At 31.0% G+C, this 57,671-nt stretch carries 44 protein-coding genes (2 of these 44 running past the window's edge); 37 read left to right on the top strand and 7 right to left on the bottom strand.

The window, feature by feature from the left end; translation table 11 throughout:
• The 18 genes from EDC18_RS05765 to EDC18_RS05680 all read left to right on the top strand — a co-directional run.
• Positions 1-366 carry the end of an ABC transporter permease gene (locus EDC18_RS05765; protein ID WP_132251223.1) on the top strand. The gene continues 402 nt to the left of window position 1, outside the view, so 366 of the gene's 768 nt are visible here — the last part of the coding sequence; its start codon lies off the left edge, out of view; its stop codon occupies positions 364-366.
• Positions 367-391: 25 nt separating this feature from the next.
• Positions 392-1,417, top strand: a complete 1,026-nt coding sequence (locus tag EDC18_RS05760) for an ABC transporter substrate-binding protein (protein ID WP_132251221.1) — start codon at positions 392-394, stop codon at positions 1,415-1,417.
• Positions 1,418-1,737: 320 nt separating this feature from the next.
• The gene (locus tag EDC18_RS05755) at positions 1,738-2,424 is read left to right on the top strand and encodes a TVP38/TMEM64 family protein (RefSeq protein WP_132251219.1); all 687 of its coding nucleotides are present in this window, start codon (positions 1,738-1,740) and stop codon (positions 2,422-2,424) included.
• Between the two features lie 124 nt (positions 2,425-2,548).
• Positions 2,549-4,324 carry a tetratricopeptide repeat-containing glycosyltransferase family 2 protein gene (locus EDC18_RS05750; protein WP_132251217.1) on the top strand — a complete coding sequence of 592 codons (1,776 nt, stop codon included), beginning with the start codon at positions 2,549-2,551 and terminating at the stop codon, positions 4,322-4,324.
• Between the two features lie 133 nt (positions 4,325-4,457).
• The gene (gene recQ / locus EDC18_RS05745) at positions 4,458-6,278 is read left to right on the top strand and encodes a DNA helicase RecQ (RefSeq protein WP_341472712.1); all 1,821 of its coding nucleotides are present in this window, start codon (positions 4,458-4,460) and stop codon (positions 6,276-6,278) included.
• A 20-nt stretch (positions 6,279-6,298) separates the two neighbouring features.
• Positions 6,299-7,051 (top strand): exodeoxyribonuclease III, encoded by a 753-nt coding sequence (locus tag EDC18_RS05740; protein WP_132251213.1) that lies wholly within the window; start codon positions 6,299-6,301, stop codon positions 7,049-7,051.
• Positions 7,052-7,494: 443 nt separating this feature from the next.
• Positions 7,495-7,872 carry a GntR family transcriptional regulator gene (locus EDC18_RS05735; RefSeq protein WP_132251211.1) on the top strand — a complete coding sequence of 126 codons (378 nt, stop codon included), beginning with the start codon at positions 7,495-7,497 and terminating at the stop codon, positions 7,870-7,872.
• The gene (locus EDC18_RS05730) at positions 7,859-8,722 is read left to right on the top strand and encodes an ABC transporter ATP-binding protein (protein WP_132251209.1); all 864 of its coding nucleotides are present in this window, start codon (positions 7,859-7,861) and stop codon (positions 8,720-8,722) included. The genes EDC18_RS05735 and EDC18_RS05730 overlap by 14 nt, the downstream gene beginning before the upstream one ends.
• A 13-nt stretch (positions 8,723-8,735) precedes the next feature.
• Entirely contained in the window at positions 8,736-9,440 is a 705-nt protein-coding gene (locus EDC18_RS05725) for a hypothetical protein (RefSeq protein WP_132251208.1), read from the top strand.
• A 97-nt stretch (positions 9,441-9,537) separates the two neighbouring features.
• Positions 9,538-10,242 (top strand): response regulator transcription factor, encoded by a 705-nt coding sequence (locus tag EDC18_RS05720; RefSeq protein WP_132251207.1) that lies wholly within the window; start codon positions 9,538-9,540, stop codon positions 10,240-10,242.
• Positions 10,242-11,663 (top strand): HAMP domain-containing sensor histidine kinase, encoded by a 1,422-nt coding sequence (locus EDC18_RS05715; protein ID WP_132251206.1) that lies wholly within the window; start codon positions 10,242-10,244, stop codon positions 11,661-11,663. Before EDC18_RS05720 ends, EDC18_RS05715 begins: the two co-directional genes overlap by 1 nt.
• A gap of 323 nt (positions 11,664-11,986) precedes the next feature.
• Positions 11,987-12,745 (top strand): ABC transporter ATP-binding protein, encoded by a 759-nt coding sequence (locus EDC18_RS05710; protein WP_132251205.1) that lies wholly within the window; start codon positions 11,987-11,989, stop codon positions 12,743-12,745.
• 2 nt (positions 12,746-12,747) lie between these two features.
• Positions 12,748-15,111, top strand: a complete 2,364-nt coding sequence (locus EDC18_RS05705; RefSeq protein WP_132251203.1) for an ABC transporter permease — start codon at positions 12,748-12,750, stop codon at positions 15,109-15,111.
• Positions 15,112-15,283: 172 nt separating this feature from the next.
• A complete protein-coding gene (locus EDC18_RS05700; protein ID WP_132251201.1) occupies positions 15,284-17,368 on the top strand; it encodes a methyl-accepting chemotaxis protein in 2,085 nt (694 codons plus the stop codon).
• A 381-nt stretch (positions 17,369-17,749) separates the two neighbouring features.
• Positions 17,750-23,425 carry a right-handed parallel beta-helix repeat-containing protein gene (locus EDC18_RS05695; protein ID WP_132251199.1) on the top strand — a complete coding sequence of 1,892 codons (5,676 nt, stop codon included), beginning with the start codon at positions 17,750-17,752 and terminating at the stop codon, positions 23,423-23,425.
• Positions 23,426-23,981: 556 nt separating this feature from the next.
• Positions 23,982-30,671 carry a right-handed parallel beta-helix repeat-containing protein gene (locus EDC18_RS05690; protein WP_132251197.1) on the top strand — a complete coding sequence of 2,230 codons (6,690 nt, stop codon included), beginning with the start codon at positions 23,982-23,984 and terminating at the stop codon, positions 30,669-30,671.
• 83 nt (positions 30,672-30,754) lie between these two features.
• Entirely contained in the window at positions 30,755-32,335 is a 1,581-nt protein-coding gene (locus tag EDC18_RS05685) for an S-layer homology domain-containing protein (protein WP_132251195.1), read from the top strand.
• 213 nt (positions 32,336-32,548) lie between these two features.
• Positions 32,549-32,857, top strand: coding sequence for a 2Fe-2S ferredoxin (locus tag EDC18_RS05680; RefSeq protein ID WP_132251193.1), 309 nt, complete (start codon positions 32,549-32,551; stop codon positions 32,855-32,857).
• A 54-nt stretch (positions 32,858-32,911) separates the two neighbouring features.
• Here EDC18_RS05680 and rbr read toward each other — a convergent pair whose 3' ends face one another.
• Positions 32,912-33,502 (bottom strand): rubrerythrin, encoded by a 591-nt coding sequence (gene rbr, locus EDC18_RS05675; protein WP_132251192.1) that lies wholly within the window; start codon positions 33,500-33,502, stop codon positions 32,912-32,914.
• A 275-nt stretch (positions 33,503-33,777) separates the two neighbouring features.
• Here rbr and EDC18_RS05670 point away from each other — a divergent pair, with 275 nt between their 5' ends.
• The 15 genes from EDC18_RS05670 to EDC18_RS05600 all read left to right on the top strand — a co-directional run bounded on the left by EDC18_RS05670 (position 33,778) and on the right by EDC18_RS05600 (position 44,486).
• The gene (locus EDC18_RS05670) at positions 33,778-34,923 is read left to right on the top strand and encodes a hypothetical protein (RefSeq protein WP_132251190.1); all 1,146 of its coding nucleotides are present in this window, start codon (positions 33,778-33,780) and stop codon (positions 34,921-34,923) included.
• 4 nt (positions 34,924-34,927) lie between these two features.
• The gene (locus EDC18_RS05665) at positions 34,928-35,989 is read left to right on the top strand and encodes a Gfo/Idh/MocA family protein (RefSeq protein ID WP_132251188.1); all 1,062 of its coding nucleotides are present in this window, start codon (positions 34,928-34,930) and stop codon (positions 35,987-35,989) included.
• Between the two features lie 141 nt (positions 35,990-36,130).
• Positions 36,131-37,060: a cysteine synthase A gene (cysK, locus tag EDC18_RS05660; RefSeq protein WP_132251187.1), complete on the top strand. Its 930-nt coding sequence runs from the start codon at positions 36,131-36,133 to the stop codon at positions 37,058-37,060.
• Between the two features lie 312 nt (positions 37,061-37,372).
• Positions 37,373-37,810 (top strand): RrF2 family transcriptional regulator, encoded by a 438-nt coding sequence (locus EDC18_RS05655; RefSeq protein ID WP_132251185.1) that lies wholly within the window; start codon positions 37,373-37,375, stop codon positions 37,808-37,810.
• A 75-nt stretch (positions 37,811-37,885) separates the two neighbouring features.
• A complete protein-coding gene (iolB, locus tag EDC18_RS05650; protein WP_132251183.1) occupies positions 37,886-38,704 on the top strand; it encodes a 5-deoxy-glucuronate isomerase in 819 nt (272 codons plus the stop codon).
• Positions 38,705-38,733: 29 nt separating this feature from the next.
• Positions 38,734-39,264 (top strand): hypothetical protein, encoded by a 531-nt coding sequence (locus EDC18_RS05645; protein ID WP_132251182.1) that lies wholly within the window; start codon positions 38,734-38,736, stop codon positions 39,262-39,264.
• A gap of 21 nt (positions 39,265-39,285) precedes the next feature.
• Positions 39,286-40,125: a sugar phosphate isomerase/epimerase family protein gene (locus EDC18_RS05640; protein WP_341472711.1), complete on the top strand. Its 840-nt coding sequence runs from the start codon at positions 39,286-39,288 to the stop codon at positions 40,123-40,125.
• A 244-nt stretch (positions 40,126-40,369) separates the two neighbouring features.
• A complete protein-coding gene (locus EDC18_RS05635; protein ID WP_132251180.1) occupies positions 40,370-40,837 on the top strand; it encodes a Na+/H+ antiporter subunit E in 468 nt (155 codons plus the stop codon).
• 3 nt (positions 40,838-40,840) lie between these two features.
• Complete coding sequence (locus EDC18_RS05630) at positions 40,841-41,098, top strand: MrpF/PhaF family protein (RefSeq protein WP_132251178.1); 258 nt, start codon at positions 40,841-40,843, stop codon at positions 41,096-41,098.
• The gene (gene mnhG, locus EDC18_RS05625) at positions 41,095-41,418 is read left to right on the top strand and encodes a monovalent cation/H(+) antiporter subunit G (RefSeq protein WP_132251176.1); all 324 of its coding nucleotides are present in this window, start codon (positions 41,095-41,097) and stop codon (positions 41,416-41,418) included. The genes EDC18_RS05630 and mnhG overlap by 4 nt, the downstream gene beginning before the upstream one ends.
• Complete coding sequence (locus EDC18_RS05620) at positions 41,415-41,939, top strand: Na(+)/H(+) antiporter subunit B (protein WP_132251174.1); 525 nt, start codon at positions 41,415-41,417, stop codon at positions 41,937-41,939. Before mnhG ends, EDC18_RS05620 begins: the two co-directional genes overlap by 4 nt.
• Positions 41,920-42,192, top strand: a complete 273-nt coding sequence (locus EDC18_RS05615) for a Na(+)/H(+) antiporter subunit B (protein ID WP_132251172.1) — start codon at positions 41,920-41,922, stop codon at positions 42,190-42,192. Before EDC18_RS05620 ends, EDC18_RS05615 begins: the two co-directional genes overlap by 20 nt.
• On the top strand, positions 42,182-42,598 hold the full coding sequence (locus EDC18_RS05610) for an MnhB domain-containing protein (protein ID WP_165878491.1): 417 nt from the start codon (positions 42,182-42,184) through the stop codon (positions 42,596-42,598). The genes EDC18_RS05615 and EDC18_RS05610 overlap by 11 nt, the downstream gene beginning before the upstream one ends.
• Positions 42,586-42,900, top strand: a complete 315-nt coding sequence (locus EDC18_RS05605) for a sodium:proton antiporter (RefSeq protein ID WP_132251168.1) — start codon at positions 42,586-42,588, stop codon at positions 42,898-42,900. The genes EDC18_RS05610 and EDC18_RS05605 overlap by 13 nt, the downstream gene beginning before the upstream one ends.
• Entirely contained in the window at positions 42,897-44,486 is a 1,590-nt protein-coding gene (locus tag EDC18_RS05600; protein WP_132251166.1) for a complex I subunit 5 family protein, read from the top strand. Before EDC18_RS05605 ends, EDC18_RS05600 begins: the two co-directional genes overlap by 4 nt.
• 69 nt (positions 44,487-44,555) lie before the next feature.
• Here EDC18_RS05600 and EDC18_RS05595 read toward each other — a convergent pair whose 3' ends face one another.
• Complete coding sequence (locus EDC18_RS05595; RefSeq protein ID WP_132251164.1) at positions 44,556-48,869, bottom strand: acyl-CoA dehydratase activase; 4,314 nt, start codon at positions 48,867-48,869, stop codon at positions 44,556-44,558.
• Positions 48,870-49,188: 319 nt separating this feature from the next.
• Here EDC18_RS05595 and EDC18_RS05590 point away from each other — a divergent pair, with 319 nt between their 5' ends.
• Positions 49,189-49,713 carry a DUF2179 domain-containing protein gene (locus EDC18_RS05590; RefSeq protein ID WP_243115069.1) on the top strand — a complete coding sequence of 175 codons (525 nt, stop codon included), beginning with the start codon at positions 49,189-49,191 and terminating at the stop codon, positions 49,711-49,713.
• Positions 49,714-49,762: 49 nt separating this feature from the next.
• Here EDC18_RS05590 and EDC18_RS05585 read toward each other — a convergent pair whose 3' ends face one another.
• Both EDC18_RS05585 and EDC18_RS05580 read right to left on the bottom strand, forming a co-directional pair.
• The gene (locus EDC18_RS05585) at positions 49,763-50,425 is read right to left on the bottom strand and encodes an undecaprenyl diphosphate synthase family protein (RefSeq protein WP_132251162.1); all 663 of its coding nucleotides are present in this window, start codon (positions 50,423-50,425) and stop codon (positions 49,763-49,765) included.
• Between the two features lie 153 nt (positions 50,426-50,578).
• The gene (locus EDC18_RS05580) at positions 50,579-52,072 is read right to left on the bottom strand and encodes a DHH family phosphoesterase (protein ID WP_132251160.1); all 1,494 of its coding nucleotides are present in this window, start codon (positions 52,070-52,072) and stop codon (positions 50,579-50,581) included.
• A 302-nt stretch (positions 52,073-52,374) separates the two neighbouring features.
• Between EDC18_RS05580 and EDC18_RS05575 the strand changes: the two genes are divergently transcribed.
• From EDC18_RS05575 to EDC18_RS05565, 3 genes are all read left to right on the top strand, one after another.
• Positions 52,375-53,202: a CvfB family protein gene (locus EDC18_RS05575; protein WP_132251158.1), complete on the top strand. Its 828-nt coding sequence runs from the start codon at positions 52,375-52,377 to the stop codon at positions 53,200-53,202.
• Between the two features lie 93 nt (positions 53,203-53,295).
• Entirely contained in the window at positions 53,296-54,039 is a 744-nt protein-coding gene (locus tag EDC18_RS05570) for a LytR/AlgR family response regulator transcription factor (protein ID WP_132251156.1), read from the top strand.
• A 44-nt stretch (positions 54,040-54,083) separates the two neighbouring features.
• Positions 54,084-55,349, top strand: a complete 1,266-nt coding sequence (locus EDC18_RS05565) for a sensor histidine kinase (protein WP_132251154.1) — start codon at positions 54,084-54,086, stop codon at positions 55,347-55,349.
• Here the strand turns inward: EDC18_RS05565 and EDC18_RS05560 are convergent.
• From EDC18_RS05560 to EDC18_RS05550, 3 genes are all read right to left on the bottom strand, one after another.
• Entirely contained in the window at positions 55,341-55,487 is a 147-nt protein-coding gene (locus EDC18_RS05560; protein ID WP_132251152.1) for an AgrD family cyclic lactone autoinducer peptide, read from the bottom strand. The two genes, EDC18_RS05565 and EDC18_RS05560, sit on opposite strands and share 9 nt — an antisense overlap.
• Complete coding sequence (locus EDC18_RS14940) at positions 55,474-56,049, bottom strand: accessory gene regulator ArgB-like protein (protein ID WP_132251150.1); 576 nt, start codon at positions 56,047-56,049, stop codon at positions 55,474-55,476. The genes EDC18_RS05560 and EDC18_RS14940 overlap by 14 nt, the downstream gene beginning before the upstream one ends.
• A gap of 440 nt (positions 56,050-56,489) precedes the next feature.
• Positions 56,490-57,671, bottom strand: the 3' portion of a protein-coding gene (locus EDC18_RS05550) for an MFS transporter (RefSeq protein WP_132251148.1). 9 nt of this gene lie beyond the right edge of the window; the window shows 1,182 of its 1,191 coding nt (coding positions 10-1,191); its start codon lies beyond the right edge, outside the window; its stop codon occupies positions 56,490-56,492.

Below are 57,671 nucleotides of genomic sequence, written 5' to 3'. Positions count from 1 at the left end.
GCTATGGCCATTAATGCTTATAGCGGGTTAAATAATTTGAAAGCCTTTTCCTTAGATTTAATGGAAACAGTTGCGGCAGATAAATGGGTTGTTTTTAGAAAGCTACGTTTGCCTAATGCTTTGCCAAATGTTTTCACAGCTTTAAAGATAAATATTGCAGCATCTATTATAGCGGCTATTATCAGTGAATATTTTGCAGCATCTACTTCTGGTCTGGGTTTTGGGATAAAAGACCATTTGCGAAAAGCTGAAATGGCTATGGGTTGGTCGTATATTGTTGTTGCTTCCTTAGTTGGAGTGGTTTTATATGCAATTATTATATTGGTAGAGCGCGATGCTATTAAATGGCACGCTTCACAAAGATAAATTAATTATATTAGGAGGAATTATTATGAAAAGAAAAAGTTTAATGAGTATATTATTGGTTTTAATGTTAGTGGCAATAATGGCTACAGGGTGTAGCTCGTCTCCTGCAACAAGTGGAGATGGAAAAAAATTAGATAAGGTCGTTTTACAGTTAAAATGGTTGCCTCAATCACAATTTATGGGCTATTATGTTGCAATGGAAAAAGGCTATTATGAAGATGAAGGGATTCAAATAGAAATTCTTCCAGGTGGTAGTGATATTATTCCAGAGCAACAAGTGTACAATGGTGTAGCAGACGTTGGTGTTACTTGGGTTTCAAGTTTAATGAAATACCAATCTGAAGGTTGGGAATTGCTTCATGTAGGTCAAATATTCCAAAAAAGTGCAATGCTACTTGTTTCAAAAGCATCTTCAGGAATTGAAAGTCCATCAGATTTAGTGGGTAAAAAGGTAGGTTCATGGTTTGGTGGCAATGAGTATGAAATATTTGCACTTTTAGAAGCCAATGGTATCAATAGAAATACAGATTTAGAGTTGGTACAACAAGATTTTACAATGAACCAAATATTAAATGGCACAATTGATGCAGCATCTGCAATGACTTATAATGAATATGGTCTTTTGTTAGCAGCAGGGTTAGATGCAAGTGAAATCAATGTATTAGATATGAATGATGAAGGCGTGGCAATGCTTCAAGATTGTTTGTTTGTAAATAGCGATTGGATTAAAAACAATGAAGACTTATTTGTAAGATTTTTAAGAGCATCTATTAAAGGTTGGGCAGATGCAGTTGCTGATCCAGAAGCAGCAGGTCAAATCGTTTATAATGTGGACCAAAGTGTTTCCTTAGAGCATCAAGTATATATGGCAAAAGAAGTAGCAAAGCTAGTTGTACCAGAAGGATTTGATCCAGCTCAAATAGGTTATATAGATATGGACGCTGTGGTTCAAACAGCAGAGCATTCTTATACATATGGATTGCTTACAAGTCCGGCAGTTATTTCAGAAGAAACCATTACAAGCAAATATTGGGAAGAAGCAGTAAAATAAAAAGATAAAAAAACTTCTAAACGATGACATGTTTAGAAGTTTTTTTTGTCGATAACATTGAAAAAAGAAAACTTTGTCAGATCACCTAGAGTTTGAAAAATGAAATAAGGTGGACTTTTTATTAAAAATACATTAAAATATGTAGTGGAAAACATAAATATAATTAGTTAATAGTACATAATAATATAATAAGAATATAAATGTATTAGTGACTTGTCATAACATTTTTTTCATTTATAAAATATTAAAAGTTTATTAATAATACATAATAATAGGTTATAAATCTGTTAGTTAATTTAGCTTGAAAGAAGGGCGTGTAAATGGAAGATAGATTGGATAAACTTATTAGAATTATAGCAGTCATCATGTTTGTTTGGATAATAGTTATGTTGTATCAGAGGTATTCACATATTATTAATAAAAATAGTTTTTTACAGCAGGTAGAGCAATATAAAGATATGAATATATTCTTTGTTCTCTATATCATTATTGGAACCCTATTATCTTGTTTATTTGTTCCAATGTCATGGGTAAAGGCAGGAGCAGCTTTAACCATGGGAATTGGTAGAGGGTTTGTTGCTGCACTGTTAATCGGGAATTTGTTTTCTGTACTATCTTTTGTAATAGGAAGATTGCTTAGTAAAAAGTTTTTATACAAATGGTTTGATAGGCAAAAAGAGAAGAAAAATATTAACTACGAAGATTATATGAAAAACATTGAAGAAAATGGTTTTTATTATGTTTTATATATGAGGAATATACCTATTGTAACAGCAGCAATGGTGAATTATTTATGTGCCATGACCACAATTAGTTTTAAAAAGTATTTTTGGGGGAGCTTCATTGGAATGATTCCCGGGACTTTATTAAATGTGTATTTGGTTTCTAATGTTTTTTATTGGAAAGACAATGTCTTTAATACCATAATATTAGCGGCCTTAATAATGATTTATTATTATGCACTGCATAGATATACCAAAAAACATATTTCATTTCAAGTGAAATAATTATAGAGTGATAAATAAAAATCAGCTTAGGCTGGTTTTTTTCTATTCTAGGAGGTTCTACTTCATAATGTAATCATAATATAGAATAAGGATAGAATTTAGATGGTCTTTAGTGGAGGGTTATGTGAATAAGTCTGTTAGTCTTTGCATGATAGTAAAAAATGAAGAAAAGAATTTGCCTAGATGTTTAGAGAGTGTAAAGGATATTGTGGACGAAATGATAATCGTAGATACGGGGTCAGAAGATCAAACCATTGAGATTGCAAAGGCATTTGGAGCCAAAGTCTATAATTTCAAATGGGAGAATGATTTTGGTACCGCAAGAAATGAATCTATTAAATATGCAAATAGTGATTGGATACTCCTTATGGATGCAGATGATGAATTCCCTAAAGAGGATAAAGAAAAGTTTAGGTACTTAGTGAATAAAGGCGATGAAGAAATATATTTTTTTGAAACCCATAGTTATGTAGGTAGAAGACCAGGTCCCAATATTACAGTAAACCTAAATGTAAGATTAATAAAAAATAACGCCGGATATTTTTTTGAAAGTCCAATTCACGAACAATTAAAAAACAATAAATACCCTAAGAATAATATACCTGGAACAATAGAAAATATCAAAATATACCATCACGGTTACTTAAAACACAATATAGAAAAGAAGAAGAAAAGAGAAAGAAATAAAATGATATTAAAGGAACTGATTAAAAAGGAACCTGATAATATGTTCCATCTTTTTAATTTAGGGAATGAATTTTTTGCAGAGAATAATTATATTGAGGCGCTAGAATATTATAATAAAGCCTACTCAAAGTTTGATGCTACAAAAGTATATTCTCCAAAGTTGATTATTCGTATGGTATTATGTTGTTACTTTTTGGATCTTAATGATGAAGGCTTTGAATTAGCTAAAAAAATACTTAGAAATCATTATCCAGAACTAACAGATTTAGAATATTTAAAAGGAATCATCTTTCATAAACAAAAAAGATATACATTGGCAATTGACTGTTTTAATAAGTGTATCGAAATGAGAGAAGCACCACCTCATCTAAAGTTTATATTAGGTGTTGAAAATTATCGTACGTATAATACTCTATCAGAGATTTACATAGAGTTAAAAGATTATGACAGAGCCTATAAAAATTGCATAAAAACACTGATATTTAGACCGGACTTTATGGCACCTATCTATAACTTGGTGAAGATATTGAAATCTAAAGGAATGGCTATTGAAGATATTGTTAAGACAGTTGAACCATACTTTAGTAATTTAAATGAACAGTATATAATGATTGGAAAAGTTTTTTATAAAGAGAGATTTTATAAGGTAGCCTTAGAGTATATAAATAAGTATGATCGTAACAAGATAGAAGGATGGTTATTAAAGGCCAATTGTTTATTAAGACTAGGTCAATACGAAAAATGTTTAGAGTTTATAGATGGAAGGTTTGTTAATAGTATTGATTTATTTAGAATAAAAATTTTAGCATTGATTTTACTAAGAAAGAAAAAAGAAGTGTATGACTATATTAATGATCTAAATAATAGTTCTCATATAGAAGATTTTTTTGATGCGTTAAAGGTTTATAGACAATTTGCCAATATCATTTTTGAAGAGCCAATAGAAGTGATTTCAGAAGAAATCAATAATAGAAAGTATACTAGAATAGTATTTGAGATTTTAGAGGTGTTATTAGAGAATGAGGCGTTTGATTTATTTGAATCTGCTTTACAAATTCTAAATTTAATTGGTGATATTGGAGTATTGTTAGAGTTAGGAAAACTATATCATAAGTACGGTTATTATGAACTTGCAAATAAAGAAATTATTAGGTCTATAAAAGAATTTGAAGTATTTGATTCAGAAGGGCTAGAGATATTAAGATCTAGGTAAAAATATAAGGCGATAGAAAAAGCAACTGTTTTCTCTCGCCTTATAATGAGCATTACTTTAAACATAGGCTATGGTTTGAATTTTTAATATAAAATGGTATTATATAAATAGGTCAAATTTAAGGGGGATGGATTTGGAAGATAAAAAATATCAATTATTAAAAAAGTACTTTGGTTATGATGATTTTAGATATGGACAAAAAGAGTTAATTGATGAAATTCTTTCTGGCAGAGATGTGCTAGGTATTATGCCAACAGGAGCAGGTAAATCCATTTGCTATCAAATACCTGCTTTAGTTATGGATGGGATAACAGTTGTTATATCACCTCTTATTTCGTTGATGAAGGACCAAGTAGATACATTGTTAGAAATGGGTATAGAGGCTGCTTTTATAAATAGTTCCTTAAGTGATTTAGAATATAGACAAGTGATTGAAGGACTAAGAAACAATCAATATAAATTGATATACGTAGCGCCTGAGAGATTTGAGATGGAAGGGTTTATAAATATCTTATCCAGACTACATATTTCTTTAATTGCAGTGGATGAAGCCCATTGTGTGTCACAGTGGGGTCATGATTTTAGACCAAGTTATACCAATATAGCAAATATAATACAAAAATTGCCTAGTAGACCATTAATTGCTGCTTTTACCGCTACGGCTACGCCCATCGTAAGAAAAGATATTATAAAATTATTACAACTAAAGAAACCCTTTACCATAACGACTGGATTTGATAGGGAAAATATATATTTTGAAGTTGTAAAAAATGAAAATAAATTTGACTTCATTCATCACTATCTTCAAGAAAATAAGACACAATCAGGGTTAATCTATTGTTCAACCCGTAAAACAGTGGATTCAGTGTATAAGAAATTAAAAGACAAAGGGTATAAAGTCCGTAAATACCACGCTGGGTTATCTGAAGATGAACGGTCTAAAAGTCAAGAAGACTTTTTATATGATAAAGCTACTATTATGGTGGCTACTAATGCATTTGGTATGGGTATAGACAAATCGAATATTCGTTTTGTGCTCCATTATAATATGCCGAAAAACATTGAAAGTTATTATCAAGAAGCAGGACGTGCTGGTAGAGATGGCTTGCCTTCAAACTGTGTTCTTTTATACAGTCCAGCGGATACGGTAATGAATAAATTTCTTATAGAACAAAGCAGTGATGATGTTGACAAACAAGGTGAATATAAGAAGTTATATGAAATGGTGGATTACTGTAATACAGAGGGGTGTTTAAGGACTTATATATTAAATTATTTTGGTGATAAAGTGCTTAATACTATTTGCAATAATTGTAGCAGTTGCAATAATGAAGTAGAAGAACAAGATATAACCATAGAAGCTCAAAAGATAATGTCTTGTATTAAAAGAATGAATGAAAGGTTTGGAACGGCTATGGTTGCCAATGTATTAAAAGGCTCTAAAAATTCTAAGGTAACAAGCCTAGGGTTTCATACTTTACCCACTTATGGCATTATGAAAGAGTATAAAATAGAATCTATCAAAGAAATTATAGGTTATTTAATTGCTGAAAATATAGTTTTTCAATCAGGAGACAAGTACCCAACCCTTGCATTGGGACAAAGCGCCTATGATGTATTAAAAGGACATAAAACAATAACAATTAAAAGGGTTTTAGTAAAAGAAAAAGCTAAAAAAGGCCTTAAAGATAAAGGCAATAAGGCGGATAATAAAGTGGTGGATATGACTTTGTTTGAAAGTCTAAGAGAATTAAGAATGAGAATAGCAAAGGAACAAAGAGTACCGCCTTTTGTTGTTTTCTCCGATGCCACCCTTAATGAAATGTGTATAGACTATCCAACGACTGAAGAAGCATTTTTAGAGGTGTCAGGGGTAGGTCAATTTAAATTAGAAAAATACGGTGAAGAGTTTATTACTGCTATTAAGAATTTTGTAGATAGCAAAGATCAATAGATTGGAAGGAGTTTGGTAAGATGAAATTAATATCATGGAATGTAAATGGCATAAGAGCTTGTATGAAAAAAGGGTTTATGGATTTTTTTAATGAAATGGATGCAGATGTATTCTGTTTACAAGAAACGAAATTACAAGAAGGTCAAATTGACTTAGAGTTAGATGGGTATTATCAATATTGGAATTATGCCCAGAAGAAAGGGTATTCAGGGACTGCAATATTTACAAAGGTAGAGCCTATTGATGTAAAATACGGTATTGGGATTGATGAACATGATAATGAGGGTAGAGTGATCACCTTAGAGTTTGACAAGTATTTTGTGGTGACATTGTATACCCCTAATGCTCAAAGAGGTCTTGCAAGATTAGAGTATAGGATGAAATGGGAAGATGATTTTTTAGCTTATCTTAAGGGGCTAGAAGAAAGTAAACCTGTTATTTTTTGTGGGGACTTAAATGTTGCTCATAAAGAGATTGATCTTAAGAATCCTAAGACCAATAGAAAAAGTGCTGGTTTTTCTGATGAAGAGAGAGCTAAGTTTGATAATGTAGTAGATAATGGATTTATTGATACGTATCGTTATTTTTATCCTGATAAGACAGAGGTTTATACTTGGTGGTCTTATATGTTTAATGCTAGGGAGAATAATGCTGGTTGGAGAATTGATTATTTTTGTGTGTCTAAGAGTTTAGAGGCTGAGTTGAAAGAGGCGCATATTTATTGTGAGGTTTTAGGTTCGGATCATTGTCCTGTTGGATTAGATATTTTTTAGATCTCTCTTGGGTTAAAAGAGGGGATTATATATTAGATTAATGGACCCATTCCATCCTTGGAGATTAGGGTCCAGCTGCGCCATCCGTGGCTCTGCTGTAAAATCTAATATATAGTCCCCTCTTTTTTGTATGAGAGCTTTTTTGGGTATATATTAAAAATAATTATCTCTGGGGTAGTAGAGGGGGTTTGTATATTAGATTTATCGACCCATAGCCATCCGTGGCTATAAGGGTCGAGCTGCGCCATCCGTGGCTCCGCTGTAGAATCTAATATACAAACCCTTCTTGAGAGCGTTTTTTGGGTAATAAAGATTAAAAGTCTACTTACATAGAATGACTTTAATTTTTTGAAAATATTTCAAAAAGGTATTGACAAAGAAGTGAATTAGTTTTATAGTTAATTACATAAGTAACTAACCAATTAAGAAGCGAGGTGAGGTTGTTGATTTTAGATTTTAATAGTGAAAAAGCAATTTATTTACAGCTAGCAGAGGCTATAGAGGATAATGTTTTAAAGGATATTTTTGAAGAAGAGAGTCAGATTCCTTCTACTACAGAGATGTCAGTGAGTTTTAAGATTAATCCTGCTACAGCAGGTAAGGGTGTTAATTTATTAGTGGATGAAGGTATAATTTATAAAAAAAGAGGTGTTGGGATGTTTGTTAGTGTTGGGGCTAAGGAAAAGATTCTAAGTAAAAGAAAAGAGAGTTTTTATGAAGGGTTTATTTGTGCTTTAATTAACGAAGCAGAGAAACTGAACATTACTAAAAGTGAGATTATAAAAATGATAGAAAGGGGTTTTGATGATGAGTGTAATTAATATAAGTGGTGTTACTAAAAAGTTTGGCAATACAGTGGCTTTAGACCATGTGGATTTGACCATAGAGCCTAATAAGATTTATGGCTTATTAGGTAGGAATGGGGCAGGAAAAACAACATTATTAAATCTTATCACCAATAGAATTTTTCCAAATGAAGGAGATATAAGAATTGGTGGGGAAGAAGTTTTTGAGAATGAAAAAGCGTTAAGTAAAGTTTTCTATATGATGGAAGAGGATCTTTATCCTAAAAATGATAAAGTTATAGAAATGTACAAATGGACAAAAGAGTTTTTTCCAGAGTTTGATATGGAATATGCCATTTCTTTGTCTGAGAAGTTTGGTCTTAATGTTAAAAAAAGAATTAAACAGTTGTCTACAGGCTATAATTCCATTTTCAAAGGGATTATTGCATTATCTGTAAATACTGAAATCGTTATTCTAGATGAGCCTATTTTAGGCTTAGATGCCAATCATAGAGAGATGTTTTATAGAGAAATTATTAATAATTATAGTCATAATCCTAGAACCATTATTATTTCTACACATTTAATTGAAGAGGTTTCTGATGTTTTAGAAGAAGCCATTGTTATAAAAGATGGTAAGGTTATCTTGAAAAAATCAGTGGAAGAATTATTATCAACAGCTTATACAGTAGCAGGAGAATTAAGTAAAGTTGATCAGTATGTAATGGGTAAAGAAGTTATTGGTGAGCAAGTCATGGGTAAATTTAAAACGGTGACTGTTCTTGAAAATACAAATAAAAAGAATCATAATTTAGCCAAAGAACTTGATTTAGAGTTTGGAAAAGTAGAATTACAAAAATTGTTTATTAACTTAACAAATTCGTAGGGAGGGATAATGAATGAATTTTAAAAGTAATATAAAAAGCGCAAAATATTTAGGATTTAGTTTTAAAAATAGTATTGGTATATTTTATCTTATAGTAGTGGGTTTGGCTTTATTGGCTTCATTTAGTACAGCAAGAGTAGTAAGTGCAGGGGGGCAAGCCAATTCAGGTGGCTTTGAATCTGCAACAGTTATATTTCTCTTTATTGCTGGATTAACTTTTAAAGAGGATTTTAAATTTTTAATTGCAAATAATGTGACAAGAAAGAAATTTTTTGTTTCTAATAATTTAGCTTATATTGGTGTAGCGGTATTTATGACATCTGTTGATCTTATATTGGGTTTTTCTTATAATTTAATAGGGCCCTACCACAGTATGTTTGGTCAAATATATACTACTAATGCATTAGGTATTAATTTTTTATGGGCTTTTTCGTTGAATTTATTGGCTTTGCATGCGGGTTGGTTTATAACCTTGTTGTATTATAGAGCGAATCATATAATGAAATTAATTGTTTGTGTGGCACCAGTAGCATTATTTTTCTTTATGATGTATCTTTTAAGAACATTTCCAGTTCTGAGTGACTTTGTACAATTCATTTTGGGTATTGAGATGCCAACATTTAATCCATACACGCCTGTTGGAACATTTTTAATTGGTGCATTCATATTATCTTGTCTTAGTTTTGTAGTCATTAGAAAAATGCCTTTAAATGATTAATTGGATGGTTTTATACCATCCTTTTTTTCATTATTTCATTGAATTAATAGTGTGGAAAAGGTAGAATAAAATTATCAAATAATTAGGGGCGGATGAAATGGTAGGGACGAAGGTATTGATTGTTGATGATGAAGTAGAATTAGCAGATATACTTAGTGATTATTTAGAAAAAGAAGGGTTTGTAACAAAAACAGCTCATAATGGAGAAGAGGCATTAGATTATTTTAAAGCCTTTAATCCTCAGTTGGTTATATTGGATATTATGATGCCAAAGATTGATGGGATGGAAGTGTGTAGAATCATTCGATCCATGTCTAGTATACCTGTTCTTATGTTAAGTTCTAAAAGCAGTGAGATCGATAAAATACTAGGTTTAGGTTTAGGGGCAGATGATTATATTACTAAACCTTTTAGTCCTGGAGAGGTTGTGGCAAGGGTTAAAGCTCAACTAAGAAGGTATCTACAGTTATCTTCACCATCTCTTGAAGAAAAAGGGTTGCTACAATTTGGTGATCTGGTTATAGACAGTAAATCTTACTCTGTTAGAATAGGTGAAAAGATTGCTGGCCTTGCTGCCAAAGAGTTCGAAATACTTCTTTATATGGCAAAACATCCAAATCAAGTCTTTAGTAGAGAACAATTGTTTGATCAAATATGGGGCTTTGATGAGTATGGGGATGTGAATACAGTTACAGTACATATTAGAAAAATTAGAGAAAAGATAGAAAAAGAGCCTTCAGAACCAAAGTATATTAAAACGGTTTGGGGTGTTGGGTACAAATTTGATGGGGGAGATTTTTAATGGGTATTATTAAATCTCCTCTTAAAGTCGTTGTTTTTTACTTGGCATTTTCTTTATTAACCCTTTTGATTAGCTATTTGATTTTTTCTCGTATTTTTCATAATGAAAATCAAGTATATACTTTTAATGAAGTAAGGTTATTAACGAATAACACAATGCTATTAATTGAAGAGCATTATGATGGTTTACAAGATGAATTAGTGGTGGATAAACTCATAGAAGACATTAACCAATATAACAGTAGTTTAGAAGTGATTAATACAGAGGGTCAAATCGTATTTGATTCAAATAATAAGAATATTTATGATGAGAACAAGTATGTTGATATTAGACATAATATTCATTATGATGCTTCTTTTCAAAGGAATATAGATGCCTTTGTAAGATTTTCATTTCCTGTAGTTGTAGAAAGTAGACAAGTTGCAAATGCCATATTCTATTTGCCTAGTCGATTAGTGGTTAAAGACAATTTAATGCAAAATATTGTCCTGTCTATTATGCCTATTGTAGTTGTTCTTGTCATTTTATTTATTTCCCTGGCAATATTCTATCTAAACTTTCGACAAAAAGTTATAAAACCTATTAATGAACTTGAAAAGTCGGCAGTTGAAATAGGTAGAGGTAATTTAGATGGAAAAATCATATACAGTGAGGATAATGAATTAGGAAGATTCTGCCGTTCTTTCGATTTTATGAGAATGGAGTTAAAAGATTCTTTGGAGAGACAATCTACTTATGAGAAAGAAAGAAAAGAGTTTATTACAAAGATTTCTCATGATTTAAGAACGCCAGTTGCCTCCATTAAAGCCTATGTTGAAGGGTTGAAAGATGGTGTTGCCAATAATCCTGAAAAGGTAGATAAGTATTTAAATGTTATAGATAATAAAACAAATAGCTTGGTGAGATTAATTGAAGATTTGTTCCAACATTCTTTAAGAGATTTAGGAAAGTTTAGTATTAACAAGTCGGAACAGTATAGTAAAGATCTTCTTACGAGAATGATTTCGCCTTTTATTGTTCAATTAGAGAACGGTCCTCTTCAATTGATAGTAAAAGGAGATTTTCCTAATGTTTTAATTAATGTTGATGAGGTAAGGTTGGAACAAGTTATTGTAAATCTTATACATAATGCAATAAAATATACCCCTGATAAAGGGCGTATTATATTTTCTGTTAGGAATGAGGAAGAAGAGTTAATTGTTTCTGTTAGAGATACGGGTTATGGGGTTGCTACTGAGGAGATGAATCGTATTTTTGATAGTTTTTATCGAGGTGAGAGATTTAAAGGTAGGGATTTTGATGGTTCTGGGCTAGGGCTTTCTATTTGTAAGTATATTGTTGAGGAGCATGGAGGGCGTATCTGGGTGGAGAGTCGGATGAATGAAGGGAGTTTGTTTTGTTTTTCTATTCCTAAGGTTTGATATTAGGGTAGAGCCTAGGGGTATTGTATATAAGATTCATCGACCCTTGCCCATCCTTAGGCAAAAGGGTCGAGCTACGCCATCCTTGGCTACGCTGTTTAATCTTATATACAATACCCCTAGGCTTGCTTTTGGGTGTTTTTTGTGTAAGGATTTTCAAACTTGCTTTGCAAGGTTTTGAAAATATAATAAAAACAAAGTGTTATTTTGTAGAATTTCTAAGAGTTAATAATTTCTTAAGATTTATATAAGGACTATATAAGGTTTGGGTTTTAGAATGAGTATATAATATAAATTTGGTTTGTTTTGGAGGGTGTTTTATTATGAGTAATGTTATTATTCGTACGAATGATTTATGTAAGACGTATGTGAGTGATGGTGTTCAGTTTCATGCTTTAAGGAATATCAATATAGAGATTAATTCTGGTGAGTTTACTGTTATTATGGGTAGTTCTGGGTCTGGAAAGTCTACACTTTTGTATTTGCTTAGTGGGCTTGACGAGATTACTGCTGGAGAGGTGTATTTTGAAAATACACGTATAGATTGCTTAAGTGATCAGCAAACGGCTAAGTTTAGAAGAAAGAGTATTGGTTTTATTTTTCAGGCAATTAATTTAGTCCCTAATCTTTCTTTGTTAGAGAATATTGTTATTTCTGGGTATTTATTATCTAAGGATCGTAAGGCAGTTAATGAGAGAGCTTTGGAATTGTTAAAGATCATGGAATTGGAGGAGGAAGGCAATAGGTTACCTTCTCAAGTTTCCGGTGGACAGCAGCAACGTGCTGCTATCGCTAGAGGACTTATTAACTCACCAACTGTTTTATTTGCAGATGAACCAACTGGTAGCTTGAACTCATCTCAAGGACAGAATGTATTAGATGTTTTAACAGATATTAATTCAATGGGTCAAACAATTGTTATGGTAACCCATGATATTAAAGCGGCTTGTAGAGCAGATAGGATATTATTTATTAAAGATGGAAAGATTGGTGGGGATTTAAGATTAAGTAATTACTCAAAGGATAATAGGGAAGAAAGAGAAATAAAGATATTTGAATATTTAACTGAAAAGGGGTGGTAGGTATGAGAAGTGTCTTTATGATGTCTTTGGCTAATATAAGAAAAAGAAAGGCTCAATCTATCCTTATCGGTCTAACAATTTTAGTTTCAGCTCTTATGCTTTCTACTGCAATAGGTGTTTTAGAGAACATCAATGATCCATTTGATGAAATGTTTGAAAAACAGAAGGCTTCCCATATCACGATGCAAATAGAAGATAAAAGTATAGATGTTGACAAGATGGTTTCTTGGTGGCGTGAGAAAGAAGCCATTGAAAGTGTTAATTTTCATCTTTTTTTTGGGAGAAGTGAAAAATTACATTACAATGGAATAGAAAAATCAATGGGAGACTTAATGTTAACTGAGCATCCAGGTCAGTACACAAATCAGGATATTTTATATATTGTAGAGGGTGCAGATAAAAATTCCCCAGGCACAAATGAAATGTGGTTGCCAACAGGATATGCCTATGCATGGGGTATTAGTGTTGGAGATTCTATTGGGGTATCCATTGATGGAGAGTTTATAGATTTTGAGGTGTCTGCAATTGTTGTTGATCCACAATATAGTGCAAGTATGATTAATCCAGTTCGTGTATGGGTTGAAAAAGGTACGTTAACAGACAGGTTAGAAGAGGAATCACTCGCTAAAATGGTTGGATTAAGATTTGATGATATTTCACAATATGATGCCTTGTGGATAGAATTTGAAGAATACCTAGGAATGCCTTTTCCTGGTTTCAAATTTGATTATGAGTTTATGGCTTTTGCTTATGGACTTATTCAGAATATCCTTGGTATTATAATGCTTATTTTTTCAGTGATTATTATCCTAGTAGCTATTTTTGTGATAGGTTTTACAATATCCAATTCTATTATTTCAGATTATAAAATAATTGGCATTCTAAAAGCTCAAGGTTTTTCTTCTAATAATATAAAAGGGGTATATGCGTTACAGTATTTCTTAATTTCTGCTATTGCAGTACCAATTGGAATTTTTACCAGTAGATATTTGGTTTTTTTAATTATGAAACAAATGATTAAAAGTTTAGGCATTACAAATCTTAACAATAGCATACTAATACCAGCTTTGATTACATTTGTTTCCATATTTGTTGTAATATTCTTTGTCTCTTTGTGGAATACAGGAAAGGCTGGTAGAATCAATCCAGCAGAAGCCATTAGAAATAATATGTCTAAGAAACAAAAGATATCAAAAAGAAGGTTTGATATTTCTAAAATAAAAAATTTACCTGTGACTTTTATATTAAGCCTGAAATTAGTAGTCTCGGAAAGAAAGAATACTTACTTTATAATAGTCTCTTCAGTAATAATGTCCTTTGTATTGGTTTTTTCTATTAATACCTATAATTCAGTAAGTAGGATGGATCAAAACTATGCTTTCTGGGGCTTTGATAGTGCTGAAATTTATATAACGAGAGAAAGTGATATCGTTGATAAAACCAATAATGATATTATTAATATTATAAAAAAAGATAGCAGAGTAAAGGCAGTAGTGCCTTATAGTGCTATACTAGATTGTGCAATACCTGCTCAAAATGGAAAAACATCAGAGAATTTAGTTGGATTTACTTATGATGGAGATATGGATGGCATTGGAATATTAAATTTAGAAGGCAAGAACCCTGTCCGTAATAATGAAGTATCTATTTCAATTTTAGTAGCGAATAAATATGAAAAAAATATTGGTGACTATATTGATATATTTATATATGGAGAAGAAAAGACTTATCTAATTACGGGTATATATCAATCTTTGAATGCTATGGGATGGGGGTTTAGAATTCAAGAAGATACTGTTAGATCAATTAATCCTGAATATAATGCCCATAATTTCTCTGTAAAGCTTATAAATGATAATGAAAAAAATCAGTTGGTTATGGATATGAAAGACCTTTTGGGCCCAGGTTATAATATAAGAAATGTTGAAGAGAGTGGAGAAATTAATTTATCTTCTATAACAGCAAGTATGGCATTGGTAACAGTCATTTTAAGTATGATTTTTATAATTGTTGCTTTTATTATTACGTTTAATACAACTATTATGAGCATATATCATTCAAGAAAAACTTTTGGAATATATAAGTCCATAGGGATGACCCAACAACAGATTAGGTACTCATTACTGTGGAAAAGTGGCATACTAAGTTTAATAGGATCAGCAATAGGTATTCCTATTTCGCTAATTGTTTCACCTAAAGTTTTAAGTATGCTTATTACTAATTTAGGGATGGTTGAATTTCCATTTATAATGACATGGACCACATTATTGGCAATACCTATTTGTATAGGGATAGCAATTATAAGTACTTGGTTACCATCTAAAAAAATACTCAGTATAAACCCAAGAAATTTGATTGTTGAATAAGGTAGTATAATCTATTAAAACAAGTAAATGATATTAATTTACTTGTTTTTTTGTAGAAAAACATTCTATTAGAAAGATTGTTGACAAAGAACTATTATTACTCTAAACTTAAAACAATGAAAAGGTATTTAATAATTCAAATTTTATAATAACTGAAGGGGATGAATTTGACATGAAGAAAACCAAAGCACCTCTATTTATTAAGCTAATGATATTATTTCTGTGTATAAGCTTAATTCCCATGTATGGTCTTTTTTATATCACATTAAATAATGTATCAACTAGCTTAACAGATTCAGCATATCAACAACTGATCATTGCAAGAGATGGAAGACAAGAAACCATTGAGAATTACTTTGATGAAAGAAAAACAGATATATCTGTATTATCCTATTCACCAGCTGTACTAGAAAGTCTTGCTTTGTTTGAAGAAGTATACAACCCGAATAATCTGTATAATGACGGATTTAACGAGGTTTCAGATAAATTCCATACATATTTTACAGAGTTTATTGATCAGTATGGTTATTACGATCTTTTTTTAATGGATTTACAAGGTAATTTGGTATATACCGTTATTAAAGAAGATGATTTTGGAACGAATTTGATGAACGGACCCTATAAGGATTCAGGATTGGGTGATGTTTTTAGAGCTGGTAAGAATGGGTATAGTGTTGGGGATTATGAACCCTATGAGCCATCTGCGGGTATACCAGCTGCATTTATTTCTCATCCTGTAAAAAATCCTAGAGGCCAAGTTGTAGGTGTAGTAGCATTACAATTGTCTGATGATGATATTAATAGTGTAATGACCAATGCCACTGGTCTTGGAGAAACAGGAGAGACTTACTTAGTTGGGGCGGATTATTTAATGCGTTCTGATTCTAGGTTTTCTGAAGAAAAGGCAATTGGTGTAAAAGAAGTAAGGTCAGAAGCAATTGATGATGTACTACAAGGGAATTCTAATGTGATAGATACATTAGATTATAGAGGAGAAGAAGTTTTTAGTGCTTATAGCCCTCTGAATATAGAAGGATTGAATTGGGGGATTATTGCTGAGATTGATAAAACAGAAGCAATGAGCATGGAAGTGGTCCTTAAAAGAAATGCCTATCAAATAAGTTTGATTATATTAGTAATTGTTATCGTCATTTCCCTTTTATTTGCTCTAAGTATTGTACGACCGGTTAAAGTGTTACTTACTTCTGCAAAAGAAATTGCCACAGGAGATTTTAGAAATTCTATAAAAGTTAAGTCTAAAGATGAAATAGGAGAATTGGGTTATTACTTTGAACAAATGAGAATAAACCTTAATAATATGATGAAACACATAAAAGAAGAAGCAGGGTCTATGAGTGGTAGAATATTAGAATCTACAAATACCCTAGCTGCTGCAACTGAACAAAATACTCAATCTGCAGAACAAGTTACCTTATCTATTGGTGAAATATCCAATGGTATTGAAAAACAAAAAGTATTTATAGAAGAAATATCTGAGGCAATGAATGAGGTAGCAAGGGGAACCCAACATTTTGCAGAAACAGCTTATAATGTATCAGAAGCTACTGCAAAAATGAATAAGGAAACCAAAATAGGTAATGAAGCTGTTGAGAAAGCAGAAAGTCAAATGAATTCTATAAATGATGCAGTGAATTATTTAGAGCGGGTTAACAACACTCTTAATACAAGTTCTAATCAGATTGGTCAAATAATAGAGGTCATAGGGAATATTTCTTCTCAAACAAATTTACTGGCTTTGAATGCCGCCATAGAGGCAGCAAGAGCAGGCGAATATGGCAAAGGATTTGCAGTTGTTGCAGATGAAATTCGTGTTTTAGCAGATCAATCTAAAAAATCAACAGATGAAATTGGTCAAATTATAAAAGAAATATTAAAAGAAACAAAAGAATCTGTTGAGGCAGTTCAAGGGGTTATTGTTAGTGTAGAAGAAGGTAAAATAGTTGTTAATCAAGCAGGGGATTCTTTTAGAACCATACTAAAGGAATCAGAAGGCATCAATAATCAAATTCAAGAAGTATCTGCATTGGCTGAAGAAATTTCAGCTAGTGCTCAAGAAGTAACTGCATCGACAACTAACTTAACAGAAATTGCAGCTACTTCAAGTGAAAGTGTCCATACTGTAAATGGATTATCAGAAGAACAACTACAATCAATGGAAGAAGTCATTGCATCTAGTAGAGAATTAGAGTCTATGGTTGAAGCATTGAATGGTTTAATGATGGATTTTAAGCTTTAACTAAATAGATAGTAATAATATAAAGTGCCATAGATAAGAATGCAGTTTAATGCTGTGAAATCATTCTTAGATTATGGCACTTTTTTTGATGGACTATATCAAGAATGTCTATAGTAACTATTGCTAGAGTTATATATGTGGAAATAGCTATAATGCATAAAAAAAGCCGTTGATGGTCTGAAAAGGTCTATTTGCACAATTTATAATCTGTATCAATAGCATTTTTCTACAAATAAAAATTAGAATTTTAGAAGAAACATACTTTTTTTCCTTAAAATCTCAATATTGGTAAGGGTTTTAAGTATATTTGCGTATTCAAATATATTATAATTACCTTTGTCGGAAACATTATGTTAACTAACTTTTTGGAGGAGGTTCCAGATGAATAACTACAAGAGAGTATTAGGTTTATTAATGTCATTGGTAATGGTATTATCTTCAGTGTCATTTACAGTTTTTGCTGAAGAAATAGTAGAACCTGATAATGGTAATATTGAAGAAGAGGCTAATATTGGGGAATGGATTGACAGCTTTTTTGGAGACAATGGAGGGGCTGCTGTTGTAACTGATCCGGCAAATTTTGAGTTTAAAGAAAATGAAAACGGGACAGTTACTATTCGAGTTTCTAATAACAGAGGTAAAATTGCTGGAAGTGTTGAGGGGATTGCTTATTATTATCAGCAACTACCAGCAGAATTTAATTATGAAATCAAAGCAACTGCAAAAGTTGATGCATGGACAGCCAATAATCAAGTTGCTTTTGGATTAATGTTAAGAAGCAATGTATTGGATTATGTGAACGATTCAACATTTACTGGAGATTATATAGCAGTAGGTGCTGTGGATCAAGCAATGAAAGGATTCTATAAATATGCAAGTGGAAGCGTTCAAAAAGATAATTTTCCATTTGTGCAAGCAGCACCACCATTAGTAGGTAACGAATATGAATTAAGTATAAAAAAATCTGGAGATATTTATGTGTTAACCATTGGAAATGAAACACATATTCTTGAGAATTACACAGGGGATATTAACTATGCAGGTTTATTTGTTGCTAGAAATGCAACGGTGACTTTTAGCGACTTTGAAATTATTGTAGATACAAGAGTATTAAATGAATTACAAGTAAATACAAGTTTAATGAAAACAGAATATTTAGTAGGAGAAAGTATTGATTTAACAGATTTAGAAGTAACAGCTGTGTATGATGATGAATCAGTTGAAGTTTTAAGCGGTAATGATGTAATTGTTACTGGTTTTAACAGCAGCCAAGTTGGAACGACTACTATTACAATTAATTATAACGGGGTTACTGCTACTGCAGATCTTCAAATAGTACCATTAACAGTAGATGACTTACAAATTAAATACTACCCAGCTAAAATGAATTATTATAAATTAGATGCATTTAATCCATTAGGTCTTACAGTAGTTGCAGATTATAATGATGGATATAAAATTGCAGATTTAACAGAAGATCTTTACACAATTTATGTAAATGGCGTATCTACAGAAGAAGAACCATTTATATTTGAAAACTCAGGCATTCACATTGTTACAGTAAGGTCAAATGAAACAGTGGATAAAGTAGTTGAGTTTGAAGTATATGTAAGAGAGGCTGACTTAACGGCATTAGAAGTTAGACAACAACCAGTGAAAACCCAATATTTTATTGATGAAACATTAGATTTAGATGGTATTGTTGTTTATGCTCATTATGATGATGGATCACAAGTAAGATTAATGAGAAATGAGTTCCATGCAACAGATATTGATACTCAAACACCAGGAGATAAGGTAGTGACACTTTCTCATAAAGGTGTAACAATCGATCTAAACTTTAATGTTAAAGTAAGAGACTTGTCAGAAATAAAAGTTACTGAGTATCCAAGAACCACTTTCTTTATAGGTGATGAGTTTACTAGTGACGGATTAGAGGTTGCTAAAATCTTTGATAATTTAGATGTTGAAACATTATTAGCTTCTGAATATACAATAGATACAACTAACTTCAATAATCAAGAAGTAGGGGTATATGATATTGTGATTATACCAGAAGATGAAAACTTAGAATCAATTATCTATAAAGTAACTGTAAGAGAAAAGATCAATTATGAGTGGAGACAAATTGTTTTTGGACAATCCATTACTGCAGGAAGAAACTTTATTGAAGAAAAAGATGGTTATGTTGAGATTACTGCCCTAGAGGGTGGTGGTAAAATTACAGCTGACCATGACGGTATATCATTTTACTATGTAGAATTAGATGGAGCAGAAGATAATTTTACTCTATCAGCAGATATTAAAGTAGTAGCATATGCAAAAACACCACATGATGGTCAAGAGTCCTTTGGTATTATGGCAAGAGATGCTATTGGTACCCATATGGATTCAGGTGTGTTTTCTTCAAATATCGCAGCCATTGGTGGTGTTAGTGGAGGAACAGGTCTTCCAAATGGCACACAATTATTTGCTAGAACAGGCGTATTAGCTCCTGATGGTGAAGGTAGTTTAGGCATTCAAAGAAGAATGATTGAAGAAGTAAGACCTACACCAGCTACAACTGAGTCTAATTATAAACTTACTTTGTCAAAAACAAATAGTGGATTTACAGGTATGTTAAACAATGGCGAAGAAGTGACCATATTTGAGCCAGAAATATTAAAGATTCAAGATGATAAAATGTATGTTGGTTTTTATACAGCGCGTCTTGCAACAATTGAAGTAAGAAATATAGAATTAGATGTAACAGCAGCAGCTACAGATGCACCAAGAGTAGATCCGCCAAAAGAGGCAGTAGAGCCAGGGGTAAGAGTGGAATCTCTTAATAGAGTATCATTAGAAACATATAAATTAATGGTAGATGCTAATGTAGATGGTATTGCAACAGTTAGACAAGGATCAACGGTTATAGCAGAAAATGTAGTGGTTGAAGGTGGTAAGATATTAACTATACCTACAACAATAGCAAATAATGATAGAACGAACTTTAGTATCACATTTGTACCAGACGAAACACAATATTTAACAAATTATGATGTAATCGTAAGAAACTTTACTGTTGATATGAGAACTTACCAAGAAGGACAAAACATCTATGTATCACCAACAGGAAGAAATGATGGGGACGGTTCTATAGAAAATCCATTGGACCTTGATACGGCTATTGAATTTGTAATGCCAGGTCAAACAATTATCGTACAAGATGGTGTATATGTTCGTGAAAGAAGATTAGAAATCAATAAGTATAATGATGGTACACCTGAAGGAATGAAAAAATTATTTGCTGCAGAAGGTGCAAGACCTGTAATTGACAATGATAGAAGAGTTGGAGGAATTATCGCTAGTGGTAACTACTGGCATATAAAAGGTATTGACTTTGCTCGTTCATCAGGTAACTCTCACGGGTTTAGACTTGGGGGAAGCCATAATATTATTGAAGATGCAAGATTCTATGAAAATGGGGATACAGGATTACAAATTAGCCGTACTGATGGATCTCCAAACTTTGCAGATTGGCCAGCACACAACTTAATATTAAATTCTACTTCATTCGCTAACCGTGACCCAGCAGAAAACAATGCTGATGGATTTGCAGCTAAAATTACTTCTGGTCCAGGCAATGTATTTGATGGAAATATAGCTTATAACAATGCCGATGATGGTTGGGATTTATATACAAAAGTTGGAGAAGGTGCTATTGGACCAGTTGTTATTAGAAACAGTGTTGCCTTTAACAATGGATATCGTATAGATGGTACGTCAAGTGGAGGACATGGTATTGGATTCAAATTAGGTGGAGAAGGTGTTCATGTACCACATATTATTGAAAACAGTATTGCCTTTGGCAACAAAGCAGATGGGTTCTCAAGTAATAGTAATCCAGGTGTTATTGTAAGAGGACAAAATATCGCCTTTAATAACCGTGGTAGAAACTTAGACCTTAGAACTTACACAACTGTAACACCAGATTTTAGCTTAGATGGATTTATTTCATTCCATTACAATAATCCAGGGGCTAGTGTAGATGCAATTCCAGCTGTTCAGTCAGATGTACTAAGAAAGGATACAAATTTCTTATACAATGGAGCTGTATCAGTAAATGCATCAGGTGAAGAATTAACAATAAATAACTTTAACAATTTAGTAATGCCTGAAATGGTAAATAGACTTGAAGATGGAAGTATTGATTTTAGTTTCTTAATCTATGATGCAAATGGAAACTTTAGTCACGAACTTCCAGAAGAGCCAACAGAGCCAACTGATCCAATTGAAGCTCCAGAGGGTGCAATATTCTTTGAAAACTTCCAAGGAGCAACTGGTGCTAGCTTATGGACTTCAGAATATAGAGCATTACCAAATGATGGATCAAAACCTATGTATATTAGAAAAAGTGGAGAAACAAGTGTAAATATTGAAAATGATTCAATAACTTTACTTGGTGGAAGATTTACAATTGGTGCTGAGTCAAGTGTGGACTCAACAGCAGATACAACACCAGGTGGTGTATTAGACTTAAGCAAACCGTATCAAATTGTAATTGATATAGCAGAGGCCAATGGAACAGGTAACTTCATTGTCTATGTAGATAACAATACAACAGGTATGGCGAATTCACCATTAGGTGGAGATTCTAGACTGTATCAAGAAGTAGCAAATAATATTGAAGTTGGTCAGTTGATAATTGAATCAGAAGTAGGAACAGAAGCATCATTTATTCAACTTCGTACTTCAGGTGGCGGTAACGTAACGATAGATTCTGTAACCATTAAATATATTGACGAAGAACCAGTAGAACCAGTAGAACCAGTAGAACCAGGTGAGCCAGGAGATGGAGAAGTACCACCAGTAACACCTCCGACTACACCACCTACTACACCATCAGAAATTGAAATTATTGAAAATGAAGATGGTTCAGTATCTGTAGTACCAGGCGTTGTTAAAAATGAAGTAACTAAAATAGTAGAAGCAGCATTAAATAAATCAGATTTTAACAGTGCATTAGATAAAGCACAACCTAATGTTAATGGTAGAAGAAATGTAATGATCCAATTAGACAAAGTAGAAGGTGCAAATGGATATGCACAAGTTTTACCAGTAAATGCATTAGCAAACTTAGAATCTAATCATAGAATCATACTTGTAACAGAAGTAGCAACAATTGAATTACCAAATAACACATTGTCTAACTTAACACTAAATGAAGAAGACATAATAGAACTTAATGTAGCAAATGTAGAAGAAGACGCTCAAAGTAAAAAAGTTGTTGAAATCTTCTTTAGTGTAAATGGCGAAAGAGTGAATTGGAACAATTCAAAAGTGGCTGTAAACGTTTCTATACCATATGAAGTAACAGATGAAGATACAGAACATCTAGTGATTGTTTATATCGATACAAATGGTAATAGAACACCAGTATATAACGGTCGTTATAATGCTGAAAAAGGAAGAATGGAATTTAGAACAAATCACTTTAGTAAATATGCAGTAGCTTATGTTCAAGAAACTTTTAATGACATTGGAAACCATGGTTGGGCTCAAAGATCAATTGAAGTATTAGCTTCAAGAGGTATTATTAGAGGTACTTCAGTAGAAGAGAAACGTTTTGAGCCAAGTGCCAATATTTCAAGAGCTGACTTTGTAATCTTATTAGTAAAAACATTAGGATTAACTGCAGACATTGAAGGTAACTTTGATGATGTTGCTTCAAATGATTACTTCTATAATGAAGTAGCGATTGCAAAAGAACTGGGTATTGCTTACGGGGTTGGTAACAATAAATTTGATCCAAGAGAAGAAATATCAAGGGAAGATATGATGACCTTGACTGCAAGAGCTATGATAGTTGCAGGAGTAACAACTGAAGCAAATGATGAATTAGTATTAGATAGTTTTACTGATCATAATGAAATAGCAACTTATGCTTTAGAATCTATTGCAATGTTAGTTGGGAATGGTTTGATTGAAGGTTATAACAACAATACAATTCAACCAAATGGAAATGCAACAAGAGCAGAAATGGCAATGTTTATGTACAGATTATATAATTTTCAATAAGCATTAGCGAAAAAGGATTGATGAGAATGTTCATCAATCCTTTTTTTATGCTAGATATCGTTTTTTATTAGTATGCTACAGCAGAGTTGCGAAAATAGATGAAATTTGTATAATATATATAAAATGTAAATGAAGATGCTAGAATTACTAGATTTATTTTTGACGTGTTCATAGCTTGTTAACAGCTTATTAACAAGTTTAATTAATAATGCACAAATTAATGAATTTTATTATTTACTTTTTGGGTGAATTGATATATAATTTAAGAGACTATTGATAGGTAAATTTTTCCTGAAATTAGAAATATATGCGTAGTTTTAAAGGCTTATAACCTGTACAGAACTAAAAATAATATAAGAGTATGAAGGGAGGTTTCATAGCTTATATTTTTTGCTATTTCTTAAATTTATAATAGTACATGCATTACATATGTAAACTGTTTTAAGTTCCGATTTAGAATATAGGGGGAACATATTTCTAAAATTTGTAACCCTTTATATAAATAAAATCATTAAAGTGTAAGAAATTACACTATTAAAAGACTGGAGGAGAGGAAATGCCAAATTTTAAAAAACGCACACTTGCATTAATCTTAATGTTTGCTTTGGTAATTACGATGATGCCGACAACAATAGTTACAAAAGCATCAGAAGGCGATGATCCTTATTCGTTAATGGCAGACCAATTAGCAGAAGGGGAAATAGCTGATGAGCTAAAGGTTGGGATTTTTACAATTAAAGGCCTTGTAGAAGTTGATGGAAATAACAAAGAAGCAGCTGATGGAACACTTTTCACTCGAAGAATTAAATTGGGTGGATCTGGTAGTTCAACAAGTAGATCTATTCATTTTAAATCAGAAGGAAAAGCAGAAGTGACTGTGTATGCTATGAGTTCTAGCAGTAGCGCAGAGAGACATTTAGCGTTATATAGTTCAGATGGAGAAATTGATCGAATGGTTGCACCAGGACCAGACCTTGGCATGCGTACGTTTACAGTTGAGGCAGGAGAGTATTACTTAGCATCTCCAGCTAGTGGCGTTAATGTATATGGTGTGGTTTTTGTAGACAAGACACCACAAGAACAAGTTTTTTTCTTAAATGCAGATGATGTAACAATCGAAAGCATAACTGAGAATTTAAAAGTAAATGCTTTTACTATTAAAGCAACAGAAGCAAACAAAGTGGATGTTGATAATAATTCTAAAAAAGCACCAGATGGAACAGAATTTGCACGAAGAATAAAGTTAGGTGGTTCTGGTGACCCAGAATACAGATCTATTCATTTTAATGCAACTGCAGGTAGTACAGTGACTGTGTATGCTATGAGTTCTAGCAGTAGTGCTGAGAGACATTTAGCATTATATAGTTTGGATGGAACTGAAATTGATAGAATGAATGCACCTGGAGCAAGTTTAGGTGAAAATACATTTGTCATTGATGAAGCTGGAGATTATTATGTTGCATCACCATCAAGTGGTGTTAATGTATATGGTATTAGATTAGTTATTCCAGTACCAGATGCAGAAGTAGTGAGCATCCAACCGTTAGAAACTATTATTAATAAGATAGGAAGTATTGAATTACCAGAACAAGTTGATGCTAATCTTGATACGGGTGGAACTAAAACAATTTTTAATGGTATCGAATGGCATACAGAAGAAATTATTTTTACAGTTGGTACCCATACTGTACCAGGAACCGTTACAGTAGATGGCAAAACATTTGAGATAGAAGTAGAAGTAACTGTAATGGGAATTGAGGAAATAGCACCTTTAGAAGATATTACTATAGAAGAAGGTAGAATCTTATATTTACCAACAGAAGTTACAGTAACCTATAGCGATGGTGAAACTACGGACAATGTTGAAGTAACTTGGGATATGGAAGATATAGACTTGACTGTTGGAGATCATGAGATAGAAGGAACAATTGAAAACTTCGATGGTAAAGCAAAAATTACAGTAAATGTTATTGAAAGACAACCAAGAATATGGCAATTCAATGCATTTGGTGGTAACACTAGTACTGCAGAAGAGACATTAAGAAACCCAGACCCTGTAATTAATCTTAATGACGGTACTATAACTATGGTAGCTACAGGTGGTAAAATAGCTAATGGCGATGAAGGAATCTCTTTTTATTCAAAAGAAATAGATATTGAAGAAGATTTTAAATTAAGTGCAAGAGCTACAGTTGTAAGTTATAATACTACTGGTACTATAAGTAATTCAGGACAAAAGTCATTTGGATTAATGTTAAGAGATGGTTTAAGAAAGGATAATGCTGATCAAGCAGCGAACTACGTTGCAGTAGGAGTGCTTGGTACAAACAATGCAAATCCTAATGAAGCAAGACCATTTTATAAAAGTAATGCAGTAGGAGCACCAAATTATCCTACTACAGGAACACCAAATTCACTAGTTAGATTATCTGCAATGGATTTAAGAATTCCTGAAGCAGGTACAGTATATGATTTTTCTATTGAAAAATTTGATGATACTTATATCCTTACTATAAATGGTGAGAGTGAAATTATAACTCTTGAAGATTTATTTACAGAAACTTTAATGGCTGGAATCTATGTAGCAAGGGATGCGGAAGTAACATTCAGCAACCTAAGGTTAGACATTTATGAGCCTATTGAATTAGTAGAAGAATGGGAATTTAGAGCTTTTGGAGATAACACGAATATCTCTGAAAGAAATTTTGATCCAGTTATTAATCAAGATGGTTCAGTAACCATAGAGGCTACAGGTGGTAAAATATCATCTAATGTTGATGGGATATCTTTTTACTTTAAAGAAGTACCAACAAGAGCTAACTTTGAAATAAAAGCAAAAGCTGAGTTGCATAATTTTACAGCGAATAATCAAGTATCTTTTGGTTTGATGTTAAGAGATTCTGTTGGTGTACACGGTGTTAGTAGTGGACATGAATCAAACTATGTAGCTGTAGGTGCTTTAGATCAAGTTATGAGATCTTTTACAAAACAAAATCTTCAACAAGTTAAAGGTGATATATTTGAATCACCTGTTACTGTAGATGATACTTATGAATTATCTATTAAAAAAGCTGGAGATACTTATGTATTAACAATTAATGGTGAAACTCAAGTAATGACTATACCAAATAACTTTGATGATAATATGTACGTTGGTATTTATACAGCAAGAGGAGCAAAAGTTACTTTTAGCGAATTTGATATTATTGTAGACAATAGAAAAGTAAGCACATTAGAAGTTGATGGAAGTGCAATGAAAACAGACTACCTAGTTGGTGAAAGTTTAGATCCAACGGGATTAGTTGTTAAAGCAATATTCCAAGATGAAACAGAAGAAGTACTTTTACCAAGTAATTATATTATTACTGGTTTTGATAGTAGTTCAGTAGGCGTTAATACAATAACGATTAACTACAATGGTAGAACAACTACTTTAGATCTTAATATAGTACCTTTAACTGTTACAGATATGGACATTAGATATTCTCCAGCAAAAACAGAATATTATATTGGAGATGAATTTAATCCATTAGGATTAACAATAACTGCAACATATAATGAAGGTTATAAAGTAGCTGATTTAAGTGATGATCAATATTCACTTTATATTGATGATGTAGAAGTAACAGATGAAAATCCAATTATTTTTGCTACTGGTGGAACAAAAGCGGTAAAAGTAGTATCTCTTGAAACACCTGAAGTTTTTATAACTTTTAATGTTGAAGTATTAGATGCTAATATAACAGGCATAGAAATTAGAACTATTCCAGAGAAAGATCAATATTTCTTAGGTGATGAATTAGATATAAGTGGAATTGTTGTATTTGCTAAGTATAGTAATGACACAGAACTTAGATTATTAAGAAATGAATTTACAGTTACTGGTTTTGACTCAGCAACAGTAGGTGATAAAGTTCTTACAGTGACTCATAAAGGTCAAACGGCTACATTTACAGTTAATGTAAAAGAAAGAGAGTCAACTGAATTAGTTGTAACTGGATATCCAAAAACAACTTACTTTATTGGAGAGAGTTTTGATTCAACAGGAATTAAAGTATCTAAACTATTTGATAATGGTGAGTTAGAAGAATTTACTGCGTATACTTTGGATATAAGTGAGTTTGATAATACAACAGCAGGGGTATACGAAATAGGCATTATTTCATCTGATTCTAATATTGACGCTACTGTGTTAGAAGTTACAGTAAGAGAAGAAGTGAGTTATGAATGGAAAGAAATTGTATTTGGACAATCAAGTGGAAGTGCAAGAAACTCCATTGAAGTAATCAATGAAGATCATATCAAACTTATCGCTTTAGAAGGTGGCGGTAAAATTACTGGTGATCAAGATGGTATTTCATTCTATTACGTTGAATTAGATGCAAATGAAGATAACTTCTCTTTAGCAGCAGATATTAAAGTAATAGAATATGCTAAAACACCACATGATGGTCAAGAAGCATTTGGTATAATGGCTAGAGATGCTATAGGAGAGCACTTGAATGCAAGCGTATTCTCATCTAATATAGCAGCTGTTGGTGGTCATAGTGGAGGAACAGGTCTTCCAAATGGTACACAATTATTTGTTAGAACAGGTGTATTAAACCCTGACGGAGAAGGTAGCCAAGGACTTCAAAGAAGAATGATTGAACAAGTAAGACCTACACCAGCTACAACAGCATCAAACTATAGACTTACTTTATCAAAAACAAATAGTGGATTCACAGGTCAATTAAATAATGGTGAAGAAGTTATCATTTTTGAGCCAGAAGTTTTAAGTTATCAAAATGATACAATGTATGTAGGTTTCTTCGTAGCTCGTCTTGCAACGATAGAAGTTACTAATATTGACTTAGAAGTAACTGCAGCTGCTACAGATGCTCCAAGGGAATACCCTGCATTAGAGCCAGTAAATCCTGGTATAAGGGTAGAATCATTAAATCGTGTTTCAGAGACAGCATATAATTTAATATTAGATGCTAATGTAGATGGAACTGCAACTGTAAGAAAAGGTAATGATATCATTTTCTCTAACGTTGCTGTTAAAGGTGGAGAATTTTTAGAATTACAAACAACAGTTAATGACAATGCTATGACAAACTTTAGTATTTCATTTATTCCAGATGATACACAATATTTAACTTCTTATGATTTAATAGTAAGAAACTTTAGTGTTGATATGAGAACATACCAAGAAGGTGCTAACATTTATGTATCACCTACAGGTACAAGTGCTGGTGATGGCTCAAGAGACAATCCTTTAGACATCCATACAGCAATTGATTTTGTTCAACCAGGTCAAACAATTATTGCTCTTGAAGGTCAATATTTATTATCAAGAAGAATCGAGATTAATAAATATAATGATGGTAGAGATGGCGAAATGAAAAAATTATTCGCCGAAGAAGGAAAACAAGTAATTTTTGATGCTGACAGAAGAGTTGGCGGGGTAAGAGCTAGTGGAAATTGGTGGCACATTAAAGGTATTGACTTTGCCCGTTCAGCAGGCAATTCTCATGGATTTAGATTAGGTGGAAGTCATAATATTATTGAGCTTTGTAACTTCTACGAAAATGGAGAAACAGGTTTACAAATTAGCCGTAATGATGGTTCTATGAATATAGAAGATTGGCCATCATATAACTTAATCCTGAATAGTACATCATATTTTAACAGAGATCCAGCAGAAAATAATGCTGATGGATTTGCAGCAAAACTTACATCAGGCTATGGTAACGTTTTTGACGGATGTATTTCTTATAACAATATTGATGATGGATGGGACTTATACACTAAAGTTGGTGAAGGTGCTATCGGACCAGTTATTATAAGAAACAGTGTTGCATTTAACAATGGATATCGTCAAGATGGTTCATCAAGTGGTGGACATGGTATAGGATTTAAACTTGGTGGTGAAGGAGTACGCGTACCACATATTATAGAAAACAGTATAGCTTTTGGTAATAAAGCAGTTGGTTTCTCAAGTAATAGTAATCCAGACGTTATTGTACAAGGACAAAATATTGGATTCAATAACCATGGTAGTAACTTAGATCTTAGAACATATCCAGGTGTACCAGGAAGATTTAGTTTAGAAGGATTTATCTCTTTCCACTATAATAATCCAAAACAAGATGCAGATAGTAATCAATCTCTTGGGTTGATTTCTGATTCTACTTTCTTATGGGATGGTTCTAAGTCAGTAAATGCATCTGGAGTAGAATTAACGATTAATAACTTTAGTGCATTAGAGATGCCAGAAAGAGTAAATAGGTTAGCAGATGGTAGTATCGATTGGAGTTTCTTAACATACGATCCAAGTGGAAGTTTTGACCATACACTACCAGAAGATCCTTCTGAGCCAAGTGAACCAATTGAAACGCCAGATGGTGCTGTATTCTTTGAAAGCTTTGTAGGTGCAACAGCTGATAGTTTATGGACGCCAGGATACAGAGCATTCCCAACTGACAGTACTAAGGCAATGTATATAAGAAAAAGTGGCGCATCAAGTGTTAGTATTGAAAATGACTCTATTACTTTAATTAATGGTAGATTTACAATTGGTGCTGATTCATCAACAGACTCAAATTCAGAAACTAGACCAAATGGTGTATTAGATTTAAGCAAACCATATCAAATTATCATTGATATAACTAAGTCTGAAGGCGCAGGTGCTTTAGTAGTTTATGTTGATAATAATACAGCAGGTATGAATAATTCTCCATTAGGTGGAGCATCAAAAGTATTTGATGAACCTACAAGTGAAGTGCCAGTTGGTTTATTAGTAATTGAACAAGAAGTTGGAACTGATGCTTCATTCATTCAAATTCGTACTTCAGGATCTGGAATAGTTACAATCAATTCAGTAACTATTAAATATCTTGACGATGATACAGAAGAACCTGTAGATCCAATTGATTTTGAAGTTAATAATGTAATGTTTACAAATTATGCAGGAAATGAAGTTACTGAGTTAATTGCATCAAGTGATATCGTTGTTAAAGCAGATATTACAAATGTATCTGAAGAAGCAAAAGAAGCTACTTTAATTGTTGCATTATACAATGCAGATAATACAATGGTTAACTATGCAAGAGTACAATGGACTGCAGAAGTAGATGAAAACAGAACATTAGAAGCAGGATTTAAGTTACCAGAAAATGTGGACGGATATAAAGTAAAAGCATTTATCTGGGACAGTCTACAAGGCATGAGAGCTATATCAAATGTAGAAATATTAGAGTAGTTTTTAAAATAATTGCAGGGATAAATATCCCTGCAATTATAAAAGCAAAGAAACAATAATAAACATTCAGAGGAGGTAGTCAATTGAAAAAAATAAAAAGTATTGCTTTAATAATTGTATTATTAATGACATTAGGCTTTCAAAATATATTTGCTTCAAGTAGTGTTCAAGTGATTGCTTCTGTCAATAATTCAGGTGAAGTTGATATTACTGGTAGTGGAGCGCTTTATAATAAAGCTATAACAATACAAGTAATAGATCCATTAGGTGTCTTAGATTATATTGATCAAACTGATAGTGATGAAAGTGGTAATTTTAGTTTTCAATATACAACATCAGGTCCTTATGGGGAATACACTGCAAAAATTGGTGGAAGTGGATTAGATAATGTTGTAAGAACATTTGTTTTTAATTATACTCAACCGGTAGATGATGTTACACCACCAGTAGATGATTACCAGCCACCAACACCACCAACACCTCCAACACCACCAACTCCAGTTGTTGATAGTGAAGGTAGCGTTACAACAATAAAACAAGAGGCTAAATTGGATCAAACTACAAATATTGCAGAATTAGTAATAGATAAAGATACATTTAAAGGTGCTTTATCAAAAACTGAGGCAGATTCTAAAGGCGTTAGAAATATAGTAATTCAAGCATCTCCTGTTGAAGGTGCAAAAGGATATTCACAAACATTACCTGCAGCAGCAGTTGCATCAACAGAAGCACATAGAATTTCTCTTGTTACAGAAGTAGCTACACTTGAATTGTCAAATGATGTTTTATCCAACTATAACTTAGGGGAAGAAGATAAAGTAGAATTAACTGTTTCTACAGTAGACAGAGACGACTCAGGTAAGGTTACGATACAAGTGAATTTTAAAGTTAATAATGAACAAATAAGATGGAATAATCCAAGTTCAAGAATTAACATTGCTATTCCATATACGCCAGTAGATGGAGAGGATGTAGAACATCTTGTTATTCAATATATTGATGAAGAAGGTAATGTGACAACAGTTTCAAATGGTCGTTACAATGCTGCTAAAGGGACTATGAATTTTAGAACAAATCACTTTAGTAAATTTGCAATAGCATACGTACATGAGACTTTTGTTGATTTAGGAAATCACGTATGGGCTCAAAGACCAATTGAAGTGTTAGCATCTAGAGGTATCATAAAAGGAACATCAACAGTTAACAATACATTTACACCAGCTGCTAATATTTCTAGAGCAGACTTTACTATCTTATTAGTGAAAACATTAGGATTAAATGCAGATGTTGTTAATAACTTTGCTGATGTTAATACTAATGATTATTTCTATAATGAAGTTGGTATAGCTAAAACCCTTGGAATTTCTGATGGTGTAGGAGATAATAAATTTAATCCTAGAGCACAAATTACAAGACAAGAAATGATGACTCTTACTGCAAGAGCTATGGCTATTGCAGGAGTAGAAGCAGAAGAAGGTAATGTTACAATATTAGATAGTTTCAATGATGGTGATAGCATAGCTACTTATGCACAACAATCAATTGCTACATTAGTAAAAAATGGATTAATTGAAGGTAATTCAAATAATACAGTTAATCCAACAGGAAATGCTACAAGAGCAGAAACAGCTACATTTATGTACAGATTATATAATTTTCAATAATAAGTTATTTAAAAGGATAGCAGATTAAATCTGTTGTCCTTTTAATATAGACAATTATAAAAATAATACAGTGATGGTATTGTAAAAAGATAAATTATAAATTATAATAAATACAAATAAATTAATCTAAAAAAATAAGTTCAATGACGAACATGTTCTGTTTGTTGTTGGACTTTTTTTATACAATAAATTATGTTTGAAAGGGGGGATAGTATGGTAAGTCCAAAATATCATGTTTTTGTCTGTACAAGTTGCAGAATTAATGGTCAACAGTCTGGTTATTGTTATTCAAAAGACAGTGTAGATATAGTGCAAAAATTTGTTGAAGGAATTGAAGAATATGAACTATCAGGAGATGTAATGGTAACCAATACAGGCTGTTTTGGGATTTGTGATAAAGGTCCTGTAGTTGTAGTTTACCCAGAGGGTGTTTGGTATGGGAATGTTTCTATTGATGATGTAGAAGAAATAATTGAATCACATTTTGAAGCTGGCAATCCAGTTGAAAGGTTAATTATCTAATAGTGTATGAAAAAAAGCGGAGAATTCTCCGCTTTTTTATGAAAATTTATGATTTTAGTAGTTTTCACATAACAATTCAAAGTGTGATTTAGGATGTACACAAGCTGGACAGATCTCTGGAGCACCAGCGCCTTCGTGAACATATCCACAATTATTACATTTCCAAGCAGTAGGAGCATCTTTTTTAAAGACTTGATCACTTAGGATGTTTTGTAATAATTTTAAGTATCTTGCTTCATGATGTTTTTCAACTTCTGCAATTTTACGGAATGCAATTGCTACCTCTTTAAATCCTTCTTCTTCTGCAATATCAGCAAATTCAGGATATAATTCAGTCCATTCTTCATTTTCGCCTTCTGCTGCAGATTTTAAATTGAATTTTGTATCTCCTAAAGCAATTGGATACATAGCTTGAATTTCTATACCTTGACCATTTAATTCTGGGTCATCTTTTAAGAATTTAAAGAAGCGTTTAGCATGCTCTTTTTCATTGTCTGCTGTTTCAGTGAATAAATTAGAAATTTGAAGATACCCTTCTTTTTTAGCTTGAGATGCATAGTATGTATAGCGATTTCTAGCTTGAGATTCTCCTGCAAAAGCTTTTAGTAAATTTTCTGCTGTTTTTGTTCCTTTTAATGATTTCATTATATCATCCTCCCTAGATTTAATAATAATAATTTATATAAACTATAAATTGTTAACAAAAAAATTAAATACCATAATTTACTATGATAATTATATCATTAAACAATATAATTAACAATAGTTGTTATTTAAGAATAATAATTTGAGAATCAAAGTAGTTTTTTGCGTATATATCTTTAAATTATCAGTGTTTTAGAGTATAATAATAATGTTATGCTATACCATAAGCTATTATTATTAGTATTTAATAGCAAAGAAAAAGGAGCTTTACAACTATGGATGAAAAAAAAGATTTATTATTAAAAAAACTACAAGAAAATAGTTATATTATAATTGGGGTTTTAATAGGGATTGTTATAATTAATTTTAATATATTTGCTAATGTAATCTATAACTTAAAAATTTATGAATTTATTGTTATGTTATTCGCTGCAGCAATATTAGTTATCGTTCATATAGTTGTACATGAAGTCGGTCACCTGTTAATTGGTTGGATAATGAATTTTAGATTTATTTCTTTCCGTATTGGTCCTATAGTGTGGGAAAAAGATAACAATAAAATCGTTATAAAAGTTCAAAAAAAGTTTAGTTTAAATATTATGTGTATAATGTTCTCAAAAGAGCGTAAAAATGTGGAAAGGCAACAAATATTATTCTATTTGGGAGGAATCATAACAAATATTTTATTAGGTTTGTTATTTTTGCTATTGTATTATAATTCTCAATTTGAAAGTGCTTTTTTGTTGAGAAGTATCTTTGGGGCTGGATGGATTATTGGATTAATATTATTTATTGTGAATCTTGTGCCTTATAAAAGCGACGCTTATAAAACAGATGGTGCCAATATCTTAAGCTATATTAGAAAAGAACCTAGAGATATTGCAGAAATTAAGGTTATACAAGCTTTTGCACAATTAAACGCTGGGGTTACTCCAAAAAAATTAGATCCATACATAATTGAAGAAGATGAAGATTTGCCTAATGATAGTGCATTAGGTATTTCCATGAATTTATTAAGAACCTATCATTACATTGAAAAAGAAGAATATGAAAAGGCTAAAAAATATATTAAGTTGGTTGAAGAGCATAGCCTCAAATATCCTAAAATATTCGAAGAGGAAATGATATTTGAATTACTTTATGCATATGCCTTTATTTATAAAGATATGGATAAAGCTAATGAATTATATACAATAATACAAGAAAAAAATATAGAACAAGATTTAATAGTAAAATATAGAGCATTAATGGCTTACGAATTATATATTAGACTGGATTTTAGTAAAGCATTAGAAATGGGAGCAAAAGGACTAGAATTGGAAAAAGAAGCTGAAACTAAGGGTGAAAGTATGTTTAATATTGGACAGATTAAAAAAATGATAAAAGAAATAAAAAATCCTAAAAAACAAAAAAGCAGGTAAATCTATGAAAAAAATAAGAGTGGGTATTATAGGATTAGGTAATATGGGAATGAAATACGCAGTATATTTAAAAGAAGGTAAGGTACCTAATGCAATTATCACTGCAGTAACAACTAGAAATGAAGAAAAGTATCAATGGGCTAAGAACAACCTAAAAGAAGTTGCTTGTTTTTCTACAGGAGAAGAATTACTTAGTTTCAAGGAAATTGACGCAGTTATTATAGCAACACCCCATAATACACATCCTTATTATGGAAAGCTTGCTTTTAGTAAAGGTCTACATGTATTGATTGAAAAACCATCAGGAGTAATATTAAAAGATGTAGAGGAAATGAATGCTTTAGCTTTAGAGTCTGAAAAAACCTTTGGGATAATGTTTGATAGAAGATTTGAACCTATCTATAAAAAGGTAAAAGAGTATATGGTTAATGGGTATTTGGGAGAATTGTATAGAATCAACTGGATTTCAACTGTATTTAGAACCCAAGGATACTATAATTCTAATGATTGGAGAGGTACTTGGGATGGAGAAGGTGGAGGCGTTCTTTTAAACCAGACTCAACATCAATTAGACTTATGGCAATGGTTTTTTGGTATGCCTACAAAGTTAAGCGGGTTTTGTAAATATGGTAAATATCATAATATAGAAGTTGAAGATGACTTTACCGGTTATATGGAATATGATAATGGATTAACTGGTGTTTTTGTTGCTTCAACATATGAGGCACCAGGAACAGAGCGATTAGAGATAGTTGGTGAATGGGGAAAAATAGTTCTAGAAGACAGCTATTTAAAATTATGGAAACTTAACCAATCAACAAAAGAGGTAGTAAATAAGACAAATGAAGGTGAAACGCCAAGTTATACTTTTACTGAAGAAAAATTTGAAATTAATAGCAATAGAAGGTTGGATTTAATAATTGATTGGGTAAAGGCCATTCGAGATAATAAAACAACTGTTGCCCCTGGGATTGATGGGATAAATCCTTTGTTAATGACAAAAGGCTTTTATTTATCATCAGATATGGGTAAAGTAATAAATGTATGTGATAAAAATATCACATAAATCATTATTTAATCTATGTTATAAATGAATTAATAAATTTGTATACTGTTTAGGTTGACACTTAGTAATTATTTGCATATAATAATACTAAATAACATATAAAACATATAAGAATACTAAGTATTAAAAGGAGATGTTTTTATGGGAAAAATAGCAAAAAATTTAACAGAATTAATAGGAAATACACCTTTATTAGAATTAGAGAATTATAATGCAAAAAACAAATTAGTTGGAAAGATAATTGTTAAATTAGAATATTTTAATCCAGCTGGGAGTGTAAAAGATAGAATTGGTTACGCTATGATTAAAGATGCTGAAGATAAAGGCTTGATTAATGAAGATACAGTAATTGTTGAACCAACAAGTGGCAATACAGGTGTTGCATTGGCGTTTGTTGCTGCTGCGAAAGGGTACAAATTAATATTAACAATGCCAGATACAATGAGTGTTGAAAGACGTAATTTATTAAAAGCATTAGGAGCCGAATTGGTGTTAACACCTGGAGCTCAAGGTATGAAAGGCGCTATTAATAAGGCTGAAGAAATAGCTAAAGACATACCTAATTCTTTTATACCACAACAGTTTGAGAACAATGCAAACCCAACCATCCATATGAAAACGACAGCAGTGGAAATATGGAATGATACAGATGGTGAAGTGGATATTTTTGTTGCAGGCGTAGGAACTGGCGGTACTATTACTGGAGTAGGTACAGTTTTAAAAGAAAAAAATCCTAATATCAAAATAGTGGCTGTAGAACCAACGGATTCACCAGTTTTATCAGGAGGAAATCCAGGACCACATAAAATACAGGGTATTGGTGCAGGATTTGTGCCTAGTATATTAAATACTGAGGTAATAGATGAAGTAATAAAAGTAGAAAATGAAGAAGCCTTTAATACATCAAAAGCATTAGCTGCATCAGAAGGATTATTAGTAGGAATATCTTCAGGGGCAGCTGCATTTGCAGCAACTCAGTTGGCAAAAAGACCAGAAAATGCAGGGAAAAAAATTGTTGTTTTATTGCCAGATACTGGAGAACGTTATTTATCAACAGATTTATTCAGCTAAAATTACTTAGGCCTTACTAGTTAACTAGTGAGGTTTTTGTTTTTTATTTATTTCAAAAAACCTATAAGGAATGTCGTAATTTTGTTATTATAGTAGTATAGAAAACAGTTTTGAAGTATGGTATAATATGGAGAGAAAATTGGCATATATGGAGCTGAACTGTTATTCCAAGACAAGTAAGATTCTAATAAATTTTTCATAATAAATTATGTGACATTGTGTAATTTAAACAGAAAAGCAACATTAATTTTTAAAAACATGTTATATTATATAAGTGATTATTGTCACAGGTATTTGATTGGAGAGAGTAAAATGAAAATATCAACAAAAGGTAGATATGGGTTAAGAGCTTTATTGGATCTGGCAATACATGTTGAGCAAAATGAAGTTGTTACAGTGTTAAGCATATCTCAAAGACAAGATATTTCAAAAAATTATCTAGAACAAGTTTTTTCTGCTCTTAGAAAAGCAGATATAGTAAATGGTGTAAAAGGGCCTCAAGGTGGCTATACACTAAATGATGATCCTAAAAACTTGACTATTGGAAGTATCTTGAGAGTTTTAGAAGGCAGTCTATTTGATATAGGAGACACACAAGAAGAAGGTAATATTATTCAACAGTGTATTAATAAGAAAGTTTGGATGGAGTTAAATGAATCCATTAATAAAGTAGTAGACAGTATTACTCTATATGATCTAATTGAAGAATATAAAAAGATGCACTCAGATTATTTAATGTTTTATATTTAAAAGCATTTAGCTGTTTCTTCATGTTACTATCTTAGTGAATAGTAACAATTTTAAATAAAAATATGAGGTGAAAAAATGAAACATTTTTACAAATCAGAAAAAGTGTATGGATATAATGAAGTAGTGGATAATACTTCTGAGTTAGATTTATTACGCTTTGGTACAATTTTATTAAAAAAAGATGAAAAAATTGAATTAGAATCAGGAGAATATGAAATTGGTTTGGTTATTTTTTCTGGTAAATGCACTATTTATTGTGATGATCAAAAATTTATGAACTTAGGAAATAGAAAAGATGTTTTTTCTGGAAAGCCTACGACTGTATATGTACCAAGAGATTCTAATTACTCAGTAATAGCGACTGATGAGGGTGAATTAGAAATTGGTGTATGTAAAGTTAAAGCAGATAAAAAGTACGCGCCTTTTGTTATTAAAGCAGATGATGTAGAGACTGTTCATAGGGGTAAATTAAATTGGCAAAGAGATGTAAATGATATTATTACTACAAAATATGAGAATAGAGTAGATAAAATTGTTCTAGGCGAAACATATGGCTGTGCGGGTCAATGGTCTAGTTATCCATCTCATAAACACGATCAAGATAATATGCCTTATGAAGTAAACATGGAAGAAATATATCATTTTAAAGTAAATCCACCTCAAGGATTTGGTGTACAAGTTATGTACAATGATGATTTATCTTTAGATGAATGTTATACAATAAGAAGTGGAGATAGTATAGCAATTAAAGAAGGATACCATCCAGTGGCATCTGCACCAGGCTATCAAATATATTACCTATGGGTAATGGCAGGGAATTCTGGAAGAGTATTAACACCTAATGATGATCCTAATCATGCATGGGTAAAAGCTGTGGAATCAATGGTTAACTAAAAATTACTAGAAAGTTGGAGGATTTAAAAATGGGGAATCTTAAAAAAACAATTAAAATATTTGGATTGAGTTTGGGAATACTTAGTATGATTTTATTAGTTGGATGTAATGAAACTGAAGTGGAACAAGAGAGAGAATATGCAATAAGTGAAGAATTAAGAACAACAACACCAAAGCTAACAGTAGAACAGTGGATAGAAGCAATTTTTCTAGTAGATGCAGAGTATTATTTAGAAACATATTCTGACAGAGCCATATTCGAGTTACAACAAGATTATGTTTATTGGGGATACAATGAAGATTATGCAACTTTAGCAGAATATGTAGAGAAAGGTGCATTACCACTGTTTAAACAAGATTTATTACAAGCTGGAAAAACACAAGTGTCAGACTTTGTTATAGAAGAGCCAGAGGACTACTTAGATAAAGAAGAAGTGGATGTAACTATTGATTTTGGCGATGGTATTGGTGTTTTACCTTTAATTAAACAAGATGGCAAATGGTTGATAAAAGGCTTTGGTGTATACGAAGACGATATACAAAACCAAATTAATAACTAATATATATACTGGAGGTACATTATGATAAATATAGGTATGAGACCACATGATTTAGGTAAGCAATCTGTTGAAAGTTTAGCCAATAAAATTGGAGAAAAGGGATTTAATTGTATTCAATTGGCTCTAAAAAAAGCTGTTGCAGATTTTGATTATAACAATGGAATGATGAGCCCAGGGATGGCACAAAGCATTAAAGAAACATTTTACAAAAAAGGTATTAGAATTGCTGTTTTAGGATGTTACGTTAATGTTACTCATCCAGATGATATAGAAAGAGGCAAACTAATTGATAGGTTCAAAGAGCATATTAGATTTGTTAGAGATTTTGGCTGTTCAATTGTAGGAACAGAAACAGGTTCATTAAATGGTGATTATTCTTATAATGATAATAATGGCGGAGAAGAAGCTTTTGAAAGATTTATGGATACATTAAAAATCTTAAATGCAGAAGCAGAAAAATTCGGTGTAATAGTAGCCATAGAAATAGTAAAAAAACATATTATCAATACACCACAAAGAATGAAAAGAGTTCTTGATACAATTAATTCAAATAATGTACAAGTTATCTTTGATGCTGTTAATTTATTAGATGCAGAAAATTATCAAGAACAAGATGAACTGATTAAAGAGTCATTTGAGTTATTTGGAGATAGAATAATCATAATACATGCAAAGGATTTTGTTATTGAAAATAATGATATTAAAGTAGTGCCACCAGGACAAGGGTTGTTAAACTATGCGTTATTAATGAAACTTGTTAAAGAAAGAAAACCATATATTGATGTGCTAATTGAAAATTGCAAAGAAGAATATATGGTATCTAGTAAAAAATTCATTGAAGATTTGTATGCAAAAGTATAAAGAAGAAAAGTATAAAGAAGAAAAGTATAAAGAAGAAAAGTATAAAGAAGTGAGAAAATATTTCTTACTTCTTTTTTATTGTAATTAAACCAATGATTTGTTATGATAATTAAAGTAATTATATTTTAACTCAGCCTATGCCTCTTACTGCATAAGAGCCACAAGTTTCGTTGAAAGCATTAATGTCAAATCCTTGCAAGGAAGTTTGAATTAATACTTTTATGTTAAAGGAGAATGAATACTAATGAAGCTTATTGTTTTTACTTGCGTACTCCTATTCTTTTGGGTTGGATTAACCCAAAGTCTTAGTATCGTCGATCTTTTAATAGGATTACTAATTTCTGTGTTATCTATTATACTGTCTAGAAAATATTTTTCGGCGGACATTGTATATCCAAAATTTAGATTTATTAAAATTATTAAGTATATCTTAGTTTTAATACCTCAGATCATTATATCAGGATTTAAAAGTCTTTATATATTAATTACCTTTAAAACAGATGTAAAAATAGTTAAGGTACCAACAAATTTATCTAATGATTTTAAAATATTTGTTTTAGCAGTTTCTATTACTTTAACGCCAGGAACTATAACAGTACATAAGCAAGATAATATTTTATATGTTTTACGTTTGTTCCCACAACATGTTGATGAAGAAAAGGAAGCTGAGAGTATAAAAGACCCTTTTGAGAAAATGTTATTGGAGGACTAAAAAATGATTATTAAAATATTATTTTTTGTACTAATATTTTGTATTGGTATTGTTTCTATAAGAACTATGCTTGGGCCAACAATATGGGATAGATTAATTACTTTTAACTTGATTTCTATTAAAGTTATTTTATTAATTATGTGTTTTAGTATTTTGTATGAAGCGCCTGAGTATCTAGATATTGCTCTTACATATGCTTTATTAGCTTTTATTAGTACCATTCTTATTTCTAGATTCCTAGAATGGAGGGATAGACTATGAGTAGTATTTTAGGACATATATTAATTATTATAGGTATGTTTTTTATAATATTTGGTTCTATATCCATTTTACTATTTAAAGATTTATATGCCAGGTTATTAGCATGTGCGCATATAGATACATTAGGAATGATATTTATTGTACTAGGAATAATTTTTATTAGCCCATTGAGTACATTAACCATAAAGAAAGTACTAATATTAGTATTTACTCTTTGTATCGACCCAGTGTCCACATATGCAATTGGTCGTTCAGCCTATATAAGGGGTGAAAGGCCTACGAACAAAAAACACACTAATAATAAAGGAGAGAAACCATGAGTGAAAAGATAATTTTGATACTAACGGTTATTTTTGCATTTTTATCTATTCAAACACTCAAATTAAATCGTGCAGTCATATATTTAGGGATGTTTGGTTTTTTATGTTCTTTACTTTATTTGTTTTATAGGAGTCCAAATGTTGCTATAGCTGAAGCTGTAATTGGAAGTACTCTTACAACTGTAATTTACTTGGTTGCATTAAGAAGGCAAAAGAGGTTTAAAGTTTATGTGTACAATGAAATTGATTATAATATATTAGATGCAATGGAGACTTTTGGTGTTAGGGAAGACTTGATTTTTCAGTATATTAGATATTCAGAAGACCAGTACAGTTGTATAGTAACCGAAAGAAATTATGATCTTCTAATGCATAAATCAGAGGATAATTTGTTAATGATATCAAAAGGTTCAAATTATAAAATAGAAGGTTTAGCAGCTACATTAGCTAAAAATAAAAAACTTGAACTAAATGTAATTTTAAATGAAATGAGGGAATCTGATGAAGTGGGAAACATTTAGAAAACAAGCAATGATTATTATTTTATCTTGTTTTGTTTTTTTTGTTATTAAGACAGAAGAGCCAAGTCATTCATTTGATATTAGTAATAGTTATATTGAAAATAGTGTTAAAGAAACAGGTGCAATAAATGCGGCTACAGCTATCTATTTAGATTATAGAGTGTACGATAGTTTATTTGAGTCATTACTTCTGCTTATTTGTGCTGTTGGAATTCATCACTTTAATAAGGAGGAAAAAGAAGGTGGACATTAATAATAATGACTTAGTTAAGTATTTAATTGACATAATTAATCCCTTTATTATCGTTTTTGGTTTTTATGTTATTATTTATGGAGATATCTCTCCAGGTGGTGGCTTTCAAGGTGGTGCTATATTAGCAAGTGTATTTATTCTCCAATATATATCTAAAGCAATTGATGAAATTGGTATGGAAGGACTTCAAGTACTAGAGAAAACCTTTTATTTATTGATTATTGTTGTACCAATAATTTCTCTGTTTACTCGCAATATTATCTTAACAAATTTCCTTGATCCAAGTGCAGGCTATGCTAGAGCATACTTAATTATCATGAATATTTTAATTGGTATGAAAGTATGTCTTGGTATAACAGTAATTTTTTACGAGTTTGTACTCATTGAAAGGAGATGGTTCAAATAGACTGGATAAATGGAACCAATGCAAGTATATTAATATTTTTTATAGGTTTATACGGGTTGATAACTAGAAGGAATATTGTTAAATCTATTATCTCTGTAACAATTATGCAAACAGGGATTATTTTATTCTTTATTGCCTCAAATCATCAAGACCCACTATCTGAAGCTTTAATGATTACAGCTATAGTTATAGGGGCTGCTGTAACAGCCCTTTCATTGGTTATATTCATACATTTGTATCGTTTATATGGTACAACCAATTGGCATAAATTACTAAAGAAATTTAGAGGTGAGAACCAATGAATATAATAATGGCATTAATTTTTTCGCCCGTATTATTTGGGATTGTTTTTTATGTCTTTCGATTAACAAAACCTTATGCAATTGTTATTTCCCAAGGCATCATTTTTGTTTTTGCATTATTCACTTTCTTAGATACAAGAGCAGTAGGTGCAAGATCTTATGTAGTTGGTGGTTGGTCTATAGGTAAAGGTGTGGGTATATACCTTGATACTTTATCAGCTTCTATGATTTTATTAACAGCATTTTTATTTTTTTTATTATTAATCCACGAATGGAATAGTATTGAATCGAAAATAGTATATATCTTTTTATTATTTGCATTAGAAAGTTTATTATTTGCTTTATTTGTTAGTTATGATTTGTTTAATATATTTGTATTAATGGAAGTTTCAACAATATTAGTTACTATTCTTATTATATTTAAGAAAAAAGCTAAATCTTATTATGATGGATTGATATATTTATTAATTAATATCATCGGTATGTCATTCTTTTTATTTGGTGTAGGATATGTATATAGAATGTACGGAGTTTATGATCTGAATCTTTTAAAAGAAGCATTGGTTGTTGTGCCAGAGTCAAGTTCAAGTGTTATTATGTATGCGTTGTTAATGACAGGAATAACGTTAAAAATAGGTGCTGTGCCAGTATTTACTTGGTTGCCAAGAGCACATGGAAGTCAAAGTGCGCCGTCTATAGTCTCTGCTATATTATCAGGTATTTATATCAATATTGTATTTATTTATTTTATTAGGTTACAAGATGTATTCTCTGTAATGTTTGATACAAGAATATTGTTTTTAATAATAGGTCTTTTAACAGCTTTTGTTGGAGGGTTCCTAGCTCTAGTTCAAGAGGATATCAAAAAACTATTAGGATATTCTACAGTGTCTCAAATAGGGTTTATTTTAATAGGCTTAAATGTGGCTGATTCAGTACCTTTTTATGGGAGTGCTTATCATATATTTAGCCATAGTTTTTTTAAAGCTTTATTGTTCCTTATTGCTGGTGTTTTAATAGAGCAATATAAGACAAGAAAGCTTTCAGAGATACGAGGGGTCTTTAATAAAACACCTTTAGTAGGGGTGTGTACTATATTAGGTATTCTAGGAATTACAGGTGCACCATTTTTTAATGGAAGTATAGGAAAGTATCTAATATCAACAAGTGCAGAATCTTTTTTCCTTGAAATAATAATGTATGGTATAAATTTTTTAACGATACTTTATTTAGCAAAGTTTTCAATGATTTTATATGGAAGAGGAGAAAGGGAAAAAATAGAAACACCAAAAGCAATTGTGTTTGTCGTTTTAGGGGTTATCTGTTTAATGGGAGGTATTATGGCTCCTGCATTTATGAATATGTTCTTTAGATATGAACTGTATATTAATACAGCATCTTACCTATCAAAAGCATTTATTTATATTCTTTCAGTCTTGGTTGGATTTTTCGTGTACAAAAAAATACTTCATAAGTCAGAGGTGCTTAATTTCATTCGACATATTGAAGTATCTTTTAATTTTATAGTAGTTATGATATTTGTTCTATTTGTATCTATTACTGGATTTATATACATAACTCATTAAAAGTAAAGGGGTAATTATATTTTAGGAGGTACGCACAACATAATGTGTGTACCTCCTAATTTTTAGTTGTTATTTATTATTTGAAGCAGTTACATAGTCTTTGTTTTTGTAAGTTTGTATCTCGTCATTAACTCGTTTTACTTGTAAACAGAAACTCTCAAGCTTTGCTTCAGTTACTTGTGGCAATACATTCCCATCTACTTCAATAGCTAAAAATGGAAGTTTCGGGAATCTTTCTTGAATTTTTCTTACCATTAATTTATCATGGGAAACTTGTTCTTTTCGTCTATCCAAATTATCGCTTATGAGTGCTTCTGCAATTCTACCAGGCATACATCCAAATGGTCCTATGGAAATGACACCATCTACTTGTTCAACAATTTCAGTGATAGCAGCACCAGTTGTTAAAATGGCTTCGCCAGTTAACATTGGGGATATAATATCTTTAACACTATCAATGATCTCATCTACATCTATTAAGTGATATTCGTATAAGCCTGTTGTAGCAAAAATCTTTTTAACGGATTTTTCCACATTCACTTTAAAGTAGCTTTGTAGTTTTGTTCTGAATTGGTCTTTGAAAGTGGCTTTAGTACTAATTTTATTTTTAACCAAATAATCACAGTAGTAAATCCATTCAGCAATAGGAGATACTTTGACAATGATATCTTTTTCAGCAAGTCTTTCAACCAATCGTTGTCTAGAGAAGTGGTCTCTGCGTACATAGATTTCACCTACTAAACCAACTTTTATTGAAGATCCTATCTCTTGCTTTCTTGGTATTGATTCCAATTCTTTAGCAGTTTTTTCAAGAACGGCTTTTAAGTCTTTCCAAGAATTTTTTTCAACACTTAACAGGATGTTTTCACATACTTTATGATACTTGTATAAGCCATCAATTGGATCCTTTGATAGTACAAGTATGGCACTATATATATCATCAAGGATATCTGAAATAATAACAGATTGCCAAGCTCTTAATACAAATTTTGTACCTAAACCTGCATAGCTGTTTTCAGAGGTCAGTGAGAACAGTGCAACGTCTTTTATTTTTCTTTTTTCTATGACTTGTTTCATAAGTATATTATATTGCCCAAATCTACATGGACCTGAAGTATCTGGCATAAAATATACTAATAACTCATCTTCCTTTTCTCTTGTATCTAGATAATTTATTAGACTACCAATAGTAAGCATTAGGGGAATACATTCTTTACAAGATGAATGTGCCCTACCAGTTTTCATTTCCTCATCAGTTGGTGTTGTAACAGCAGTTGCTTTTATGCCTACGTGACGGAAAGTAGCAGCTAGTAGTTTAGAGCCAATATCACCCATTGAAGGAATCAGTACATGAACCTTTGGATGGTTTAATGGGTATTTGTTGTTATTGGAGTCAATGATAAATAAATTATCATTTTCTACAATTGTTCTAGCTGGAGAATAGTCTTCCATAGCCATCATAAGAGGTTGTTTTTGTAATAACTTATAGCTTTTAATAATATCTAAGAAGGCTTCAATCCTTGTATCAATCCCTGCATCAGCAGTATGACTATCTAATTCAAGGGTTAAGGATGGTTTTTTACCCATAATATTTCTAAAATAACCAATAACAAATGAATCAGGTCCACAGCTAAAGTTTGTAATAAATGATCCAAATAATTGTGGATGTTTCTCAACAAAACGAGAAGCTTTCATTATTAATTGACCCATAGCCCAGTACATATTTTCCAAGCTGTACTCTTGGGCAGATGGTAAGAAATCATGTGGAATGATTCTATAATTTCTAGAAGCAAATTTATGAGGGATGCCCATATTTGCAATTTTTGTAAAGGCATTATATGGCCTTCCAAATAATACAATAGCCGTTTCATCTGGATTTCTTTCTAAGTCTTCAAGAAAAGCCTTACCAGTTTCTTGACACTCATTATGAAATGATAATTGAGCGTTTATTGCTATATCAAAAGCTTTTTCCACCACATTTTTTTTATGACCTAGATTTACACCAATTTTTATAAAAATTTCTTTTTGAGTGGAATAAGCACTATTAAAGTCTAAAACAGGACTTATTATTTCTTTATCAATAGAGTCTTTAAAGGCAGATTGTAAATAATAAGGTTCACCTTGAACAAAAGGGCAAGTCACAGTTACATCATCACTGTTTTTTACAGGAAAGGATTTAACATGTGGTAAAAATATCTTGTCAACATCTTTCTCTTTTAACAATGAGCCAAAGAGACCATGTGATAATTCTACAGGGTAACAAAAAGCAGAACTTTTTTGTTCAAAACCATCTTCATCAACATTTTTAGGAAGTACAATATCATATCCTAAAGAATAGAAGAAATTATAATACATGGGGTACAGACTATTGGTTAATAAAGAGTTTAACATACCAATTTTTTTGTTTTGAACCTCATCAATACGTTCACCATAAGAAACACTGTATTTTTCAAAAACAAGATGTTCTCTATGAGCAACATAATTAGTGATTTCATAATCTTTTTTCTTTTCTTCTACAAAAGTACGTTCATATAAATTACAAGCGCCACCGAAAGGGTACACTCTACCTTGTATGATAATTCTATTAATATTACATTTGCGATCACATTTTTCTTTACCGCCAGCACAAACAAAAGGTTCTTTATAAGAAACATCTCTAGAAGACAAGTCATCTAAGTCAAAAGACATAGGACTAATCAATCCTAAATCAATTTTATTTTTAACTTCTAAAGCAGCGCCAAAAGCCCCCATTAATCCAGGATTTGGCGGTACAATAATGTGTTTTCCTGTCATAGCAGCCATAGCAATTGGAACAGCTTTATTATAGCAAACCCCACCTTGCATAAATATTTTTTTGCCAACTGGTCGACTACCTTTTACACGATTGGAGTAATTCATACAAATGGAATACACCAATCCTGCAGTAATATCTTCTACACTGATGCCTTCTTGTATAGCACTTTTTATATCACTACTTATAAAAGCAGAGCATTGGTCACTAAAATTAGGTGGTTTTTTACTGTTTAAAGCATATTTTTCAATAGCAGTCATTTCAATATCTAAAGATTCTTTTGCAGCTTCTTCTAAGAAAGAACCTGTTCCTGCTGAACAAGCTTCATTCATTGCATAATCAGATGGCACACCATTTGTAATATAAGTGTATTTAGCATCTTGACCACCAATTTCAAAGATGGTATCTACTTCTGGATCAAAATAAATAGCAGCTGTTGCATGGGCAATAATTTCATTCATAACAGATGGTGTTAAAGCATGCAATCCAGCAATCTGACGTCCTGAACCTGTAACCCCTAAACCAATAATACTGACAGGATTATTTAATTGTGATTGTAAATCTTTATAGCAGTTTTTAGAAGCTTCTATTGGATCGCCATTTGTACGTAAGTAACAGCTGGCAAGTATTGCTTGGTCAGACTGTCTAATGATTACTGCTTTAGTAGTGGTAGAGCCTACATCTAAACCTAAAATACAAACATCATTTTCTTTAGCCTCAGAGTTTGCTGTACTTTTAAACTCAACATAGGATTCATAGTTTTTTAAATCCTCTAGGAAAGAAAAGGAGGAATGTTTGTTGTTTAAAAATGTATCTAAGCCATCTACTGGTTTTGTTTCATTTTCTAAAGCCCATAAAGCGGTCCCAAGGGCCTCATAACAGTATGAATAATTTGGAACATACAATTGGTCCATTTTATTAGTTAAAAAGCTAACCATTTTACTATTTCTAGAAGTACCCCCAATGATTAAAGCTCTTTTAGTGTCGTGATTTTTTAAGAGTTCATATAATTTTTTTCCCATCATATCGCAAAGGCCACCAATAACATTTTCTTTAGGCGTACCTTTGTTAAGTGCATGGGTACAATCGCTTTTGCAAAAAACAGAACATCTACCAGCTACTTTATAACTGTCATTAGAAGGGCTACTCATTGCTTCATCTATTGAAAGGCCCATTCTTTTAATTTGCTGTAAGAAAAACTCTCCAGTTCCTGATGCACATTTATTACCGGTAAGGACATCAATGATGCGACCATCTCTGTCTAGCTCATATACCATAAAGGTTTCTCCACCAGCACTTAAGATAAGATTAACATTATCATAAGATTTTTTTTGGAATCTAAAGGCATACTCAACAGCCTCTGGTTCTGATAAGGTAGAAGCAGTAACTAAGTTTTTGAATTTACGACCTGTCACGGCAACTCTATCAATGTTTTTTAAATCATAATCATCAAAAATATGTTTTAGAATCTTTAGTGGATGACCTTCATGAGGGATAGACTTTGACTCTAATATATGTATGTCATTATTGTCTTTTTTTGTTAAAACAAAACTCACAGTGGATGCCCCTATACACAATCCAATACTTTTCATTTATACTCACTCCTGTATCTTTATATTATAATTATTAACAATAAAAATTAAACAATACTATAAATTAGTCAGCTAAAAATTATAGATAATAAAGTAACAATTACTTAGTAATAATTACCAAAAAAAACAAATCTATTCTATTATATCTGAAAAAAATAGTTTTGTCATTGCAATTTCATCAAATATAATATTGTTGTGAACCAATTGCTTATTAAAACTTGGTTAATGGTTATAATTATGATAGAATAAAAATATCTATTGGTTACAAGATTTAGAATAATTGACTACCTTAGGTCATTTCTATGAAGGAAGTGTTTTTATGCTAGTAAACATTTTAATTTATCTTCTCATTTTTGTTGTTAAAGTCTTTGAAGTTACATTGGCAACAACAAGAATTGTATTGATTACAAAAGGCGAAAAACTAAAAGGTGCAATTATAGGGTTTTTTGAGGTTATTATATGGATTATTTTAATTTCTACAGTTTTAGCAGATGTTACTTCTGATCCATTTAAAGTTCTTATTTATTCCCTTGGTTTTGCAGTGGGTAATTATGTTGGTACTATTTTCGAGCAAAAATTAGGATTTGGAACGGTTCGTTTAGAAACCATTGTGAAGGAAGAAGATGGTATAAAACTTACAAAAGAACTTAGAGACAATGGATTTGCAGTTACTGTTGTACTAGGTGAAGGAATGCATTATAAAAGACATGTTTTAATAATGCATATAAAAAGAAAAAGAACTGAAAAAGCAATACAATTAATTAGAAATCTTCAACCAGATGTGGTTATAACTGTGAATGAAGTAAAACCTGTCTATGGAGGTTATGGATTGTTTAAAAAATAAAAGGCTATAATATGCAATAGAAAGCCCACAATTTTTGTAGGCTTTCTATCTATCCACCTAAGGTAACGTCTTGAGTTTGGTACCAATCTAATGCTTTGTATAAGTGATCTGATTTAAAATCAGGCCAATAGTCATCGAGTATATAAAAGTCTGAGTAAACAGATTGTACTGGTAAAAAGCCGCTTAATCTTCTTCTTCCACCCCATCTTATTATTAAATCTATTCTAGATATATCTGAGGATGCAATAGTATTGTATAAATTTCCTTCTTCATTCCTTTCTTTTGTTTTTGAATATTCAAGGTCCCAGTGCCATCCATAATTTACAAGAAAATTAATATTTATAAGACCTTTTCCAAAAGAAACACGTTTGTTAGCAAAGGGTAATAAGTCTTTTGGGAAAACGGTAGAATCAGTATTACCAATAACCAAAAGGTTAGCATCTCTATTGGCTAATTTTATAACGGCATCAACACAGGCTTTTTGAAATGCTTCAGTTTGAATTTTTGGACGTTTTGTATTGTCTTGAGTAAAGCCATAAAAAGTCAATTCGTTAATCCCTAATTCAAGACAAAGTTCATATAGATTAAAGCCTGGGTCAATACCAAATTGGTAACCTTCATGCTTTCCTTTGTTTTGATCACTTGCCCATCTTCGATTACCATCAGGAATGATACCAATATGTTTAGGAAGTCTTTTGAAATTTGTATTCATTTTAGCATCCTTTCTATTTCATTATCCATTAGTATTGAAATTTATCTAGATTATTATCATCTCAGGAGGGATTTATTCTATAAAAATACATATAAATATCAATTACTTAAAATAAAAAAACAATAACCGCAATGCAATTATTGTTTTTTATTATTATACTTTTGTGTAATTTAATTGTAGCCCTTCTTTAGTTATGATATATACTTGTGAAGGATTATCTTTATCAATGGCAATATAATCTTCTTTGCTACCAGACATATATTTATAACTATCTCGTTTGGTAAAGAGTTTTATATTTTTGTTTAATTTCTTTATATAAGCATAAGATTCATTTCTTGGAATACAAGACTTTGCATAGGATTTTAAGTTAATAATTTCATTACTTTCAATAATTTTAACTGAGGGAAAATAGTCAATATCTAAAGTAAAGGGCTCATCAGTAGGCAGATATTTATTCTCAAACTCATTTTTAGTAATGGGAGATACATCTCCATTCAGATCGATCATTAAATAAATATACTCAGAAGAATAAATATCAATGTCACCTTCGATGGTTCTAATTAATAGTGGTGTGCCTTCGATATAAATCATTGAGGATTTAACATAACCAATAGAGATATTATGCTTTTTATAAAGCGTCATTTCCTTATAATCCATATTTATACTATCACTAAAAAGAATTTCATAGCTGTCATAATAGGATTTAATTCTATTTAAGAAGAAAGAATCAATATTAACACTAGGATATTTATCAGTATAGCTACTAATGTTTATAAAGCCTCCAGCTTTTTCCAAGTGACCACCTCCCGAACCAATATTTTCACATAAATAAGAGGCCATATCACTTGCCATAATTTCTTTAACACAACTACGAACAGAAAATTTATAACCATTTGCAGACAAATTATAAACAATACATAAATCAATAGTATTCACTTGTAAGGCAAGGTCACTAATAAAGCCTAAAATATTAGGGTCACAAGGATGGGCTTTAAATATAGCAAAATTATAGGTTGGGTCGTGAAAACATTTTATAAGGGCGATACCGGCAATTTCTAAGTCGTTAAGTGTAAGGTTAGAGTTTTTAAGTTTGCGAATTAAATTATAGTCGTAGTAGATATTATCCCTCATATCTTTATCTAAGGGGTGGGATATCTCAGCAAAATTATTGGTATCACAAAATAAACCATAATATAAGGCAGTAGATACATTTTGATGAAGGTTTATATCGAAGCCTTCATCTCTTAAAAGATCCCATACCAAAGTAGAGCAACTCCCTAAATAGGGTCTGATTTCGGATAAAGGTATATTAGCAATCTCTACTTGATGGTGGTCAATAATGGCTACGTTATTAGCGATTAATTTTTTCACATTGCCTGCACCGTATTGACAATCTATAGTTAGTAATAAGCCATCTATTTGTAGTTCTTTAACGTATTCAATGGGAATATTCAATGCTTCAATCATATCTATTAAATTAGGCTTTGATATAATGAAACGGCCACTATAGATTAAGCGTACTAATTTATTATGACTTTTAAAATAAGTATATAATGCAAATCCAGATGCAATTGAATCAACATCAGGGTTATCATGACATTGAATTACAATAGTATCAAATGCCAGAAGGGTAGTTAATTTTAACATAGCAATCACCTATTTAGTTTAAGAGTTTTATTATTGTGAATTATGAATAAGGAAGTGTGTATAAGTGTATTATAGCATTACCTAAATTCAATTGCTATGGTGATAATTAGTTTGATTCCATAAATTAGAGGATGGTAGTAGATTTTTGGGTGAAAATGTAATAAAATGGAACATAAGACTTATAATTTGAAGGTTAAATAAAAAGTATAAGAAAGATAAAGATATTTTTTGTCATAATATTGATTTATATAATCGAATAAATATAGTTTTTAACTACCATAATAATTTAGAGGTGATAAAAAATGATAGCGTTAGGACTTAAACAAAAATTAATAATCAACAGAAAATCAGAAATAGGGGTTTATTTAACAGATGATAAAAACTCACAAGAAGTATTGCTGCCTAAAAAACAAGTGCCAAGTGATATTGCAGAAGGGGACGAGATTGAAGTCTTCATATACAAGGATTCAAAAGATAGAATAATCGCTACAACAAATGAGCCTAAAATATTTCTGAAGGAAATAAAGGTTCTAAAGGTTGTTGAAGTAACACCTATTGGTGCATTTTTAGATTGGGGCTTAGAAAAAGATCTATTGCTTCCATTTAAAGAACAAACAGTAAAGGTAAAAGAAGGTAAAGAATATCCTGTAGCATTATATATTGATAAAAGTGATAGGCTATGTGCAACTATGGATTTGTATAAGTATTTAGAGAGTCAATCACCATATGATAAGGATGATGCTATTAAAGGAAACATATATGATATTAAAGAAAGCTTTGGGGCTTTTGTCGCAATTGATTTAAAATATCAAGGGCTTATTCAAAAAAATGAACTTATAAATCTAAAAGTTGGAGATGAAGTTGAAGGTCGTGTAACAGAAGTCCGTGAAGATGGAAAATTAAATATTAGTTTGCGAGAGAAAGCATATTTGCAAATGGATGATGATGCAGACATGATTATTAAAAAATTAGAAGCCAATGGGGGACAATTGAATCTGAGTGACAATAGCCCTCCTGAGGAAATAAAGTTACAATTAAATATAAGTAAAAAAGCATATAAAAGAGCAGTTGGACGCTTATTAAAAAATGAAAAAATTAAAATTACTGAAAAAGGCATTGAATTAAAGTAAGAAAAAATTGATATTAAGGAAAAAATATTGAAGTTTATGAAAACCAATGATAAAATTATAACAATAAATAATTAAGTTTTTTTGGGGGAGAACATGATTAATATATTGGTTGTTGAAGATCAAGAACAACAAAGACGAAAGCTTGTAAGAATACTAAGACAAGCCAAATATGAAGCAAATATTTTTGAAGCAGCTACTGGTAAAGAAGCTGTGAAAATATTCAATAGCCATAATATAGATTTATTTTTTTTAGATATACAATTGCCTGATATATCAGGTTTGAAAATTGCAGAAATAATAAGATCAATTCCTAAGTATGAATTAACTTTTATGGTTATTATAACAACGCATATTGCATATCAATTACAATCATTTAAGCAGTATCATTGTTATGATTTTATAGAAAAACCTTATGAATCAAAAGAAGTTATTGAAATTGCTAATAGATTGCTAAAAGGGATTAAAGTAGATGAGCCATCAAAAGAAGAGGATAATATATACTTTAAACTTAAAAATTGCATTATAAAAGTAAAAGTTGATGACATACTTTTTATAGAATCACAAAAAAGGAATTGTATTATACATACAGTAAATGGGTTACACATTGTTCCTAATATGACCATGAAAGATATTTTACAAGAGATTAGCAAAAGTTATTTTATGAAAACGCATAAATCTTATATTATTAATATAAAGAAAGTCATTGAGGTGGAAAAAGTCGATAGAAATTCTTGGTTAGTATATTTTGTTTCCTATAACCAACCTGCTTTTATAAGCAATAATTTTAAGGATGCTTTCTTAGAACAACTTGAATCTGAGAAAAAGAAATATAATTGAATTATGTCTAATAAAGAATATTAATGTGAAAGGAAGAAATAAATATGAAGGGATGGTATTATCCAACCTTATTTACTTTTTTAGAAGCATCATCAATCTTATTAGCCTGGAGTGCACTTAATGATAGTGTAAGGCATGCTGCTTTTATAAAGAAATTACTTTTTCCCATTACTTTTGTACTATTAAATGTCACCCTTTTGGTTATAAATCCAGAGGTATGGATAACAATTTCAATGAATTTTTTTGTCATATTTCTTTTCTTTATTTATGTGTATCGAGTGAATATTAAAAACCTATTTTTTGAGTTTTTCTTAGCCCATGCAATGGTAATTATCCTACAAGTATTTTATACATATATATATTCATTTTTTACAGTAGAGAATGATTTTTCAAGAGGGTTAACTGTTAATTTAGGACTATTGATTACAATGTATTTTATAGATAAGAAAAATTTGTTAAAAAGCATACAAAGGCTATATATAAAATATACCCAATTGACATTAAGTATACTTTTGAATATTTTCTTATGTGCGTTAATATCTATGGCAATATGGAGAGTGGATAGAGGGTTTATGATTACATACTTCCCACTAATTATAGTTATTATTATATTATGGGGCATTATAAATTTTTACTTTATGTTTCAACGAGTAAAGATTATACAACAAAAAAAGGTAATTAGTACACATGAAACCTATTTGCCTTATTTGGAAGGCCTAGTTGATGAAGTAAGACAAAGACAGCATGATTTTAAGAATCATCTTAATGTAATATACGAGTTTGCTGAAGAGGTGGCTTTAGATACAAATAAAGAAATGAAAGAATACCTTGATAAACTAATTAAAAGGGATAGGCCTATGGACTATTTATTAAATATTAATGATAGCATATTAACAGCAATCATATACAACAAAAAGAATGTTATTAAAGAGAAAGGTATTAATTTTGATTTCAAAATAAATGATTATATACCCAAGTATCCATTAGAAAAGTATGAAGTTGTAGAAATATTAGGGAACTTATTAGATAATGCTATGGAAGAGATAGAAAATATAGGGAATATAGATCATAAAAATATTGCTTTAACATTAGGTACTTATGAAGATAAAAGTATAATTGAAGTAAAAAATACAAGAAACGCAAATAAACCAATAGAGTTAGATAAAATATTTGATAGAGGTTTTTCTACTAAGGAAGGAAAAAATCGTGGATATGGCTTATATAACGTGAAAAAAATAGTAAATTACTACAATGGTAAAATTGAACTTTCCTTAGATAATGAAGATATAATTTTTAGACTTTTATTTTAAAAGGCTTTTTGGACATTTGGTTTCACCGTATAAAAACATACAAGGTAAGTTGGATAAAGCATTAGCTAATATAATAAAAAAACCAGCAATACCAATCAATAGTTTTTTAGTGAACAATTTTTTCTTATACTCGTACATGGTTTATCCTCCTTCCAAGGATTAGTTGTAATGAATGAATTGACAAGGTTAGAAGACCTGAAGTAAAAAAAGTATTATTTTTTACAATTAAATATAATATTCCAACCCAAAGTAAGGTTATGATAACAGAAGTATATTTTGCTCGAATAATTCTTTGATTATATTTAATTGGACGATAATCAGATGTTACTGGTGAGTATATGTAAATAATAATGATACTCATAAGGGTTAAAAGACAACTTGTAAAAACAGATATATTATTAAAATATTGGGGAACTAGCACCGTAATTAGGAAAAAACCAAGGCTTGTTATAAAACACCCTAAAGTAGTTTTATTATGTAATCCTCCGGAATACAATCGTATGCTAACTAAAACAGCGAAAGAAAATAAAAATAAGGGGATTTGGTTAATCATATGGAAAAGGAACAACAATGTTGCAATTTTTATAAATTCATTTAATACCACTTGCATACCATATTGCATTTTTCTTAAATCAACATGATTAATAATATTTTGTTTATAGATGTTATAAGTGATTAGATTTATTAATCGGTTTGTCATAGTTTACCAACTTTCGTCTGTATATATTGAATTATATATCGATACGAATAAAAATAAATGCTTTGGAAATAAAACACGTATCTGTTGTAATAAAAAAACATAAAAATACATTTTGAGAACATAAAAATACACTTTGATGACAAAGCACTTTTCAAAATGGTAAAATATGATATAGTAAGATTAGGTCGGCCAATAAATAAGAGAATCTAGTAATAGGGGAGCGGTAATTCAATACATATTTCTAGAATCTAGCTTATAGTATAGTAGTGTGAAAAATGTGATATATATATAATGAAAAGGGATAGTTATATATATATTAAAATGAATTTGCAAATTTATGACCTCCAACAGTTTTAAATGTAAGTAAATAAGAGCGGGTATCTTAAAAAACAAAACAAATAATTGCCAAAAAATAAACCTTCTATATAAAAATAGAAGGTTTATTTTTGTGCTTTTGCAGTACGGTCCCATATAGTTAATTTTCTTAGAAAGATTAAAGCCAAAACAGGAGCGCTACCAATAAATAATAAAAAATAATTAAGAACACGATCATTCGATATAAAAGTTAATAAAAGAATAAGTGTTGTAGCACTTAAAACTCGCCCCAAGCATAGGTTTATTTCTCTTCTTATTATATATTCTGTTCTATAGCTTCTTTCTTTGGATTGATCTATAATATTAAAAGTTGCTGAAACCACTGGAACTGTAAAAAAGGGCATTGATATTGCATCAATAACAATAAAAACAATGATAAATGTCATATTAATATCAAAAACCAAGCCTAATACGGAGAATAATAAAAACAATGCACCTGTATGAAATGAAAACCATCTTCTCTTAGGTTTGATTAATTTTTGTTCTGCTACAAATGCTAGTGAAGATAGAATATGAGCAAAGAGAGATAATTTTCCAAGGGATAAAATACTATTTGTTGTTTTAAAAATTAGAATACTAATTAAAAATAAAATAACCACATCTCTTAATCCCCATAAAGTAATAGATTTTCTAATATGGGTCCAATCTTTATTGTCATTACTTAAGATTTTTTTGAAATCCAGAGTATCTCCATAGTGTTCAGTGGTAAAAAAGAAACTTATAATTATAAGGAGACAAAAAAGAGTTAATGAGATACCAAAAATAATAGAATAGCCTATAAATTCTTCACTTCTATCGATAATAAAGGCAGCAGAAAAAGGAGCAATTGCACTTGATATACCAGCTATAGCACCATTTAAACCATTAAAGGTATCCCTGTTTGAGGGGGAAGTAAAATCAAAACTAAGGGTATGGAATGCTAGCCAATAAAAACCAGCAGCAAGACCAAATAAAATTCCAAATAAAGAGGCATAGTTTGGAACATCATGTTTAAAAAGTAAAATGAGTATAAAAAACAGAATAAATAAAGAAATACCAATTCTTAAAGGCCAAGTACCATTTTTTCTTTTTGATAACCATCCGGCTAAGATGAAAGATACAGGGGCAAAAATATAATGCATTAAATTATAGATAGCTACAAGTACAAAATCATTGGTTTTTTTCCATAAAAAAATATTCACAAAAACATTAGATAATCCCATAGCTAGTGTGAATAGACCACTAATAACAAGTAGAATAATTACCTT

Source organism: Natranaerovirga pectinivora (assembly GCF_004342165.1).
Classification (GTDB): Bacteria; Bacillota; Clostridia; order Lachnospirales; family DSM-24629; genus Natranaerovirga; species Natranaerovirga pectinivora.
The sequence above is the reverse complement of the archived record's forward strand: the minus strand, read 5'-3'. Positions and strand labels throughout refer to the sequence as shown.

Excerpts from the sequence above, each read along its gene's own strand:
- rbr (WP_132251192.1), bottom strand. The coding sequence starts at position 33,502 with ATGAAATCATTAAAAGGAACAAAAACAGCAGAAAATTTACTAAAAGCT.
- EDC18_RS05605 (WP_132251168.1), top strand. The coding sequence starts at position 42,586 with ATGGTTCAAATAGACTGGATAAATGGAACCAATGCAAGTATATTAATA.
- EDC18_RS05640 (WP_341472711.1), top strand. The coding sequence starts at position 39,286 with ATGATAAATATAGGTATGAGACCACATGATTTAGGTAAGCAATCTGTT.
- EDC18_RS05730 (WP_132251209.1), top strand. The coding sequence starts at position 7,859 with ATGAGTGTAATTAATATAAGTGGTGTTACTAAAAAGTTTGGCAATACA.
- mnhG (WP_132251176.1), top strand. The coding sequence starts at position 41,095 with ATGAGTAGTATTTTAGGACATATATTAATTATTATAGGTATGTTTTTT.
- EDC18_RS05575 (WP_132251158.1), top strand. The coding sequence starts at position 52,375 with ATGATAGCGTTAGGACTTAAACAAAAATTAATAATCAACAGAAAATCA.
- EDC18_RS05715 (WP_132251206.1), top strand. The coding sequence starts at position 10,242 with ATGGGTATTATTAAATCTCCTCTTAAAGTCGTTGTTTTTTACTTGGCA.
- EDC18_RS05680 (WP_132251193.1), top strand. The coding sequence starts at position 32,549 with ATGGTAAGTCCAAAATATCATGTTTTTGTCTGTACAAGTTGCAGAATT.
- EDC18_RS05755 (WP_132251219.1), top strand. The coding sequence starts at position 1,738 with ATGGAAGATAGATTGGATAAACTTATTAGAATTATAGCAGTCATCATG.
- EDC18_RS05670 (WP_132251190.1), top strand. The coding sequence starts at position 33,778 with ATGGATGAAAAAAAAGATTTATTATTAAAAAAACTACAAGAAAATAGT.
- EDC18_RS05645 (WP_132251182.1), top strand. The coding sequence starts at position 38,734 with ATGGGGAATCTTAAAAAAACAATTAAAATATTTGGATTGAGTTTGGGA.
- cysK (WP_132251187.1), top strand. The coding sequence starts at position 36,131 with ATGGGAAAAATAGCAAAAAATTTAACAGAATTAATAGGAAATACACCT.
- EDC18_RS05710 (WP_132251205.1), top strand. The coding sequence starts at position 11,987 with ATGAGTAATGTTATTATTCGTACGAATGATTTATGTAAGACGTATGTG.
- EDC18_RS05705 (WP_132251203.1), top strand. The coding sequence starts at position 12,748 with ATGAGAAGTGTCTTTATGATGTCTTTGGCTAATATAAGAAAAAGAAAG.
- EDC18_RS05720 (WP_132251207.1), top strand. The coding sequence starts at position 9,538 with ATGGTAGGGACGAAGGTATTGATTGTTGATGATGAAGTAGAATTAGCA.
- iolB (WP_132251183.1), top strand. The coding sequence starts at position 37,886 with ATGAAACATTTTTACAAATCAGAAAAAGTGTATGGATATAATGAAGTA.
- EDC18_RS05760 (WP_132251221.1), top strand. The coding sequence starts at position 392 with ATGAAAAGAAAAAGTTTAATGAGTATATTATTGGTTTTAATGTTAGTG.
- EDC18_RS14940 (WP_132251150.1), bottom strand. The coding sequence starts at position 56,049 with ATGACAAACCGATTAATAAATCTAATCACTTATAACATCTATAAACAA.
- EDC18_RS05635 (WP_132251180.1), top strand. The coding sequence starts at position 40,370 with ATGAAGCTTATTGTTTTTACTTGCGTACTCCTATTCTTTTGGGTTGGA.
- EDC18_RS05615 (WP_132251172.1), top strand. The coding sequence starts at position 41,920 with ATGAAGTGGGAAACATTTAGAAAACAAGCAATGATTATTATTTTATCT.
- EDC18_RS05700 (WP_132251201.1), top strand. The coding sequence starts at position 15,284 with ATGAAGAAAACCAAAGCACCTCTATTTATTAAGCTAATGATATTATTT.
- EDC18_RS05725 (WP_132251208.1), top strand. The coding sequence starts at position 8,736 with ATGAATTTTAAAAGTAATATAAAAAGCGCAAAATATTTAGGATTTAGT.
- EDC18_RS05740 (WP_132251213.1), top strand. The coding sequence starts at position 6,299 with ATGAAATTAATATCATGGAATGTAAATGGCATAAGAGCTTGTATGAAA.
- EDC18_RS05580 (WP_132251160.1), bottom strand. The coding sequence starts at position 52,072 with ATGTTAAAATTAACTACCCTTCTGGCATTTGATACTATTGTAATTCAA.
- EDC18_RS05585 (WP_132251162.1), bottom strand. The coding sequence starts at position 50,425 with ATGAATACAAATTTCAAAAGACTTCCTAAACATATTGGTATCATTCCT.
- EDC18_RS05570 (WP_132251156.1), top strand. The coding sequence starts at position 53,296 with ATGATTAATATATTGGTTGTTGAAGATCAAGAACAACAAAGACGAAAG.
- EDC18_RS05690 (WP_132251197.1), top strand. The coding sequence starts at position 23,982 with ATGCCAAATTTTAAAAAACGCACACTTGCATTAATCTTAATGTTTGCT.
- EDC18_RS05595 (WP_132251164.1), bottom strand. The coding sequence starts at position 48,869 with ATGAAAAGTATTGGATTGTGTATAGGGGCATCCACTGTGAGTTTTGTT.
- EDC18_RS05630 (WP_132251178.1), top strand. The coding sequence starts at position 40,841 with ATGATTATTAAAATATTATTTTTTGTACTAATATTTTGTATTGGTATT.
- EDC18_RS05620 (WP_132251174.1), top strand. The coding sequence starts at position 41,415 with ATGAGTGAAAAGATAATTTTGATACTAACGGTTATTTTTGCATTTTTA.
- EDC18_RS05590 (WP_243115069.1), top strand. The coding sequence starts at position 49,189 with ATGCTAGTAAACATTTTAATTTATCTTCTCATTTTTGTTGTTAAAGTC.
- EDC18_RS05560 (WP_132251152.1), bottom strand. The coding sequence starts at position 55,487 with ATGTACGAGTATAAGAAAAAATTGTTCACTAAAAAACTATTGATTGGT.
- EDC18_RS05600 (WP_132251166.1), top strand. The coding sequence starts at position 42,897 with ATGAATATAATAATGGCATTAATTTTTTCGCCCGTATTATTTGGGATT.
- EDC18_RS05665 (WP_132251188.1), top strand. The coding sequence starts at position 34,928 with ATGAAAAAAATAAGAGTGGGTATTATAGGATTAGGTAATATGGGAATG.
- EDC18_RS05695 (WP_132251199.1), top strand. The coding sequence starts at position 17,750 with ATGAATAACTACAAGAGAGTATTAGGTTTATTAATGTCATTGGTAATG.
- EDC18_RS05655 (WP_132251185.1), top strand. The coding sequence starts at position 37,373 with ATGAAAATATCAACAAAAGGTAGATATGGGTTAAGAGCTTTATTGGAT.
- EDC18_RS05565 (WP_132251154.1), top strand. The coding sequence starts at position 54,084 with ATGAAGGGATGGTATTATCCAACCTTATTTACTTTTTTAGAAGCATCA.